General features: G+C 68.9%; 58 protein-coding genes (2 of these 58 cut by a window edge). 19 read left to right on the forward strand and 39 right to left on the reverse strand.

Translation table 11 applies throughout. The features are described from left to right. The 3 genes from rpoN to GR702_RS06865 all read left to right on the forward strand — a co-directional run. Positions 1-131, forward strand: partial view of an RNA polymerase factor sigma-54 gene (gene rpoN / locus GR702_RS06855; protein WP_160985235.1) — the end only. Its footprint begins 1,411 nt before the window's first position; the window shows 131 of its 1,542 coding nt (coding positions 1,412-1,542); its start codon lies beyond the left edge, outside the window; the stop codon is at positions 129-131. Positions 132-242: 111 nt separating this feature from the next. Beyond that, positions 243-1,553 (forward strand): glycosyltransferase, encoded by a 1,311-nt coding sequence (locus tag GR702_RS06860; protein ID WP_160985236.1) that lies wholly within the window; start codon positions 243-245, stop codon positions 1,551-1,553. A 204-nt stretch (positions 1,554-1,757) separates the two neighbouring features. Next, a complete protein-coding gene (locus GR702_RS06865) occupies positions 1,758-2,267 on the forward strand; it encodes a methylated-DNA--[protein]-cysteine S-methyltransferase (protein ID WP_160985237.1) in 510 nt (169 codons plus the stop codon). 8 nt (positions 2,268-2,275) lie between these two features. Here the strand turns inward: GR702_RS06865 and GR702_RS06870 are convergent, their stop codons facing one another. After that, the gene (locus GR702_RS06870; protein ID WP_160985238.1) at positions 2,276-4,501 is read right to left on the reverse strand and encodes an O-linked N-acetylglucosamine transferase family protein; all 2,226 of its coding nucleotides are present in this window, start codon (positions 4,499-4,501) and stop codon (positions 2,276-2,278) included. A 303-nt stretch (positions 4,502-4,804) separates the two neighbouring features. On the opposite strand from GR702_RS06870, the gene GR702_RS06875 reads away from it, so the two are divergent. The 4 genes from GR702_RS06875 to GR702_RS06890 all read left to right on the forward strand — a co-directional run bounded on the left by GR702_RS06875 (position 4,805) and on the right by GR702_RS06890 (position 8,265). Further along, on the forward strand, positions 4,805-5,557 hold the full coding sequence (locus tag GR702_RS06875) for an SDR family oxidoreductase (RefSeq protein ID WP_337192546.1): 753 nt from the start codon (positions 4,805-4,807) through the stop codon (positions 5,555-5,557). 35 nt (positions 5,558-5,592) lie between these two features. Next, positions 5,593-6,402: an SDR family NAD(P)-dependent oxidoreductase gene (locus GR702_RS06880; protein ID WP_160985240.1), complete on the forward strand. Its 810-nt coding sequence runs from the start codon at positions 5,593-5,595 to the stop codon at positions 6,400-6,402. A gap of 88 nt (positions 6,403-6,490) precedes the next feature. Next, positions 6,491-7,645, forward strand: coding sequence for an aminotransferase class I/II-fold pyridoxal phosphate-dependent enzyme (locus GR702_RS06885; RefSeq protein WP_160985460.1), 1,155 nt, complete (start codon positions 6,491-6,493; stop codon positions 7,643-7,645). A 176-nt stretch (positions 7,646-7,821) separates the two neighbouring features. Further along, positions 7,822-8,265 carry a hypothetical protein gene (locus GR702_RS06890; RefSeq protein WP_160985241.1) on the forward strand — a complete coding sequence of 148 codons (444 nt, stop codon included), beginning with the start codon at positions 7,822-7,824 and terminating at the stop codon, positions 8,263-8,265. Between the two features lie 259 nt (positions 8,266-8,524). Here GR702_RS06890 and GR702_RS06895 read toward each other — a convergent pair whose 3' ends face one another. The 19 genes from GR702_RS06895 to GR702_RS06985 all read right to left on the reverse strand — a co-directional run bounded on the left by GR702_RS06895 (position 8,525) and on the right by GR702_RS06985 (position 25,499). Further along, on the reverse strand, positions 8,525-9,127 hold the full coding sequence (locus GR702_RS06895) for a LuxR C-terminal-related transcriptional regulator (RefSeq protein WP_160985242.1): 603 nt from the start codon (positions 9,125-9,127) through the stop codon (positions 8,525-8,527). Positions 9,128-9,277: 150 nt separating this feature from the next. After that, positions 9,278-9,664 (reverse strand): flagellar protein FliS, encoded by a 387-nt coding sequence (locus tag GR702_RS06900; protein ID WP_160985243.1) that lies wholly within the window; start codon positions 9,662-9,664, stop codon positions 9,278-9,280. 1 nt (position 9,665) lies between these two features. Beyond that, on the reverse strand, positions 9,666-11,081 hold the full coding sequence (gene fliD / locus GR702_RS06905) for a flagellar filament capping protein FliD (RefSeq protein WP_160985244.1): 1,416 nt from the start codon (positions 11,079-11,081) through the stop codon (positions 9,666-9,668). Between the two features lie 49 nt (positions 11,082-11,130). Next, positions 11,131-12,270 (reverse strand): EscU/YscU/HrcU family type III secretion system export apparatus switch protein, encoded by a 1,140-nt coding sequence (locus GR702_RS06910; protein ID WP_160985245.1) that lies wholly within the window; start codon positions 12,268-12,270, stop codon positions 11,131-11,133. Continuing rightward, positions 12,267-13,049 (reverse strand): flagellar biosynthetic protein FliR, encoded by a 783-nt coding sequence (gene fliR / locus GR702_RS06915; protein WP_160985246.1) that lies wholly within the window; start codon positions 13,047-13,049, stop codon positions 12,267-12,269. The genes GR702_RS06910 and fliR overlap by 4 nt, the downstream gene beginning before the upstream one ends. A gap of 19 nt (positions 13,050-13,068) precedes the next feature. Further along, a complete protein-coding gene (gene fliQ / locus GR702_RS06920; protein WP_160985247.1) occupies positions 13,069-13,359 on the reverse strand; it encodes a flagellar biosynthesis protein FliQ in 291 nt (96 codons plus the stop codon). Between the two features lie 7 nt (positions 13,360-13,366). After that, positions 13,367-14,236: a flagellar type III secretion system pore protein FliP gene (gene fliP / locus GR702_RS06925; RefSeq protein ID WP_237449598.1), complete on the reverse strand. Its 870-nt coding sequence runs from the start codon at positions 14,234-14,236 to the stop codon at positions 13,367-13,369. Next, positions 14,233-14,511, reverse strand: a complete 279-nt coding sequence (locus GR702_RS06930; protein WP_160985248.1) for a flagellar biosynthetic protein FliO — start codon at positions 14,509-14,511, stop codon at positions 14,233-14,235. The genes fliP and GR702_RS06930 overlap by 4 nt, the downstream gene beginning before the upstream one ends. A gap of 6 nt (positions 14,512-14,517) precedes the next feature. Next, entirely contained in the window at positions 14,518-14,829 is a 312-nt protein-coding gene (fliN, locus tag GR702_RS06935) for a flagellar motor switch protein FliN (protein WP_160985249.1), read from the reverse strand. A gap of 19 nt (positions 14,830-14,848) precedes the next feature. After that, complete coding sequence (locus GR702_RS06940; RefSeq protein WP_160985250.1) at positions 14,849-15,730, reverse strand: FliM/FliN family flagellar motor switch protein; 882 nt, start codon at positions 15,728-15,730, stop codon at positions 14,849-14,851. Continuing rightward, entirely contained in the window at positions 15,730-16,326 is a 597-nt protein-coding gene (locus tag GR702_RS06945) for a flagellar basal body-associated FliL family protein (RefSeq protein WP_160985251.1), read from the reverse strand. The genes GR702_RS06940 and GR702_RS06945 overlap by 1 nt, the downstream gene beginning before the upstream one ends. A gap of 57 nt (positions 16,327-16,383) precedes the next feature. Continuing rightward, entirely contained in the window at positions 16,384-18,579 is a 2,196-nt protein-coding gene (locus GR702_RS06950; protein ID WP_160985252.1) for a hypothetical protein, read from the reverse strand. A gap of 33 nt (positions 18,580-18,612) precedes the next feature. Then, positions 18,613-19,038 carry a hypothetical protein gene (locus GR702_RS06955; protein WP_160985253.1) on the reverse strand — a complete coding sequence of 142 codons (426 nt, stop codon included), beginning with the start codon at positions 19,036-19,038 and terminating at the stop codon, positions 18,613-18,615. Between the two features lie 13 nt (positions 19,039-19,051). Then, entirely contained in the window at positions 19,052-20,380 is a 1,329-nt protein-coding gene (locus GR702_RS06960) for a FliI/YscN family ATPase (protein ID WP_160985254.1), read from the reverse strand. Positions 20,381-20,418: 38 nt separating this feature from the next. Continuing rightward, entirely contained in the window at positions 20,419-21,072 is a 654-nt protein-coding gene (locus GR702_RS06965; protein ID WP_160985255.1) for a FliH/SctL family protein, read from the reverse strand. After that, positions 21,065-22,087, reverse strand: a complete 1,023-nt coding sequence (gene fliG / locus GR702_RS06970) for a flagellar motor switch protein FliG (protein ID WP_160985256.1) — start codon at positions 22,085-22,087, stop codon at positions 21,065-21,067. Before fliG ends, GR702_RS06965 begins: the two co-directional genes overlap by 8 nt. Positions 22,088-22,090: 3 nt before the next feature. After that, positions 22,091-23,791, reverse strand: coding sequence for a flagellar basal-body MS-ring/collar protein FliF (gene fliF / locus GR702_RS06975; protein ID WP_160985257.1), 1,701 nt, complete (start codon positions 23,789-23,791; stop codon positions 22,091-22,093). 5 nt (positions 23,792-23,796) lie between these two features. Then, positions 23,797-24,180, reverse strand: coding sequence for a flagellar hook-basal body complex protein FliE (gene fliE, locus GR702_RS06980; protein WP_160985258.1), 384 nt, complete (start codon positions 24,178-24,180; stop codon positions 23,797-23,799). Continuing rightward, positions 24,177-25,499, reverse strand: coding sequence for a sigma-54 interaction domain-containing protein (locus tag GR702_RS06985; protein WP_160985259.1), 1,323 nt, complete (start codon positions 25,497-25,499; stop codon positions 24,177-24,179). Before GR702_RS06985 ends, fliE begins: the two co-directional genes overlap by 4 nt. Before the next feature lie 320 nt (positions 25,500-25,819). On the opposite strand from GR702_RS06985, the gene GR702_RS06990 reads away from it, so the two are divergent. Next, entirely contained in the window at positions 25,820-26,644 is an 825-nt protein-coding gene (locus GR702_RS06990; protein ID WP_160985260.1) for a flagellin N-terminal helical domain-containing protein, read from the forward strand. A 409-nt stretch (positions 26,645-27,053) separates the two neighbouring features. Here the strand turns inward: GR702_RS06990 and GR702_RS06995 are convergent, their stop codons facing one another. The 14 genes from GR702_RS06995 to flgB form a co-directional block, all read right to left on the reverse strand. Beyond that, on the reverse strand, positions 27,054-28,688 hold the full coding sequence (locus tag GR702_RS06995) for a hypothetical protein (RefSeq protein WP_160985261.1): 1,635 nt from the start codon (positions 28,686-28,688) through the stop codon (positions 27,054-27,056). 201 nt (positions 28,689-28,889) lie between these two features. After that, positions 28,890-29,711 (reverse strand): flagellar motor protein MotB, encoded by an 822-nt coding sequence (locus GR702_RS07000; protein ID WP_160985262.1) that lies wholly within the window; start codon positions 29,709-29,711, stop codon positions 28,890-28,892. Positions 29,712-29,726: 15 nt separating this feature from the next. Then, the gene (gene motA / locus GR702_RS07005; RefSeq protein WP_160985263.1) at positions 29,727-30,590 is read right to left on the reverse strand and encodes a flagellar motor stator protein MotA; all 864 of its coding nucleotides are present in this window, start codon (positions 30,588-30,590) and stop codon (positions 29,727-29,729) included. Between the two features lie 254 nt (positions 30,591-30,844). Then, entirely contained in the window at positions 30,845-31,771 is a 927-nt protein-coding gene (locus GR702_RS07010; RefSeq protein ID WP_160985264.1) for a flagellin N-terminal helical domain-containing protein, read from the reverse strand. 7 nt (positions 31,772-31,778) lie between these two features. Beyond that, positions 31,779-33,116, reverse strand: coding sequence for a flagellar hook-associated protein FlgK (gene flgK / locus GR702_RS07015; RefSeq protein WP_160985265.1), 1,338 nt, complete (start codon positions 33,114-33,116; stop codon positions 31,779-31,781). A 234-nt stretch (positions 33,117-33,350) separates the two neighbouring features. Further along, complete coding sequence (locus GR702_RS07020; protein ID WP_160985266.1) at positions 33,351-33,701, reverse strand: rod-binding protein; 351 nt, start codon at positions 33,699-33,701, stop codon at positions 33,351-33,353. Beyond that, positions 33,698-34,783 carry a flagellar basal body P-ring protein FlgI gene (locus GR702_RS07025; RefSeq protein ID WP_160985462.1) on the reverse strand — a complete coding sequence of 362 codons (1,086 nt, stop codon included), beginning with the start codon at positions 34,781-34,783 and terminating at the stop codon, positions 33,698-33,700. The genes GR702_RS07020 and GR702_RS07025 overlap by 4 nt, the downstream gene beginning before the upstream one ends. A gap of 59 nt (positions 34,784-34,842) precedes the next feature. After that, complete coding sequence (locus GR702_RS07030) at positions 34,843-35,526, reverse strand: flagellar basal body L-ring protein FlgH (protein ID WP_160985267.1); 684 nt, start codon at positions 35,524-35,526, stop codon at positions 34,843-34,845. Continuing rightward, positions 35,526-36,314 (reverse strand): flagellar basal-body rod protein FlgG, encoded by a 789-nt coding sequence (gene flgG / locus GR702_RS07035; protein WP_160985268.1) that lies wholly within the window; start codon positions 36,312-36,314, stop codon positions 35,526-35,528. The genes GR702_RS07030 and flgG overlap by 1 nt, the downstream gene beginning before the upstream one ends. 26 nt (positions 36,315-36,340) lie before the next feature. Further along, on the reverse strand, positions 36,341-37,081 hold the full coding sequence (locus GR702_RS07040; protein WP_160985269.1) for a flagellar basal body rod protein FlgF: 741 nt from the start codon (positions 37,079-37,081) through the stop codon (positions 36,341-36,343). A 61-nt stretch (positions 37,082-37,142) separates the two neighbouring features. Next, positions 37,143-37,952, reverse strand: a complete 810-nt coding sequence (locus GR702_RS07045) for a flagellar hook-basal body protein (protein ID WP_160985270.1) — start codon at positions 37,950-37,952, stop codon at positions 37,143-37,145. Positions 37,953-37,977: 25 nt separating this feature from the next. Further along, positions 37,978-38,337 carry a flagellar hook assembly protein FlgD gene (locus GR702_RS07050; protein WP_160985271.1) on the reverse strand — a complete coding sequence of 120 codons (360 nt, stop codon included), beginning with the start codon at positions 38,335-38,337 and terminating at the stop codon, positions 37,978-37,980. Further along, positions 38,334-38,738, reverse strand: a complete 405-nt coding sequence (gene flgC / locus GR702_RS07055) for a flagellar basal body rod protein FlgC (protein ID WP_160985272.1) — start codon at positions 38,736-38,738, stop codon at positions 38,334-38,336. Before flgC ends, GR702_RS07050 begins: the two co-directional genes overlap by 4 nt. Positions 38,739-38,740: 2 nt before the next feature. Beyond that, on the reverse strand, positions 38,741-39,088 hold the full coding sequence (flgB, locus tag GR702_RS07060; RefSeq protein ID WP_160985273.1) for a flagellar basal body rod protein FlgB: 348 nt from the start codon (positions 39,086-39,088) through the stop codon (positions 38,741-38,743). A 236-nt stretch (positions 39,089-39,324) separates the two neighbouring features. On the opposite strand from flgB, the gene GR702_RS07065 reads away from it, so the two are divergent. The 8 genes from GR702_RS07065 to GR702_RS07100 all read left to right on the forward strand — a co-directional run bounded on the left by GR702_RS07065 (position 39,325) and on the right by GR702_RS07100 (position 45,792). Then, positions 39,325-40,041, forward strand: a complete 717-nt coding sequence (locus GR702_RS07065) for a MotA/TolQ/ExbB proton channel family protein (RefSeq protein ID WP_160985274.1) — start codon at positions 39,325-39,327, stop codon at positions 40,039-40,041. Then, entirely contained in the window at positions 40,038-40,487 is a 450-nt protein-coding gene (locus GR702_RS07070; protein WP_160985275.1) for a hypothetical protein, read from the forward strand. The genes GR702_RS07065 and GR702_RS07070 overlap by 4 nt, the downstream gene beginning before the upstream one ends. Before the next feature lie 93 nt (positions 40,488-40,580). Next, the gene (locus tag GR702_RS07075; RefSeq protein ID WP_160985276.1) at positions 40,581-41,081 is read left to right on the forward strand and encodes a flagella basal body P-ring formation protein FlgA; all 501 of its coding nucleotides are present in this window, start codon (positions 40,581-40,583) and stop codon (positions 41,079-41,081) included. A 108-nt stretch (positions 41,082-41,189) separates the two neighbouring features. Continuing rightward, a complete protein-coding gene (gene flgM, locus GR702_RS07080) occupies positions 41,190-41,486 on the forward strand; it encodes a flagellar biosynthesis anti-sigma factor FlgM (protein ID WP_160985277.1) in 297 nt (98 codons plus the stop codon). Beyond that, the gene (locus GR702_RS07085; protein WP_237449599.1) at positions 41,486-41,827 is read left to right on the forward strand and encodes a flagellar protein FlgN; all 342 of its coding nucleotides are present in this window, start codon (positions 41,486-41,488) and stop codon (positions 41,825-41,827) included. Before flgM ends, GR702_RS07085 begins: the two co-directional genes overlap by 1 nt. A 244-nt stretch (positions 41,828-42,071) precedes the next feature. Beyond that, positions 42,072-42,905 carry a lytic transglycosylase domain-containing protein gene (locus GR702_RS07090; RefSeq protein ID WP_160985464.1) on the forward strand — a complete coding sequence of 278 codons (834 nt, stop codon included), beginning with the start codon at positions 42,072-42,074 and terminating at the stop codon, positions 42,903-42,905. Beyond that, entirely contained in the window at positions 42,902-45,031 is a 2,130-nt protein-coding gene (locus GR702_RS07095) for an FHIPEP family type III secretion protein (RefSeq protein ID WP_160985278.1), read from the forward strand. Before GR702_RS07090 ends, GR702_RS07095 begins: the two co-directional genes overlap by 4 nt. Then, positions 45,028-45,792 (forward strand): sigma-70 family RNA polymerase sigma factor, encoded by a 765-nt coding sequence (locus tag GR702_RS07100; protein WP_160985279.1) that lies wholly within the window; start codon positions 45,028-45,030, stop codon positions 45,790-45,792. The genes GR702_RS07095 and GR702_RS07100 overlap by 4 nt, the downstream gene beginning before the upstream one ends. A 25-nt stretch (positions 45,793-45,817) precedes the next feature. On the opposite strand, the gene GR702_RS07105 is transcribed toward GR702_RS07100, so the two are convergent. After that, positions 45,818-46,570 (reverse strand): glycosyltransferase family 25 protein, encoded by a 753-nt coding sequence (locus GR702_RS07105; protein ID WP_160985280.1) that lies wholly within the window; start codon positions 46,568-46,570, stop codon positions 45,818-45,820. Between the two features lie 116 nt (positions 46,571-46,686). Beyond that, a complete protein-coding gene (locus tag GR702_RS07110) occupies positions 46,687-48,747 on the reverse strand; it encodes a protein-disulfide reductase DsbD family protein (RefSeq protein WP_160985281.1) in 2,061 nt (686 codons plus the stop codon). Between the two features lie 109 nt (positions 48,748-48,856). Between GR702_RS07110 and GR702_RS07115 the strand changes: the two genes are divergently transcribed. Together GR702_RS07115 and GR702_RS07120 are read left to right on the forward strand one after the other, a co-directional pair. Beyond that, positions 48,857-50,584 carry an alkaline phosphatase family protein gene (locus tag GR702_RS07115; protein WP_160985282.1) on the forward strand — a complete coding sequence of 576 codons (1,728 nt, stop codon included), beginning with the start codon at positions 48,857-48,859 and terminating at the stop codon, positions 50,582-50,584. Continuing rightward, positions 50,581-51,843 carry a UbiH/UbiF/VisC/COQ6 family ubiquinone biosynthesis hydroxylase gene (locus GR702_RS07120; RefSeq protein WP_160985283.1) on the forward strand — a complete coding sequence of 421 codons (1,263 nt, stop codon included), beginning with the start codon at positions 50,581-50,583 and terminating at the stop codon, positions 51,841-51,843. Before GR702_RS07115 ends, GR702_RS07120 begins: the two co-directional genes overlap by 4 nt. Before the next feature lie 59 nt (positions 51,844-51,902). On the opposite strand, the gene GR702_RS07125 is transcribed toward GR702_RS07120, so the two are convergent. Genes GR702_RS07125 through hemC form a run of 3 tightly spaced genes read right to left on the reverse strand, consistent with a single transcriptional unit; the run spans position 51,903 to position 54,483 of the window. After that, positions 51,903-52,796: a hypothetical protein gene (locus GR702_RS07125; RefSeq protein ID WP_160985284.1), complete on the reverse strand. Its 894-nt coding sequence runs from the start codon at positions 52,794-52,796 to the stop codon at positions 51,903-51,905. A 19-nt stretch (positions 52,797-52,815) separates the two neighbouring features. Continuing rightward, positions 52,816-53,514, reverse strand: coding sequence for a uroporphyrinogen-III synthase (locus GR702_RS07130; RefSeq protein ID WP_160985285.1), 699 nt, complete (start codon positions 53,512-53,514; stop codon positions 52,816-52,818). A 27-nt stretch (positions 53,515-53,541) separates the two neighbouring features. Beyond that, positions 53,542-54,483, reverse strand: a complete 942-nt coding sequence (gene hemC / locus GR702_RS07135; RefSeq protein ID WP_160985286.1) for a hydroxymethylbilane synthase — start codon at positions 54,481-54,483, stop codon at positions 53,542-53,544. 44 nt (positions 54,484-54,527) lie between these two features. Between hemC and tsaD the strand changes: the two genes are divergently transcribed. Continuing rightward, on the forward strand, positions 54,528-54,711 hold the 5' portion of the coding sequence (gene tsaD, locus GR702_RS07140) for a tRNA (adenosine(37)-N6)-threonylcarbamoyltransferase complex transferase subunit TsaD (RefSeq protein ID WP_160985287.1). Its footprint extends 851 nt past the window's final position; only the first 184 of its 1,035 coding nucleotides appear in the window; its start codon is at positions 54,528-54,530; its stop codon lies off the right edge, out of view.

A 54,711-nucleotide genomic window follows, 5' to 3' on the forward strand; every position in this document is an offset into this window, starting at 1 on the left:
CGCTGGTGGAGCTGCTGAAGGCCAGGGGCTTCGAGCTCGCCCGCCGCACCGTCGCCAAGTACCGCGAGGCGATCGGCCTCGGCAGCTCGGTGCAGCGCCGGCGCCAGAAGTCGCTGGCCGCGATCCGGTGAACGCCGAGCCGGGCGGAAGCACGGCTTCGGTTTTCACCTAGAAGCGCTTTGCGCGCCGTTCACCATGTCGTCCTAGCCTCCGGCAGCGAAAGCGCCAGCGGAGGCCCCGGCATGATACCCAAGACCTTCCACTTCATCTGGGTGGGCGACGAGAGCCGGCGACCGGACAACTGCATCCAGACCTGGCGCGATGCGCACCCGGGCTGGGCGTTCCACCTATGGGGCAATGCCGAGCTCGACGGGCGGGGCTGGATCAATGCCGGGCACATGGCCGCGATGCGCGAACGCGAGCTCAATGGCGTGGCCGACATGATGCGATGGGAGATCCTGCACGAACATGGCGGCCTGGTGTTCGACGCCGATTCCATCTGCGTGGCGCCGCTGGACGACTGGCTCCTGCGCTGCGAGGCCTTCGCCTGCTGGGAAAACGAGATCGCGCGGCCCGGCCTCATCGCGGCGGGGTACTTCGGCTGCATGCCGGGCAACCCCTTCGTGCACCAGATCATCGAGGACATCTCCGCGATGCCGAGCGTGGTCGATGCCATGGCATGGCAGACCGTCGGACCGCAGCGCCTGACGGATGCCTACCGCGAGCACCGCTATACGCCGCTGCGGATCTATCCCAGCCACTACTTCATCCCGCGGCATTTCACGGGCGTGACGTACGAGGGGCCCGACCGGATCTATGCCCACCAGCTATGGGGCTCGACGCTGGGAACCTACGATCACCTGCACGAGGCCGATGTGTCCGGCGTGGTCGCTCAGGCGGCTGACCCGGCACCGGCGCAGACGGCGGCATCCTCGCCGCTCGAACGGCTGCACGCGCCTTACTTCCTCCAGCGCGTGCCGGTCAGCTCCGAGCTTGCCGATCTGGACCGCATCCAAGTGCTGCGCGGCCTCTGCGCCGGCCAGCGGGTGCTGCATGTCGGCTGCGCGGACTGGCCGATCACCGATCCGCGCACCTCGCTCCACGTCGCGCTGGAGCCGCACTGCGCCCGGCTGGACGGCCTCGATCCGCATGCCGAAGCGCTGGATGCGCTGCGCCCGCACGTGTCCGGGGAACTCTTCACCGACTTCGCGCAAGTCTCGCAAGGCTACGACCTGGTGCTCGTGCCCGAAGTCCTGGAGCATGTGGCCGATGTCGCAGGGTTCCTGGCGCAGGTCGAGGCCATCGACGCGCCGCTGTTCCTGATCTCCGTTCCGGACGCCTTCCAGTGCCGCGCCCGCCATTTCGACTACGTCGAGCAGACCGAGACATTCTTCGAGGCGGTGCATCCCGATCACAACCACTGGTACACGCCCTATACTTTCGCCAACACCCTGGCGAAGTACACCCGGCTCGAAATGCAGCGCATGTGGTTCTTCAACCGCATCTCCCTTCTCGCCCTGCTCAGCAGGCGGGAACCAGATGGCGGAAGCTGAGTTATAGATGCGTGTCCCGGTCAAGGGCGGCTTTTACGAGCCGCCCTTTTTCGTTTTTGACCTTTGGATGGCGGCTTCAACGAGCCGCCCTTTCGGTTTTTGGCTCTCGAACGGCGGCTTCAACGAGCCGCTCTTTTTCGTTCCCCTCCGGCATCGCCGGTGCCGTATTGTCGCGGAGGCCAGCGATGGTCTAGGCTGGCGCGGATGCTGCCCGAGACACCGCGCCCTCTGCGCCTGCGCAAGATGGCCTCGCCCGTCGGGGAGCTGACCCTGCTGGCGGGGGATGACGGTCTGGCAGCCGTGTTGTGGCAGGACGAACGGCCCGGCCGGGTCGTGGCGGGACCTGCTGAGCCGGGCGGCCATCCTATGCTCGATGCGGCGCAGGACCAGCTGAACGCCTATTTCGAGGGCCGCCTGCGCCGGTTCGACCTTCCGCTGGACTTTCGCGGAACGGATTTCCAGCGCGCGGTCTGGCGGGCCCTGCTAGACATCCCCTACGGCGAGACGCGCAGCTACGGCGAGATCGCGCGGGCGCTCGGCCGCCCCGGAGCGAGCCGCGCAGTGGGAGCGGCGAACGGCCGCAATCCGATCTCGATCGTCGCGCCGTGCCATCGGGTGATCGGCAGCGGCGGCGGGCTTACCGGGTTCGCCGGGGGACTGGCGGCGAAGACATGGCTGCTGAGGCTGGAAGGGCATCCGCTGCTTCCGCTCTGAGGGGGCCGTCAGTCCACGTCGAAGTGATCGGGCGCCAGTCCGCAGCCGCGGCGATGGTGCATCCGCGTGAAGGCGCTTTCGATCCTGCGGGTATATGCCGCGGTATCGAACAGGGGGCAGGTCGCCCGCCGTTCCGCCAGCCTTGCGCGCAGGGTGGCGAGGCGCGGCCGGTCGCGGGCGAGTTCCAGTGCGAGCCGGGCATAGTCTGCTGCGCTTCCCATCGCGAGTTCCGGCAGCCCGGCGGCATGGACGAGGCTTGCGGCGACCCGCGCGGCGAACTGGTTTCCTGCAAAGGTCAGCACGGGCAGTCCCGCCCATAGCGCGTCGCTGGCGGTGGTGTGGGCATTGACGGCAAAGGTGTCGAGGAACAGGTCGGCGTGGGCCAGGCGGCCCAGATGCGCGGCGTGGGGGATGGGCGGGGCGAAGACGAGGCGCTCTGCCTCCACGCCGCGTGCGCGCGCTTCCCGGCTAAGGTTCGCCTGCACGTGCGGGCCGGTGTCCAGCAGCCACAGCACGCTTCCCTCCACTTCGCGCAGCAGGCCCATCCAGATGTCCCATTCGGCAGGGGAAATCTTGTAGCTCTGGTTGAAGCTGGCGAAGACGAAGCCATCCTCCGGCAGGTTCCAGCCCTTTCGCCCGCGCAGGTCCGTGGTGATCGGGCGCGCGTCGTCGTTGGCCTGGTAGCAGTTGGCCAGGCGGACGATCTTCTCGGTGAAGAACGCCTCCGCGCCCGGGGGCATGGTCACGTGATCGGCGATGAAATAGTCCATGCACGCGTGGCCAAGGGTGCCCGGATAGCCCATCCAGCTCACCTGCACGGGGGCGAGGCGGTGGCCGAACAGCCGGGTGCGGGTGCCCAGCGTGAAGCCTTTCAGATCCACCGCAAGGTCCAGCCCGTCCGCCCGGGCGAGCGCCACCACGTCTTCGTCGCGCATTGCGCCGATCTCGGTGAAGCCGTCCACGCAGGAGCGCAGCGCGGCGCGCAGGGCATCCTGCTCGCGCATGGGGCCGTAGCTGTAGAGCCGCACGTCGAAGCGGCTGCGATCGTGCTCGCGAAAGAAGCCGGACATGAGGTGCATCGTCGCGTGATCGTGGAAATCGCCGGAGAAATAGCCCACGCGGATGCGTCCATCCGAAGACGGCGCGGGCGCAGGCATGTCGGGCGGTGCATCCGGGTACATCCTTGCCGCGCAGGCCACCGAGCGCTGGTACTGATGGGCGGGATCGTCCACGAAAGGGAGCGAAGCGAAGGGCTGCACCGCTGCCGCTTCGGGACCGGTGGTGAGGACATATTCCCCCCGGGCGTGCCAGTCGCAAAGGTGAGCTTCTTCGAACAGCGCCTGCAGCAGCGCGCCGGTATCGCAGGGATTGCGGGCGAAGGCTGCCCGAAACGCCTCGATCGCGCCCGGCCGGTCGCCCTTCAACACGAGCGCCTTGCCTCGGTTCACCATCGCCCCGGTGTTTGCCGGGTCGGCGGCCAGCGCCCGGTCGAACGCGGCGAGCGCTTCGTCGGCGCGGTGATCGGCCAGGAACTGCGCGCCCATGTTGTTGTGGGCATCGCCATGGCCAGGCTCCAGCCTCGCGGCGGCTTCGAAGCAGGCGATCGCGGCAGGGCGATTGCCCCGGCTGGCGTGCAGGTTGCCAAGGTTATAGTGCGCATCCGCATGGCCGGGCTCGATGGCGATGGCCCTCTCCAGCCACTGCGCCGCCTCGTCGAGCCTGCCGCCCTGTTCGAGGAGTCCCGCCAGGTTGTAGCACGCGTCCCCATAGCCGGGCGCGCGGGAGATCACATCGCGCCAGATCGCTTCCGCGTCCTCCGTGCGTCCCTGCCGGCGAAGCGCGATGGCGAGGTTGTTGTAGGCGGCCGGGCCATCAGGGTCGGCGGCGGTGGCGCGGCGAAAGGCGCTCTCCGCCTCGGTGTCCCTGCCCAGTTCGAGCAGCGCGGCGCCCAGCAGGTTGTGGACGCCGTGAGCTTGCGGGTGGCTGGCCGAAAGGCGGGCGCCAAGCCGCGCGGCTTCCTCCATCCGCCCGGCCCGGAAGGCCGCGACCATGTTGTCGAAGGCCACCTGTGCGGGCGTGTCGGCAGGTTCGTCCAGTGCCTCGAGCCCGGCCTTCGCGCGGGCGTTGCGGGGATGGCGGTCAAGCACCTGCCGGTAGAGCACGCGCGCGCTTTCCGCATCACCGCGCCGGGCGGCGCTCCGGGCCTTGATCAGGAGGCTCTCCAGTCCGCTCATCGGCCTGCTTTCGCGCTTGGAAGGAAGCGCCAGCCTTAGGCGGACGTGGTGGAGGGCGGGTGACCGGAGGGCTACGGATCGTCACTTAGGCCCCTGTCGGCGGCGGCTGGGGGACGCACCGCACCCGCGATCGTGGGCCATCTCGTGATTGCCTGACGCGATCCTTTCACCGCTCTCGCCCGAGCGATTATAACAGGTGTTCAGCATTTTCGGTTGACTGAGCGGGCGCCCGCCGCCAGCCAGTGCGAACGACAGGGCCATTCCAGCGGCCCTGAGCCGAAAAGAACCGGGAGAATGCCGCCGATGTCCATGCCTCTCGAAGGAAAAGTCGCGCTCGTCACTGGGGCATCTTCCGGCATCGGCGAGGCGGCCGCGCTGTGCCTTGCCGAAGCGGGAGCAAGCGTCGCCGTCGCCGCGCGCCGGGCGGAGCGGCTTGCCGACCTCGTCGGCCGGATCGAGGCGGCAGGTGGCCGGGCTCTCGCGATCGCGGGCGACATGATGGTGGAGGAGGACGCACGGCGCGCCGTCGAAGAGACCGTGGCGAGCCTGGGGGCGATCGACGTGCTGATAAACTCGGCAGGCGTGATGCAGGTCGGCGGCATCGAAGGCTGCGACACGGATCTCTATCGACGTGTCGTCGACATCAACCTGATGGGAACCGTTTACACCTGCGCGGCGGCCGTGCCGCACATGGTCGCGAACGGCGGGGGCGACATCATCACCATCTCCTCGCTGGCAGCGCGGAAAGGCGGCGCGATGACGAATGCCTATTCCGCCAGCAAGCATGCCGTGAACGCCTTCACGGACGGGCTGCGGCAGGAGGTTGGCGGCAAGAACATCCGCGTCACCACGCTGATGCCCGGCGCCACCGAGACCGAAGTGGCCGACAACATCGTCGATCCCGGGTGGCGCACCGCGATCAAGGCGCATGTCGCCAAGGATGGCGCGGTCAAGCCGCGCGACATCGGCGAAGCCATCGTCTTCATCCTATCTATGCCGCGCCGGACCAACATCTCCGAGATATCCATCCGCCCCACGATCGACACATCGGCGTGACGGCGGGGCACGAAATCCAGGACGGGAGAGGGACGATGGCGAAAAGGCTTCAGGACAAGGTCTGCATCATCACCGGAGCCGGCTCGGGCATGGGCAAGGCGATGGCGCAGCTGTTCCACGCGCAGGGTGCCCGGCTCGTACTGGCCGACATTTCGGGCAAAGAGGAGGAAGTTGCCGTCGCGCTGGGCGACAGGGCAGTGGCCATGCGCTGCGACGTCTCCGACGAGGAGCAGGTCGCAGCGCTTGTCGCCCGCGCCGAAAGCGAGTTCGGCCGCCTTGACGTCCAGTGCAACAACGCCGGTTTCGGCGGGGGCATGGCGGCGCTGCACACCCAGTCCGCCGAACTGTGGGACAAGGTCCACGCCACGAACATCCGGGGCGTGTTCCTATGCATGAAGTATGGCATCGCCTCCATGCTGCGGACCGGCGGAGGCGCCATCGTCAACACCGGATCGGCCTCGGCTGCCGTGGGATGGAAGCACCACGGCGTCTACAGTTCGGCCAAGGCGGGCGTGCACCAGCTTACCAGGGTCGCAGCGCTCGACTATTCCGACCGCAACATCCGCGTGAACGCGGTGGCGCCGGGCACTGTTTGGACCGGGCTTGTGGAAGCCTCCCGGACGTTCGACGTTCCGCCGAAGGATTTTCCCACGCTGGCCGGCATCCCGATGGGGCGCTGGGGCCATGCAGAGGATGTCGCCAATGCCGCCCTGTTCCTCGCGAGTGACGAGGCGGCCTACATCACCGGCATGGTCCTGCCGGTGGATGGGGGGTACTCGATCGGCTTTTCCGGCATGGGGGCCGAGAGACCCGGGATCGCAAGCGAGACCGCGCAAGACGGCTGAACCCGCGCGCAAGCCGGAGCATGGACGCGCGTCCGTGTCTGATGCCCTCGCCGATTGCATCCTCTCCGGGCGCATCGTAGCAGGTGGCATGATCGCCCAAGTCGAACCCTTTCATGCGACCACGATCGGCCGCATCGCCTATGAACTCGCCGCCAGCGGGCGCGACGTGATCCATATGGAATACGGCCAGCCCTCGACCGGGGCACCGGCGGCGGCGATCGCGGCAGCGCATGCCGTGCTCGACAGCGAACCCGGCGGCTACTGGGAGAGCCCGGCCCTGCGCGAACGGATCGCGCGCCACTATGCCGAGGACTACGGCGTAAACGTCTCGTCCGAACAGGTGTACCTGACCTGCGGCGCCTCGCCCGCGTTCGTGCTGGCGCTTTCGTGCTGCTTCCGTCCGGGCGAACGGGTGGCGCTGGCCCGCCCCGGCTACGTCGCCTACCGCAACGCGATGCGCGCGCTCTACATCGAGCCGGTGGAACTGCCCTGCGGCGAGGCGGAGCGCTACCAGGTCACCGCCGCTGCGCTCGATGCGCTGGATCCTGCGCCCGCCGGGCTCATCGTGGCAAGCCCCGCCAACCCCACCGGCACCGTCATTCCGCCCGAGGAACTGGCCGCCATAGCCGAGGTCTGCGCGCGCAAGGGCATCAAGGTGATCTCGGACGAGATATACCATGGCCTGACTTACGGCCCCGTCGCCGACACGATGCTCCGCCACGTGCCGGAGGCGCTCGTGGTGAACAGCTTTTCCAAGTGGTACAGCATGGTGGGCTGGCGACTGGGATGGCTGGTGGTGCCGCCGCACCTGATTGATCCCGCGCGGGCGCGCATCGCCAACCTGTTCCTGACCCCGCCGGTGGTGGCCCAGCACGCGGGGCTGGTCGCTTTCGACTGCCGCGAGGAACTGGAAGGGCATCACGCCAGCTACGCCCGAAATCGCGCGCTTCTTCTCGCAGCCCTTCCGCGACTTGGCCTGTCGCATATCGCTCCGCCCGACGGCGCCTTCTATATCTGGGCGGACATCGCGCACCTCACCGACGACAGTCTCGCGTTCTGCCGCCGGCTGCTGGAGGATACCGGAGTCGCCACGGCGCCGGGCATCGATTTCGACCCCGTGGAAGGCCATCGTTTCATCCGCTTCAGTTTCGCCGTTTCCACGCCCGAGATCGAGGATGCCATCGAACGCATGGTCCCCTGGTTCGCGGAACAGGCGAGCATCGCCGCGCCTGCCGGAGCATAGCCCCTCCTGCGGCTTCGCTCCGGCATGCGGAGTGGGGCATATACCCAGCTTTCACAAAGAGCGGGTACACTGTAGCAATGTGGAACGGGACCGTTCCGCAAGTGGGATATGCGTATTGACGCGGGGTGGCACTTTGGGACTTTGGGTTTCCCTTCGGACGCGAGAATAATCAAGAGATGACCAGTACCCCGGACACACACATCGGCGAGCGCGCGCGCGCGCGGCGCCTGCGAACCTTCCTCAACGATTGCGCCGGAAGCGGCGCCGCCGAGGAGATCGGCCGGGTGCGCGAGGCTGTCCAAGAACTCGCCTTGGACGTGACCGGGAAGAGCTTCCTCGACGTAGACGCCGTCCATGCCATGCTGGACAGCGGCGCGGCGATGAGCGCGGTCCTGGAGCTCATGGGCAGTGACATCCGCTTCATGCTGTCGCGCGGGGCCCACGATTCCTGTCTCGCAAGCGTGTTGACGAACGAGGGCACCGAGGAATCGCTCGCCGAGGGACCGACCCTTGCGCTTGCGCTACTGGGCGCGCACGTGGCCGCCGTCCTCGCCCGGATCGAACGAGGTACGCAGCTAACCGAGGCTCACTCGTCCGGCACTTCCCTGCGCCTCCACTGAGCGCCGCGAGCGCAAGTACGCGGATCTGGATCACGGCCGGTACACGGCTTACCTCCTGGCCGGGAGCCCTTTGCCCGGCAGGCTTTGTGCCTTGTGGCAGCGCTGCAGGCCCGGCCGGGAGGGGAGGACGACCGGGCCTGCGTTCAGGAGACTGCACGTATGAGGTGTCGGACCATGCGGCTCGGACAGGCTCAATCTGGACGCAGATGGCTAAGGAGGCGTTTATGGCGGCCCCGGGCGATCTGCTTAGCCTGCGGCTTCAATTCACCAGCGATGCTTCTATCGCGATGCGGATGGCGTCCGAGGTGTGATTGGCGCCCAGCTTGTTGAGCATGTTGGCGCGGTGGATTTCGACCGTGCGCGGGCTGATCGAGAGCTTTTCCCCGATGAGGCGGTTGGACAGGCCGCTGGCCACGCCGCCAAGCACTTCACGTTCGCGGCGGGTAAGGCGATCCACCCGTGCGCGCGCCATGACCTCGCGCAGCTTGGCATTGCCCAGGCTTTCTGCGCGGGTGATGGCGCGCGACAGATTGTCGGTCAGTTCCTCGGGGCTGATGGGCCATGCGATATAGTCGATCGCGCCATCGAGCACCGCCTGGACGATGCGCTGCGCGGCCGGCTGCTCGCTGAAGGCGATGATCGGAAACCACTCTCCCTGCCGGGCCATGCTTTCGATCAGTTCCTCGATCGCGCCGGGTTCATCGTGGATGAGCACCACGCCCGAACGCGGCCACGACGAGGCGAGTTCGGCGACATGCTCGAACGGTTCGACATGGATGTTGCTGGACGAAAGCACATGGCTGATCGCCGCACGGCGGCGCATGTCGCTGTCGATCAGGATCAGGTTCGAGATGACGTCCACGGCTGATCTCCCTCTTTGGATTAGTGCCTAGGGAGATATTCGCATCGCATTGTCACGGCGCGCCGGACCTGCTCCGAAACCGAGCCAACCCCGGCTTGCGGCAGGTTCAACCGGCCCGTTTCCGCGCTACGCATTCACCGAAACGGGCTTTTATGTACCCCGCAGGGCCCGCCCGATCTCCAGGAAGTCCTCGCGCAGCACGCAGATGCGCTCGGAATCGAAGTGCAGCGCGCTGTCCAGCACGGTGCGCCGGGCGGCCTCGTAGATCTGGTTGAGCGCACCCGCCACGCCGCCGGTGTCGCCATCGCCGCCGCCGGCAAGGCCCATCTGCAGGGCGGTGATCGCGGTCAGGGCGCGGGTCATCGAGCGGCTCTTCAGGCAGTTGTCGCCCCGCCGGTCGGCATGGACGGCGGTGCCCAGCGCGCTGACCAGATGCTCGTAGCACAAGTGCACGAGCTCTGCCGGCCCCGCGCCGCTGACGCGCGCGTCGAAGTCCACGCGGCGATAGGCTTCCTGGGGAGAGGTGAGAAGCATCATGTCAGCTGCTCTTGTTCCACTGCGCGATCTGGTTCTGCAGCATCGAAAGCGTCGACTTGGACGTGCCGATCCGCGTTTCCGACGCGGTGAACTGCGCCACGAGGCGGATGCGCGCCTTCTCCTGCTGCTCGGCCAGGGTCGCCTTCTCGCCGGTGATGCCGGTCCTCGACTTGGTATAGCCCGCGATCGAGCTGCCGAGCGAGTAGGCATCGCCCGTCGACGTCGCGGCGCGGTAGATGCGGTCGATCGTGCCGTACACACCGTTGACGCCGTTGGTGAACATCGCCGCCACCCCCTTGGGATCGGTGGCCATCGTGGCCGAGAGGCGATCGGTGTCGAGCGCGAAGGTGCCGTCGCGAAGGGTCTTGACGCCAAGGTCGGCCAGCGTCCTTGCAGCGCCGGTGGCGCCGGGCATGATCGTGGTGGAGCCGAGCGAGGAGAGCGAGCGCTTGAGCGCACGCGCGCCTGCGTCGTTGGCAAGGTCGCCGCCGATCCCGGTGGCTCCGTTGAGCGCGCCCACCACTTCGTTGAGGGCATCGACGAAGTCCTGCATCGAGCCCGAGATGGCGCTGGTCGGATCGGAGAACGAGAGAGTGGTGGGTGCGCCGGTGTTGGTGCCTGAAAGCTGCAGCTTCACGCCGGGGATGGCGTCCGTCACCGTGTTCGACGTCGCCGTCATCGAAAGCCCGTCGACCTTGAAGGCCGCGTCGCTCGCAGTGGCCAGAAGCTGGCCGCCCGAGCTTCCCGGCGACCAGGCGAGCGCGGAAAGGCCGGGGTCCTGTGCCTCCAGCACGAAGCCGTTGGCGGCGCCCTCCGCGCCTTTCAGCACCAGCTGCGCGCCATCGACGGTGGTGGTGACATAAGCGCTGACGCCCGCGTTGGCGCCGTTGATCGCCGTGGCGACTTCCGCCAGCGTGGCGCCTTGCGGGATCGCGATGTCGACGGCGGCATGGGCGTTGTCCTGCGCGAAACCGCTCGCAGAGACAGTGCCGAACTTCAGCGTGAGCGTGCCCGAGCCGACCGCGCTGGTGGTTGCCGGGAAGGGCCTGCTGGCAAGCTGCTGGCCGCCCGCCAGCTTCGTGACTTCCAGGGAGTAGCTGCCGCTGGGCTGGCTGCTGCCCGAGAGCGTGGGAGCGGCGACGCCCGCGTTGCCGATCACCGGCGTGCGCGCCAGGCTGCCCGATCGCACCAGCGTGCCGAGCGAACTGCTCAGCCCCAGCATCAGCGACTTGATGTTGGAGGCCACGGAGATCTGCGCGTCCAGCTTCTCGGACTTGGCGGCGAGCCTGTCGTTGCGCGAGGCGAACTGCGCGGTCGCCAGATTGTTGGCGAGCGCGGTCATGTCGATCCCGCTTCCTCCGCCAAGCGCGGTCACCAGCGAGGACGAGGTGGTGGCGGATGAAGTGCTGCTTACCATGGTATCCAGAACGGCGGTGGGCGAGGAGGTTTAAGGCCGGGAAAGGGGTTCAGGACACGGAGCCGGGATCGAGCCGTCCGTCAGCGTCGAAGCGCACCGTCACCGGCACGGAGACCTGCGGCGGGCTGCGCTTTTCCCCGCGCTTCAGGGCCAGGACGAAAGCGAGCAGGGCGGCGACGGCCACATAGTGTTCCTCCCGTATCATCTGCCGTTCGCGGGTGGTGAAGAACACCGAGCGGGCGAGCGCCGGATACTGCAGCACCGGCAAGCGGTTTTCCGCCGCGAGTTCGCGCATCGCCAGCGCCTTTTCGCCCCGTCCGCGCGCGACGACGATGGGCGCGCTTGCCTTCGCCGGATCGTAGGCGAGAGCGATGGCGAAGTGCATCGGGTTGGTCACGACGAACTGCGCGTCCTTCATTGCGGGAACGAGCCCGCCCATGGCGATCTTGCGCTGGCGGTCCTTGATCATCGCCTTCTTCTCGGGCGCGCCTTCGCTTTCCTTCGCTTCGTCGCGCACGTCCTGAAGCGTCATGCGCAGGCGCATCATGCGGCGCACGATCTGGATCGGAAGGTCGAACAGGGCGATCAGCATCAGGCCGCCGGCCAACCAGAACATGAGAAGGACGATGGTGTCCCACGCCCATGCAAGCTGGCCCATGACATCGCCCCGGCCAAGCCGCGCAAAGGCATCGATCCGCCCGTCCGCCCACGACCAGGCGATCACGCCCAGGAGGGCGACCTTGGCGAGGCCCTTGACCATCTCGATCCAGCCCGAGGGCCCGAACACGCGCTTGAGGCCCGACACCGGGTTGATGCGCGAGGCCTTGGGCGCGATGTTGCCGCCCACCCAGCGCCCGTCGCCGAAGCCGAGCTGCGCGACGAGCGACACCGCGATCACCGCCAGCCCCAGCATGGCGATGGGCGGCAGCGCGGCGAGAGTGGCGTCCATCAGCATCCGCGCGGGATCGAAGGCGTCGAGCGAGGCGCGGTCGAAGGTCAGGCCCTTGCGCAAGGTGCGCTGCGACAGGTCCAGCAGCCAGGGCCCCGCCAGCATGAACCACGCAGCCCCGATCGCAACGGACGTGGCGATCGCAAGCTCGCGCGGGCGGATGACGTCGCCGCGCTTGGCCGCCTCGCGCTTGCGCTTCTCGGAGGGGGCAAAGCTTTTCTCGCCTTCCTGCTCGCTCATAGCCCTAGCACCTCGGCGACCTGCTCGAGCGCCTCGGCTGAGAGGCGCGAGACCATGTCCGTCAGCACGGGCGCGGCGATCATCAGCGCGGCGATCCCGCCGAGCACGCCTGCCGGCATGCCCAGCGAGAAGAGGTTAAGCGCGGGCGCCGAGCGGCTGAGCACCCCGGTCACCAGCTGCACCACCAAAAGGACCAGCGTGACCGGAAGCGCGATGCCCACCGCCGTCAGCAGCATCCGCGAGGCGAAGGAGGCGACGAGCGCGAAACGCTCCGGCCCCAGCCACGTCTGCCCGGGCGGGAACACCTCGTAGCTGCGCGTCAGCAGGGCGAACCATTGCAGGTGCGCGCCAAGCGCCAGGAACACGATGGTCAGCACGACCATGAAGTACTGTCCGAGCGCGGGAGACTGCGCGCCCGCCACGGGATCGACGGCGACCGCCATGTTCATGCCCATGCCGCCGCCGATCACTTCGGCCGCGATCACGGGCGCGGCGAAGGAGAGTTGCAGCACGAAACCCAGGGTCAGGCCGACCAGCACTTCGCCCAGCACGGCCATGATGCCCGGCGCGGAAAGCAGGGCGGCGGGCGCCGCAACCGGCGTCCATGCACAGATCATGACTGCCACCGCGCCCGCCACCATGACCCGTGCCTGCGCGGGGACCGTGACGGCGCCGAACAGCGGAGCGGCCACCAGCACCGCGCCGATGCGGGTCATGACGAAGACAAGCCTCCAGAACTCGGCCTCGAGTGCGCCGTAGCCGAAGTCTATGCCGATCATCTGGCGATTGCCGGAGCGATCACCGGGCTACCTGCTCAGCCTGCCCGGTACGGGCGATCTGGGCGAAGATCTCCTGCGTGTAGTCCGCGATGAGGGTCATCATCGAGGAGCCCAGCAGCACGAGCACCAGCGCGATCACCGCCAGCTTGGGCACGAAGGTCAGCGTCTGCTCGTTAACCGAGGTCGCGGCCTGGATCACGCCGATGACGAGGCCCACCGCCAGCGAGGCCAGCAGCACCGGCGCCGCCACCAGCGCGGTCACCCACAGCATCCGGTCGGCAAGGGCGAGCAGGGCGCTGATGTCATCCATGGCGCGGCTACCCGAAGCTTGCCGCGAGCGAACCCATCAGCAGGGCCCATCCATCCACCATCACGAACAGCAGCAGCTTGAAAGGCAGCGAGACGACCATCGGGCTCATCATCATCATGCCCAGGCTCATCAGCACCGAGGAGACGACAAGGTCGATGACGAGAAACGGCAGGAACAGCATGAAGCCGATCTGGAACGCGGTCTTGAGCTCGCTGGTGACGAAGGCGGGCAGCAGGATCGAGAACGGCACGTCGGCGGCGCTGGCAAACCGCGGAGCGCGGGCCATCTCGGCGAACATCATCAGATCGCGCTCGCGCGTCTGGCGGATCATGAAGGCGTGGAACTCGCGCCCCGCATTCTGGATGGCGGCCTCGGCGTTGAGCGTGCCCGCGGAGTAGGGCGCGATGGCGTTCTGGTTCACCCGCTCGAGCGTGGGCGCCATGACGAAGAGCGAGAGGAACATCGACAGCCCGATCAGCACCTGGTTGGGCGGCGACTGCTGCAGCCCGATCGCCTGCCGCAGGATGGACAGCACCACCAGGATGCGCGTGAAGCTCGTCATCATCAGGATGAGGCTGGGCAGGATCGTCAGCAGCCCCATGATGAGAAGGAGCTGGAGCGACATGTTCATGCCCGGCCCGTCGGTGCCTCCAAGCGAGCCGAAGGCCCGGTCGAGAGCGCCGGGGATGGCAGTGGGCGAGGGCGGGGAGGCGGCGCCCTGCGCGCGTGCAGCAGCGCCGCAAAGAGCGATGGGGACGGCGACGACGAGAGCAAGGGCGCAGGCGCCCAGACGCCGCCGCGCCGGGTGCGGGGCGTGGTCACCGCCCTCGAACCCGGCGTCCTGCGGGCGGGGGGACAATGCCGGACGCCGCGTCATGCGTCCTCTTCCGGCAATCGCAGCCTTGCCGGTGCCTCGGCCAGTCGCGCCAGTCCCTGCCGGGACACCGAGACGAGGATCTCGCGCCCGTGGAACTCGATCACCGCCAGCTTCAGCGTGGGCGAGAGCATGGTCGTCTCGACGATCCGGATGGACTTCGTGCCCGTGCCAATCCCCGCGCGTGCCTGCACGGCGCGGGCCAGCCTGAGAGAGCCCCAGATCATCAGCGCGATGAGGGGAAGCAGCACCAGCAGCTTGAGCACGTACCATACCATGGCGCCTCACTCCTGCCCGCCGAGGCCGGCGTCGGGCAGGCCCAGCGCGTCGCCCGGTGCGGCGGCTTCCTCGATCCCCAGCATCTCGACGATGCGCAGCCCGAAGCGCCCGTTGTGCGAGACGACCTCGCCCTTGGCGATGGGCTTGCCGTTGACCAGCACGTCGAGCAGCTCGTCGTTCATGCGATCGAGCATCACCAGGCTTTCCGGCCCGAGCGCGAGGACATCCTTCAGCTTCATCTGCGTGCGGCCAAGCTCGACGGAGAGGCGCACGTCCACATCACGAAGGAAGTCGAGGCCGCGGGAGTGGATGCTCATATTGTCGGTCTTTCCGTAATCAGAAGGCATGCTGGAGCTGGACCGCGACACGATCCTCGACTTCGCCCACCGTGCCGGTGGCTATGGTGCGCCCGTCGACCTTCAGCGGAACCGACCGCGCCACCGTGACCGGCAGCACGTCGCCCGGGCGCAAGGCCGAGAGGCGGGAGAACGGCAGGCTCATGTCCACCAGCACCGCCGTCACCTCGAGCGGCAGCGACGCGAAGGGCTCGTCCTGGGGCCCCGGCGGAACGGCAGGACGCGCCGCGCGGCGCTGGCGCCGGGGAACGACGAGCGCCGCCGCGAGCGTGGAAAGCGGAAAGGCCAGGGCAAGCGACCATGGCAGCGCTCCCGGCTCCTCCACTTCGAGGGCGATCTGCAGCAGCGGCTCGGCGGCGGGGAAGGGGGCGAGCTGGGACAGGCTGGTGTCGCGCCGCAAGGGGCGGACATGATGCGTCTCGTCGCCGCCAAGCACGGCGCTGAGCGCGGCCGCGACGGCATCCTCCATCCGCGCCAGCAGCAACTCGGCGGAAAGCGGGAAAGTGGCGGGCAGCGGCTCCGGCACCGCGCCCCGTCCGCCGAACGTGCGGTCGAGCAGGCTGAACACCGGTTCCGCCCCGAACGAGGCGAGAAGCGGCAGGTGCCGGGGACCAAGGCCGAGCAGGGCATGGGCGGCGAGGCCCGCGCCTTCCACGGCGATGCTTTCCAGCGTGCCCTGCACCGGCAACCCGGTGCGCACCACGGGTGGATCGCCGCCGGTCAGGCGCGCAAGGCCGCCGGGCAGCGTGCGCGCCAGCTTCTCGCCCAGCTTGGCGAGCGGGCGCACCATGTCCCCGATCGATGGACCGGCGCCCAGCAGTTCGGCACAGTGCCGGGCCTTGGAAGTGGGACCTTCGGCCATCATTGGATGATGAAGTTGCGGAAGTAGACGGCATCGACGCCGCCGAACCCTTCCTTCCTGACGAGGACCTGGTTGATCGCCGCGGTCATGCGCTTGTTGAGGCGCTCCTTGCCTTCCAGCGAAGTGACGTCCTCCTCGGGTGTGTCGGCGAGGATCTCCAGCAGGCGCGAGCGGATCGCCAGCTCGTGCTTGGCGAGCCATTGCAGCACGCGGCCGTCGCGCCGGGTGGAGCAGGCGATGCTCGCCTGGACCATGGCGTCGGTATCCTTGAGGTTGGACGTGAAATCCTCGGTGAAGGTGAAGTAGGCGGTGCGGTACTCGTCCCCGCCCTCGCCCTCCACTTCTTCGCCGTGGCTTTCGCCCTCGCCTTCCTTGGCCGGGGGAGCGTAGGGGTCCTCCTCGCCCTTGCGGACGAGCTGCGGGCCTTCCTCCTTTTTCTCCTTCTCGTCCGAATGGCCGCCGATGACGCCGCTGGCCATGAGCCCGAAAGCCGCGCCTCCGCCGACCACGAGCATCGCCACCGCGACGAGGACCAGCCCCATCTTGCCCTTCTTCTTCGGCTTGTCGTCGCCGGGGACGGCAGGTTTTTCACTCATCCGGGCAATTTCCCTGTTCATCGGGCACGGGTGCGCGCCCTCGCTCGCATGGGGTCATCAGGCGTAGACGCCGCTGCCCTGGCGCTGCCCGTCGCGGCCGCGCGACGAAGTGCCGGACTGCTGCTGCTGGTCATGCCGACCGGCAAAGCCGCCGCCCTCGCGCCGCGACTGCTGACCCGAGGCGTCGGCGCGGGCCTGCTGCTGGGCCTGGCCGCCGCTCGCAAAGCTTGCCGCCCCGCCATTGCCCTGCGCGGAAGCCGGGTTCTGCCCGGCGCCGTTCTGCTGCGAAGATTGTCCGTCCTGCCGGGGCTGGTCGTTGCCGTTCGCACCGTTTCCGGCCATCGTCGCCGCAGCGGCCTGCACTGCGCCGGTGAACTCGGGATCGGGACTGGCCATGGTCACCGACAGGCCCATGTCCGTCTGATCGAACTGCATCGAGACACGCCCGAACTCGGCATGGTTCATCGCGGTGCGCACGATGTGCGGCGATGCTGCTTCGCGTGCCTCGGCCAGACGGGAGACAAGCGTGTCGAAATCCTGCGGGGTCTCGGTCGGAGAGCTGGCAAGCGTGCTCGCCGCCTCAGGTGCCGCAGGGGCGGGGACGATACCTTCGGCAGACACCACCGGCTGCGGCACCGGGGCGATGCCTGGTTGGCCTGCGAAGTGGGCGGCAGGAGCTTGCGAGCCCTCCCGCGCGTCCCTGGAGCGCGGCTCCACCGACACGGCAGGCGCCGACGGCACGGCCCTAACCGGCGAATCTTCGGAACGGGGTTCGCTGGGGAGTGATGCGGCAGCCATCTCGGGCGCCTTCACGAAAGGCGCGGCAGCAGCGGCGGTGCCCTGCGGTATCGCGGCAGGACCGGGGGTGTTTCGCGCATCACGGCTGGGCGAGGCGGGGGCCGCGCTCTGCGCCGCGGAGGGCACGGCGTCCGGGGTCACTGGCAGCGGCGCGTGCGACGAGGGCGCTGCCGGGCGCGGGTGAACTGCCACAGCGGCTTCGGCCGGAGCGTCGACAAAGGCTGGCAGGGCAGCTTCGGCAGGTACGGGAGCGGCTTTCGCGGTGAATGGCACGATGGGCGCGGGAGACTCAGCAACGTGCGGCACGGCGGCCACGGCGGTCATGACCTGCGGCACCACCGTTGCGGCGTTTTCCGGTGACGCCTGCTTCATCGGTGCCGCTGCCTTCGCGACGAAGGCGGTGTTTGCCGGAGCCGTCATCGCCAAGGGCATTGCAGGCGCCGAGGCGACAGGCATCGCCACGACCTCGATAGGCTCGAAGCGGACGGCGCTGACGCTCGCCGCAGGGGCCGGACGGACCGGCGCTGAACCTGGGATGGCTCCGGGCGCGGCGGGAGCCTGTGAAACCTGCCTGGTCGCAGGGCCGACGACGGGCGATCCCGCCTCGCGCGGCGGCACGGGAACGGCCGGTCGGCCCGAAGAACCGGAGCGTTCCGGGGCGGCAGGCGGCGGCGCGTCGTTCGAAAGGATCGCCGAAGGAACGAACACAGGCCGGGTGATCGCCGCCGCCTGCATCGCCGCGACCGGGGCATCGTCGCTGGCAGGCAATTGGACAGGGGCAGGGATCACGGCGGAAGCGTCGCTGGACGGAGTTTCGGCGGCCGGGCGGGAACGGATGGGGCTGTCGCCCTCAGCTTCTTCCGGGGCGGCAGGAGACGGCAAGATGTTGCCGCCTCCTTTGCCGCTCTTGCCAGGCGAGGGTATGGCCTCGACGGGGGCGGCAGGCGATCTGGAGAGGTCCTTGCCTTCCGGTTGCGGCGCGCTCGCAAGCGGGGCAGGAGCGGGCGCCATCGGAGCAGGGGCCATCGGAACCGCCGCCATCGCAGCGGGGGCCGTGACAAGGGTGGAGGAGCCGGGCACCGGCGGGATCGCTGCGGGTCCGACGGGACGGGCCTCAGCCACCGTTATCGCCCGGACCTTCGCAGCCCCGTCAAGACGGGCTCCTGCCGCTGCTTCGGGCAAGGGGCTTGCCGCCGCGCCGGCCTGAAGGACCAGCGCCGCCAGCCCGTCCTGCGCGCCCCTGACCGCGTCCGGCAGCGATGCAGCGGCGACGTTCGTCGCAAGAGGCATCGCTCCTGCCTGCGCGAAGAGGTCCGGCCTTGCGGGTGCGGGTTGGGGCATACCAAGGATCGCGGCGAAGTCGGTTCCGGCAGGGCCAGGCACGGCCATGGACGCGGCGCTCCCGGCAACGGGAGAAACGCCGGCGTTGAGCGTCGGGGCAGTGGTCTGGATCATGCGGGAGCCTGTCCTGTTGGCGTGTGTCCGGTTCTATTCAAGTTCCGTGCCACTCGTTCTGCGGCCGGTCAGCGCGGGCGGCTGCGACTTGGCGGCGATGCGCCGGGCCTGAACATCGGCCCGCTCCTCGATCGCGGCGCGGCGGCGTTCGGCTTCGACCAGGGCCTGCTGCTTGGCGTCGGCGATGGCCTGCGCGCGCAGCGCATCGCCGTCCGTGGTCCGGCTGAGGGACTGCAGCCCGCCCACGAAGCGGCTATTGTGGTGCAGCGCGGCCCCGTCCGCGGCGTCGCGCCGGGCAGCATAGCCGGCGGCGAGATTGCGCGTGCGGTCGGACAGCGAGCGAAGCTGCGCCAGAGTGCTCTCCGCCTGCGCGGCCTCGGTCGCGGCGGTCTGCTTGGCGATGGCGCGCAGCTTCTCGAGGCGGTTCAGGCGAGCCAGCTTCTTCCTGTCGGCGCTCACGGCATCGTCTCCCTCATCCCAGCAGCGCGGCAAGCTGGGCGGCGCTGGAATCGAGGCTCACCACCTCCCCCTGCGGCTGGCTGAGGAAGCCGGTGAGCGCGCCGTGCATGGCGATGGCGCGGTCGAGCTGCGGGTCCGCTCCCGATCGATAGGCGCCCATCAGCACGAGGTCGCGGTTGGCCTCGTAGCTGGCGGTCAGCGCGCGGAAGGTGCGGGCGAGCTGCTGGTGGGCGGGGCTGACGATGTCGTTCATCACGCGGCTGAGCGAGGCGGCGATGTCGATCGCCGGATACTGGCCGCGCTGTGCCAGTTCGCGCGAGAGGACGATGTGTCCATCGAGGATGGAGCGGGCGGTATCCACCACCGGATCGTCCTGGTTGTCGCCGTCCGCCAGCACGGTGTAGAGCCCGGTGATCGAACCGCCGCTCGCGGCCGAGTTGCCCGCGCGCTCCACCAGCTTGGTGATCGTGGCGAGCGCCGAAGGCGGATAGCCGCGCGCGGCGCCGGGCTCGCCCAGCAGCAGGCCGATCTCGCGCCCGGCATGGGCCACGCGGGTGAGACTGTCGAGGATCAGGAGCACGCGCTTGCCGGCCGAGCGGAAGTGCTCGGCCATTGATGTGGCCAGCATCGCACCGCGCAGGCGCAGGTTGGGCGCATGGTCGGCAGGCACCGCGACGACGACGGTCTTGTCCTTTTTCGCATCGTGCATGTGCCGCTTGACGAAGTCGGACACCTCGCGCGCGCGTTCGCCGATCAGTCCCACCACCACCACGTCCGCACTGGCGCCGCGGGCGATCATGTCGATGAGGACCGACTTGCCGACGCCCGAGCCTGCCATCACGCCGATCCGCTGGCCGATGCCGAACGTCGTCATCGCGTTGAGCGCGCGCACGCCGGTGTCGAAAGGCAGGCGCACCGGGCTGCGATCAAGGGCGGAAGTGCGCACGCCTCCTGCCGGCCACTCCTGACGCGTGTGGATCGGGAGCCCGCCGTCGATCGGCAATCCTTCGCCGTCCACGGCGCGGCCGAGGAACGCCTCGCCCACCGGCAGCATCCCCGGCCTGCCCTCGGGCACGACGCGGGCTCCGGGGCGCAGGAGGATGGTATCGCCAAGGAGCATCATCATCGTGCGGCCGTTGCGAAAGCCGATCACTTCGGCGGGGAACGTCCTGTCGCGCCCGTTCGCCACACGGCACATGGCGCCCACCGGCACGGAAAGGCCGCTGACTTCCAGCAGCCCGCCATCGCATGCGGTCACGGTGCCGAAACGGCGCGGCGAAAGGTCCACCGGCTCGGCCCCCAAATCGGCGAGGATCGCGGCGTAGGGTCTGGCGTGGCTCATCCTTCGCGGTTCTCCCGTCCTGCCCTCAGGTCGTGCCCTCAGCTTTCGTGAAGGGCCTCGGCGATGGCGAGGCGCCAGCTTGCAGGGCCGTCCTCCACTCCGCCCATCGCGCTCTCGGCCCGCACCGTGCCGCGCTCCAGCGAAGCGTCGGGCACCACTTTCCATTCGGCCAGCAGACGCTCGGAGACGAGGCCGAGATCCTCGGGATGAAGGCGCAGCACCCGCTCGTCCTCGGCCCGCGCGAGCATCGCTGCCGCCCGTTCGATACGGACGGCGAGCGCCGCCGCGTCAAGCGCGAGGGGTGCCAGCGCCGCCTCGCAGAGCGCCGCCACGGTATCGCGCAGCCGCAGGCGCAGGTCCTCTTCCATCACCGCGTCGAGTCGGGCGAACGACAGCGCGAGCGCCCCGCGCGCCGCTTCTGTGGCGGCGGCGCGCGCTTCGGCTTCCTCCAGCGCCTGTGCATGGCCCTCGGCAAATCCGCGGGCATAAGCGTCGGCGGCGGGATCGGGCGCGTGGGTCTCGACGATCGCGAGTTCATGGTGCGCCGCGACCATGCCGCCTGGCCCGCCGAAGCGTGCGCTGGGGCGAAAGCCGCCCGGCTGCCCCAGCGCCTCGACCAGCGATACGCGCGAACGCACCGTGCTCGCGCCGGACTGGGGAGGCTGGGTGAAGGCGAAGCCAAGGTCAGACATAATCGTCGTCTCCCGCGCCGAACGCGATGGTTCCGTCGGCGGCGAGCTTGCGGGCCACCGCGACAACTTCCTTCTGGGCGTTGACCACGTCGGCCAGCTTGACCCGGCCGCGTGCGGCGATCTCGTCGCGCACGCCGTCGGCGGCACGGCTCGACATGGCGCGGAAGAAGACCTCCCGCTCTTCCTCGGAAATGCCCTTCAGGGCATCGATCAGCGTCTCGTTGGCGACATCGCGCAGCAATGCGCCCATCGACTGCGGGTCCAGCACGAAGAGGTGCTCGAACTTGAACATCTCCTCCTCGATGCGGCGGGCGAGCAGCTTGTCGCGCCGGGTGAGAGCGCCCATGACGTGCTTCTCGACGACCTTGCCGACGCTGTTGATGATTTCCGCCGCCTCGCGCGCGCCGCCCATTTGCAGCGGGCGCTGGCCATGGGTTTCGGTTATGCGGCGCGAAAGCAGCTCTTCCAGCATCTCGATCGCCTGCGGAGACACCGGCCCCAGCGTGGCGATCCTGTGCACGACCTCGGGCTGGACCTGCGGGGGCAGGGCGTGGAGCACGGCGGCGGCGACTTCGGGATCGAGCTGGATCAGCAGCACGGCGATCGCCTGCGGATGCTCTCCCTTGAGCAGCGGGGCGAGCGCGTCGGGCGTCAGCCAGCGTGCCAGTTCCAGCGGCGAGGTCTGCGTGGCGGCAGGGGTGATCCGCCGCATCAGGCTGTCGGCCTTCACCTCGCCCACCGCGCGGCTCATCATCGCGTGGACCTGCGCGACCCGCCCGCCGCCGGGGCCTGCCGGCGCGACAAGGCCAATCCGCTCGGTCTTGGCCACGAAGCCGGCGATGGCCTGCGCGATCACGTCGGGCCCGATCTCGCCCAGCGCCACCATTTTCTCGCCGAGGATACGCAGCTCCTGCGGATCGAGCGCGCCGAGGATCTCGGCGGTCTGTTCGTCGTCGAGAAGCATCATCATGACGGCGGCGCTGTCGGCAGGCTGCAGGGGAGCTAGCTCGGACATGAATCAGGCGGCCTTGGAAGGAGCTTCGGGCGCAGGATCGGCGAGCATCTGGCGAAGGACGTGGACGGCATTCTCGGGCCGCTCGGCGACGAGGCGCTGCGCGAGGCCGAGCTGGCGGGCCAGCAGGTCCGCGCGGCTCACTTCCACCGCTACGCCTTCCGTCGCCGGAAGCGCGGTGAGGTTCGCCCGGGCAGGCAGCGCTGCGATATCTTCATCCTCGCCCTCCGCCTCGAGTGCGGAGCCCTTCTTGCCCTTGCGCGGCGCTTTGTCGCCGCGCATCGCCTTCAGCACCGGGCGCACGCCCAGCAGCAGGACGAGCAGCACCGCCAGCACGGCCGCGCCGTTGCGCACGACCATCGCGAACCACGGGGTCTCGTAGAACGGCGTCTCCTCGACCGCGACGGGCTCGAAGCTGCGGGCGACGATCTTCACCACGTCGCCGCGTTGCGGGTTGGCCCCCACGGCGGCGCTGACAAGCGCCTCGAGGTCCGCAAGATCCTTGGCCTTGGCGCCCTTCATCGCCTCCTTGCTGATGGCGACCGCCACGGTCAGCCGCTTGATCCCGCCCGGGCCCGTCTCCGATACGGACACCTGGCGGCCCAGTTCGTATGTCTTGCTGGTCGAGCTTTCGCCATTGGTCGGCGCGGGCGCAGCGCCGGGCGCAGCAGCGGCCGTGCCCTGCGGCGGACCGGCAGTGGCTTGTGTCGCGGGAGGCGGCGTGTTGGAAAGCACGCCCGGAACGCCGCCCGCCTGGCCGGGACCGGTGGTCTGCGACTGCTGCAGGGTCTCGGCGCGCACCACGCCGTCCTTGTCGTAGCTTTCGCGCGCGGAAGTCACCTGGTCCATGTCGAGCTGGACCTGCGTCTCGGTGGTGAAGTTGCCGTCGCCCAGCATGGGGGTAAGGAGCTGCGAGACCTGCTCGCGCAGCTTCGTCTCCAGACGGGACTGCATGTCGAGCCGGTCGCTTTCGGCGTCCTGGCCTTCGGACAGGAGGCGGCCGTGCTGGTCGACCACGCGCACCGCGTCGGGAGAGAGGCCGGGCACCGAAGCGGCGACGAGGTTGAGGATCGCGGAGACCTGCCCGTCGCTCAGCTGGCGACCCGACTTGAGGCGCACCATGACCGAGGCGGTGGGCGCCACGTTGTCACGCACGAAGACGGACTTTTCGCCCTCTGCAAGGTGGACGCGCACGGATTCGACGCCGTCGATCTGGCCGATCGTCATCTGCAGGTCGTGCTCGCGCGCCGAGCGCATGCGTTCGCCTTCCAGCGTGCGGCTCGCGCCCATCGGCAGCTTGTCCAGCATCTGGTCGCCGGTCTCGGGCGAGGCCAGCGCGCCGTCCGCGGCGACGAGCATGCGCGCCTTGTAGAAATCGCCCTCGGCAACGGTCAGTGCGCCGGTCTGGTTGTCGATCGCATAGTCGATCTGGGCGCCGTCCAGCGCTTCCACGACGCTGGCGCGCTCGCTGTCGTCGAGCTGCGCGTAGAGCACGCGCTGGGGCGAAGGCGCCATCAGGCTCCATGTCAGCGCGGCGCCGCCGATGGCGGACAGGCCGATGAAGATCGGCAGCATCCGCTTCACGGCGGGCTGCGCCGTGAAGGCGGAAAGGCGCGTCAGCACGCTGCCGCCGGAAGGGTCGGCAAGGCCTGAGAAGAGGGAGGCGGGCGCAGGCGTGGCGGCGGCCGCGGGAACGAGGTCGGCCATCTAGATCAGACTCCCATCCGCATGATGTCCTGGTAGGCGGACAACAGCTTGTTGCGCACCTGCAGGGTGGCTTCGAAGGCGACGCCCGCTTCCTGGCGGGCCAGCATCACCTTGGCGACGTCGGTGACTTCGCCCTTCTCGTAGGCGACCGAGAGATCCTCCGACCGCTTCTGCACCGCGTTCACTCCGTCGAGCGCGTTCTGCAGCGCCGAAGTGAAGCCATCGGCGGGCGCGTGGTTGGCGGTCACCCCGCCGTTCTGCGAAGCGGCCTGTGCGGTGTGGATCTCGCGCAGGAGGTCGTTGCGCGAGATGATCTGCTGGCGCAGCTGCAGGATCTGCTGGATGCCGCCGCCAGCGCCCATGCCGCCGATCGAGGGAAGGCTGCTCATCGGCCGCCTCCGGTTGCGGAGAAGCCGGGAGCGGTGCGGCCGATCTCGATGCCGGCCTCGCGCATGGAGGCGAGCCTGTAGCGCAGCGTGCGCTCCGAGATGCCGAGTTCGCGGGCAGCGCGCAGGCGGTTGCCGCCGCATGCCTCCAGCGTCTCCATGATGGCGCGCGCTTCCGAGTTCTGGACGATGCTCGAGAGCTTGCGGTCGCTGTCGATCGCTTCCACCCGGGCCGGCGAGGCGAGTTCGAGGCCGCCGATCGCCGGCGCGGTGACAAGGCGGGCAGGGCTGTCGAACACGATGTGTTCGGGCGCGATCTGCCGCGCCCCGTGCGAGAGGAGCAGGGCGCGCCGCACGACGTTCTCCAGCTCGCGCACGTTGCCCGGCCACGAATGAAGCCGCAGCATGGCGAGCGCGCCTTCGGTGAAGCAGGGCACCACGCCGCTGGCCGCGCCCATGTGCCCGGCGTGACGCAGGGCCATGGCGAAGGCGAGCGGTGCGATGTCGTCGGCCCGTTCGCGCAGGGGGCGAAGCTCGAGGGGGAAGACGTTGAGGCGGTAGTACAGGTCGGCGCGGAAGCGGCCCTGGGCGACTTCGGTCGGCAGGTCGCGGTTGGCGCAGGCGATCACGCGCACGTCCACCTTGATCGCGCGGGTGGAGCCGATCGGCACCACTTCCTGCTCCTGAAGCGCGCGCAGCAGCTTGGCCTGGAGCGAAAGCGGCAGTTCGGCGATCTCGTCGAGCAGCAGGGTGCCGCCGTCAGCGGCGCGCATGAAGCCTTCGCTCGCCGCCGTCGCGCCGGTGAACGCGCCCTTCTGGTGGCCGAACAGCATGGCCTCCAGCATGGTCTCGGGCATGGCGGCGCAGTTGACGGCGATGAACGGACCGTCGCGGCGGGCCGAACGGGTGTGGATGAAGCGGCTGAGCACTTCCTTGCCGGTGCCGGTCGGACCGTTGATGAGCACGGGGATGTCGCTGGCGGCAAGGCGCTCCGCCAACGCGAAAACCGAAAGGCTCTCCGGGTCGACGGCGATCGGGTCCTCGGGACCGGCCATCGCCGCGAGCAGCATGGCAAGCGCGGTTTCGCCGACCGGATCGGCGTAGGTCATCGTCGCCTGCGAGGCACCTTCGCGCGCCAGCGCGGGCGCCGTCCCGCGCGAAAGGCGCACGGTGCGGGTGCGGGGGCGCGGGGCCGAGCGGTCAGCCACGTCCCGAAAATCGATTGCAGCGGCGTCAAAAAGAGAAGCCGAGATCGCGGCGGCGCGCTGAAGCAGCGGGCCGTGGAGGCGAGCTGTTTCGGCAGTGATTTCCAGTGCGGCCATGACGCTCAATTCCCTTGGAATTAACCAGTTCCTTGAGGTCGCTTATGCGTGGTTAACGACAAAAAGAGCGGTAATTTAAGGCCGCGTAGATGCCCCTATTCGGCAAGTTTCTGCAGGGCTGCGGACGGTCGATCCGGACGGGACGCTCAGAGCCGTTTTCACGAGCAGTGCCCGGTCGCCGCGCGCTCATTTTTCAGATGGTTTCGACAGAGGGCTTAAAGTTCCCGGCGACTTGCCGGTCTAGTGGCTGGCAGCGGACTGGATGGCTTCATCGGCCCGCACCTTCGGGACAACTTTCGGGACTACACGGGAAAACTTTCATGTCTGTCATCAACACCAACATCAGCGCGATTCGCGCCTCCAACGCTTCGAACTCGGCCAACAAGATGCTCGGCACCGCGATGGAGCGCCTGTCGACCGGCAAGCGCATCAACTCGGCCAAGGACGATGCCGCGGGCCTCGCCATCTCCACCTCTATGACCTCGCAGATCCGCGGCATGAGCCAGGGCATCCGCAACGCCAACGACGGCATCTCGCTTGCCCAGACCGCCGAGGGCTCGCTCTCGGAAGTCAGCAACATGCTCCAGCGCGTCCGCGAACTGGCGATCCAGTCGGCGTCCGGCACCTACCAGTCGTCCGACCGCGCCGCGATGCAGCAGGAAGTGACCGCGCTCACCTCGCAGATCAGCGACTCGCTGACCCAGACCAAATTCAACGGCAACACCCTGCTCTCAACCACTTCGGGTTCGGATCTTACGTTCAATATCCAGACCGGCGCGAACTCGGGCGAGAAGGTCACGCTTACGTCCAAGGCGATCGATGGCGCCAACCTCAACGCCTCGGCGCTTGACGTGACCGACGCCACCAAGGCCGCCACCACGCTGACCAAGGTCGACGCCGCGCTCAAGGACGTGAACGCCACCCGCGCCTCGCTCGGCGCCGGCCAGAACCGCCTCGAATCGGCGATCAACAACCTGACCAACAACGTCACCAACCTGTCGGACGCACGCAGCCGCATCGAGGACGCTGACTATTCGGCCGAGACCACGCAGATGGCCAAGGCGCAGATCCTGAGCCAGGCCTCGACCGCCATGCTCGCGCAGGCCAACCAGAGCCAGCAGAACGTCCTGTCGCTGCTGCGCTAAGCACCCGACTTCGCGTCGCCGCGCCCTCCTTCTCGCGGCGAACCGATGAGGCCTCCCGTCCCCCCGGAGGGCCAGCCCGGCGGTCAGCCCCTGACCGCCGGGCGTTTCGGTTTCCGCAGGGCACGACGCAAGTTGATGAAGTGAATGGGCGGCGGAGCGCTTCCTTAGAGCCCTCGCCCCGGCATTTCGCCACCAGGTGAAGGGCGGCGCGAGGCTATCAGGAAGCCGCGGCCTGGAAAATCGACGGAGCGTTTGCACCCGCGTCGAGATGGCCCAGTTCGATCAGTTATGCAGGTCGTGCCTGCTCCAGAGCCACGGGCCGGTCAGCCGTCCAGCCTCCCCTCTGTTCGACCGCGTACCGGGCGGCCGGGACATCGGCTTGGTGCTCGATGGCCCTGAACCCCATGCCTCAGGCCTCCTTGTAGTAGAACGACCCCAGTCCCTCCACCACCGCCTTTGCGTCGAGCGCGCGGGTGTCCCCTCCGGCTTCCGGGAGAAAGCGGACCACCAGGTCGGTCTTGTAGCCGGTGGGGACGGAGCTGATGGTGGTGCCGTACTGCGTGCTTGTCATCGTGCGCGCATAATCGTGGCGCGAGACGATGACGAAGGCGGGCTTGCCGGCTTCGATCGCCATCTCGGCGGCGCGCAGCAGGGTCATCTCGCGCACGACGGCAGGGGCCGTGGTGTTACCGGTGAGGGAGACCTGGACCGATCCGTCCTCGCCCGGCTTGGCGGTGAAGCCATCGGTGTTGCGCACGCCATCGGCCAGCAGGGTGGTTCCCATCGAAAACGCCGCGCCGACCAGCGCGCCGAGCACGTCCGGCCGCGACCGCTTGTAGACAGAGTTCGTGCCCCGGGTCTCGGGCTCGATCATGGCGTGGTCGACCATGTGGTCGAACAGCGCCTTTCGCGCGGCGGTCTGGCGGTCAGCCGACATGTCGGTCTCCCCCGGCTGGGGAGCGGCAGGAAGGCCCTGGGCGGCGCGCAGGGCCTTGACGAGATCGGAAGTCACCGGATCCATCGGCAGCCTGGCGCCCTGAAGCCGGGCGAACGCATCGTCCCTGCGCCCCTCGAGCAATGCGATGCGCGCTTCCGTGCGCACTTCGTACGAGGCGACGATCTCCTCGAACGGCTTGAACATCGACGTCCGCGCCTCCGCGCTCACGAGGTTTTCGGTGCTTGCCGAAAGCTGCGCCAGGCGGGCCTTTGTCTCGGCGATCTGCCGCCTTGCACCCGCCGCGTCGCCGGTCGCCGCGCGGGCATAGCCCAGCATCATGCCGTTGGTGATCTGCGAACGCGCGGCGAGCAGGTCCTGGAGCCGCCCGCCCTGCGGAGCGGACCCTTCCGAAGTTCCAGCAGGGGTGACGGGTGCAGGCGCGGGCAGCGACAGCCGGGCCATCGATTTGAAATCGCCGGTGAAGCCCAGCACCGTCATCCGGTACTGCGCGAATTCGGGATCGAGGCGATCCGCAGCGGCAAAAGTGGCGCGCGCGCCTTCATCGTCCTGGCCATGGGTGAGCAGCAGGTGGGCGGCCACATGCTGCACTTCCATCGCATAAGGGCGCGCGGCCGCGCTCTCCCGCGCCAGGCGCAGCGCCTCGTCGCGGTTGCCCATCTGGTCGTACACGAGCGCGCGCAGCAGGTTCAGCGACACCGCCATGCTGCGCCGGTAGAGCGGGTCTCCCGACGAACCCATGGTCACCGCGCCGGCAAGGTCGAGGTCGGCCAGCGCTTCGGGCAGCTTGTCGGCCGCCAGCTGGGCGGAGGCACGGGCGCGTAGCAGGCGCGCGCGGCGCAGGTTCTGTGTGGGCAGAAGCTTTGGGTGCGACAGCGCAGCGGTGCACGCGGCGATCACCGAGGACGAGGATCCCGAGGCGTAGTCACCATAGCGGATCGTGTTCTGCGGCGAACTCAGCCCGTCGGCGGACTTGCCCGGCTTTCCGTTCCCGTCGCAGCCCGCGAAGATGTCGGTGTCCCCGGCCCGTGCAGGCGCGGCGCAGGCAAGAGCGAGAAGCAGCATGGCGCTGCCGGTCAGACGTTTCATTTATGTAATCCCCCCCGGGACTTGATGGATTCGGCCCCCGCCGAAGTCCTTCTTAGACCAGCGGTTCGGCAGCGCAGCAAGAGGGAAGTGTTGCGCAAGTATTGCGATGACGGGGGAAAACCTCGCGCTGTTTTGCAGGCGCCTGCGCTTTGGCATCCACCGCCCGTCCCTCCGCAGGGGAGGGACGGGCGCGGCGAGCGTTTAGTCCATCACCGTGATCGAGATGCGACGGTTGCGTGGGTCGTGCGGATCGGCGGGGATGAGGAGCTCCTTATCGGCCACGCCCTCGATGCGGCGGAAGCGGTCTTCGCCCACGCCGTCGCGCAGGAGCGCCTGGCGCGTGGCCTCGGCCCGGCCTGCCGAGAGCGACCAGTTGTTGCCCACCGTACCGGACTTGTAGGGCAGGGCGTCGGTGTGACCGCGCACGGTCAGGCCGCCGCCATCGCCCGACAGCGCCTGGCCAAGCGCGTCGACCAGCTCGGAAGCCTCGGGCGTCAGCACGGTGGTGCCCATGCGGAACATCGAAAAGTCGGCGTCGTCCACCAGGTCGATGCGCACGCCCTCGGTCGTGTCGACGAGCCGCACCTGCCGGGCAAGGCGGCGCAGGCGCTGGGTGGAGCGCAGCTTCGCCTCCACCTGCTGCTTGGCGCGCTGCGAGCGCTTGGCGCCTTCCTTGGGCCCGCCGGACGCGTCCTTGGGCACGGTGATCGCCTTGTTGCCGCTGCCTCCCGGGTGGGGCAGCTTGTCCTTGGCAGTGAGGGAGGTGCCGCCCAGCAGGCCGGTGCCCGAGCCCGAGCCGGACTTGCGGTTCTTGACGAGAGTGGGCGAGAAATAGTCGGCGATGCCCTTGCGCTGCTTCTCGGTGGTGGCGCCAAGGATCCACAGCAGCAGGAAGAAGGCCATCATGGCGGTCACGAAGTCCGCGTAGGCGACCTTCCACGCGCCGCCGTGGTGACCGCCGGCGACGACGGTGATCTTCTTGACGATGATCGGCCGGACCGGCTCGTCGGGCTTCTTGGCCACGTTCTCCGCCCTCCCTTACTTGCCGCGCATCGCGTCGAGGAGGTCGGAGAGGGTGGGGCGGAACGCATGGCCGAGGCCCGAGCGCGCCGATTCGACCACCAGTGGCTGCGGCCAGCCATGCAGGCTCGCGATCACCACCTGCTTCACGGCGTGGAAGATCTGCTCGTCCTGCTCCAGCACCTGCTTGAGGCGGCCGGCCATGGGCGCGACGATCCCGTAGGCGAGCATGACGCCCATGAACGTGCCGACCAGCGCCGAGCCGATCATGCCGCCAAGGATCGAGGGCGGCTTGTCGATCGAGCCCATCGTCTTCACCACGCCCAGCACGGCGGCGACGATGCCAAGCGCGGGCAGTGCGTCGGCCAGGCCCTGCAGCGCGTGCTGGGCCTCGTGCTCCTCGTGGAAGTGGGTCTTCATGGCGTTGTCCATCACGTCCTCGACCGCGTGGACTTCCAGCGTGCCCGAGGAGACGACGATCAGCGTCAGGGTGTCGGCGATGAGGTGGACCAGCGCGTCGTTCTTGAGCAGGCGCGGGAATTCGGCGAAGATCGCGGAGGATTTGGGATCGGAAACGTGGCTTTCCAGCGCGACCGGGCCATCCGAGCGCAGGATCTTCATCAGCCGGGTGGTCAGGATGATGACGTCGATGTGGTCCTGCTTGTTGTGCTTGGGGCCCTTGAAGACCTTTACCAGCCCGCCGCCCAGACCCTTCAGCTCGTGCATCGAGTTGCCGGTGACGATCGCGCCCAGCGCCGCGCCGCCGATGATGAGCATCTCGTGCGGGATCGCGTGCATCACCGGGCCCAGCGCGCCGCCGGTGAGGGCGAAGCCGCCGAAGACCATCACCAGCAGGATGACGACGCCGATGATTGCGAACATGAGGCAGGGTCCTTCGTGTGGAAGAGCGCGCGGGATCGCCCGGCCTTGCGGGCCGGCGCGGGATTCGCGCTTGTGTTCGACCAGCGCTCTACCGCGCAGTTGGTTAGTTCCGCTTTTTCCGCGCCTTAGGCACAAATGCGTGGGCGGTGGAGCGGTGGCCCCGGGGTGCCGGGTCGCGCGCGGGACGGGCGCCGCGACTCTCCGCCGATCCGGCGCGCGGCGTGTGTGAGGCGGAGAGGCGAGAAGCCTGCGGGTCAGCGCAGCTGGTCGAAGAGGTTGAGGTTGGCGAGCCTTGAAAAGCTGGCCTGGCTGGCGTCCAGCACCGTCAGCGTTTCCTGCAGGCGCATCATGGTGGAGGCGATGTCGGGCGCGCCGATCTCCGCCTCCTCGGCCGAGCGCAGTTCCGACAGGTCGATCCGGCGCTCGCCCGTCAGTTCGATCCAGGCGAGGCGGGTGCCCACCACGGTCTGGCCGGTCGAAAGCGTGTCGAGCCCGGTCTGCAGATCGGCCAGCGCGTCGGATGCTGCGGTGGTGACCCCGGCGGCCCCAGTCTTCAAGACGTCGGACAGGGCCTTCACCGTCGCCATGACGTCGGTGGCGGTGCCGTCCTTGCCGGTGAAGTTCAGGAACTGCGGCCCCGTGAGCGATCGGGTGACGCTCTGCCCTTCGCCCAGCGGCAGCTCTTCCGAACGTCCGGTGCCGACGTATGTCGCCTTGCCGGAAGCGTCGAGCTTATAGGCATCGCCCGTGCTTTCGCCGCCGAACAGCGCGTGGCCGTTCGAATCGCGCGCGTTGGAAAGCATCAGCAGGTTCGCGCCGATCTGGTCGAGTTCGGCGGCGATAGCCTTGCGCTGGTCGCCGGTGACGGTGGAGGATGCGGCCTGCGTCGCAAGTTCCCGTGCGCGGATGATCGCGTCGGCCATGTCGGACATGGCGGTGTCCGCCAGCGTCAGGTCGGCGTTGGCGCGGCTGGCATTGGCGGTGTCGATCTGCGAGAGCGTCTCGAGGCGGGAGAGCGAGCGCAGGCGTGAGGCGGCGACCGGATTGTCCGACGAGCGGGTCAGCTTGCTGCCGCTGCCGAGCTGCGACTGCAGGTCCTCCGCCTTCGAGCGCAGGTCCTTGATATCGAGGCGCGCCCTTTCGAAGAAAGCGCCCGTGCTGCTGGAACTGATCGTCGTCATGGCGGCCTCAGCGGATGGTCAGGATGGAATCGAAGATGTCGGATGCGATCTGCATCACCCGGGCGGAAGCCTGGTAGGCCTGCTGGAAGCGCACCAGGTTCACCGCCTCGTCATCAAGGTTGACGCCGGCCTGCGCCTGCAGCGCCACGCGCGCCGATCCCGCGATGGAGTCGAGCGCATCGCGCGTGACGGTGCGCCCTGCGACCGCGCTCGACACGGAGAACAGCAGCGCGTCCGCCGCACCGGCCGGATCGGCGGCCGCCAGAGCGGTGCGTATCGCGCCGAGGTTGCCCACGTCGCGGCTGCCTGCGGGCGAGCCGGCGGGCGCGGTGGCGACGGCGGCGCCGCTGCTCGCGACCATCTTCATGCTCGCTGCGTCGGTGCCTGCGAACAGCGGCTGGCCCGCGTTGCCCGCAAGGTCCACGCCCGTGGCCTGCGCCGTGTTGATGGTGGTGACGATGCCCGCCGCGATGGTGTCGAGATGCGTGCGCGCGCCGTGCAGTTCGACCAGCGCCTGCGCCTTGCCCGCGATCGCGCCAGAGCTCAGCGTGGTCGGCTGGCTGTTCACCGTGAAGGAGAGCGTGCCGTTCGCCGCCGTGCCCATCGCCAGCGTGTTCGCCGTCGCGCCCGAGACGAGCGCAGTGCCGGTCGGCCCGCCCAGCATCACCTTGACGGACTTGTCCGGGTTGATGGTGGTGGTGATGTCGGCGTGGTCGCTCAGCTGCTGGAGCAGACTGTCCCGCTGGTCGAGGAGGGCGCTCTGGTCGCTGGAGGTTTCCGAAGCGCGCATCAGGCGAAGGTTCACCCGGCCCAGTTCCTGCGCGATGCGGTTGACCTGGGTCACGCCGTCCTGCGCTTCGAACTGCAGGCCCCTTGCGGCCGCGTCGAGGCTTTGCGAGGCCGTGTTGAAGGTCTGCGCCATGGTGCGCCCGTCCTCCACCACTTTGGCGCGCAGCGACCCGTCGGTGGGATCGGACAGCAGCTGCTTGAGGCTACCCTCGAAGGCGACGACGGATTCGAAGACGCCGGTCTGTTCGAGCGCGGACTGGACGTTTTCCAGTCCCTGCACTTCGGCCGCGGCGCGCGCGGCATCCGAACCGGTGCGGCGCACCTCCGATTGGCGGAACGCATCGGCATTGCGCACGATGCCGGTAATGCGCGCGCCTGCAAGGTTGATCGCGGTGGGAGCGGCAAGGCTGGTGCCGCCCGAAACTTCCGCCACCGCCACGCTGCGGCGCACGTAACCTTCGGAAGAGGCATTGGCGATGTTGTTCGCCGTCACATCGAGCGCGCTGCGCGCCACGCGGGCGCCGGATCGTGCAATCGAGAGAAGGTCAGCGCCCATGTGTCAGCGTGGTCCGTTGCGTTTGTGCGGGTGTCGTTGGGTTAGAACGGCAGGGCGGCGGATGGTTGAAGGGCTGCACGGCTCGATTTCACGCAAGCCGGAGCCGGAGAGGAGGCGGAGGCGACTTGAAACTTGGCGACCTTGCGGAGGAAGGCGGCTTTGCCGCGAGCACGACATCTCTGCGTCTCTGCGTGAAACAAATCTTCTGCCCGTCTTCGCGCCTGCCCGTGTTGCTCACGAGCCAGGCTTCGGCGCGGCGGCAGCCTCGTCGGCCCCGCTGCCCGGGCTGTCCGGGACGAAGCGGGCCATCTGCTCTTCCAGCATCTTGGCGAGGCCGAGCACGCCGCTCTGCACGGTCACGTCGGCGAAGCGCTCGTCCTGGAGCTGGCGGAAGGTTTCCAGACCCTGCCCGCCCTCGATGTCGCCCGCACCGCCTTCGCCGCCGAAGCTGGTCTTGCGTGCGGCGGCGAGCATCTCGCGTACGAACAGGGCCTCGAACTGCTTGGCGACGACGTGCAGCTTCTCGCGGTCGGTGGCATCGGCCTTGGCCGCCATGCCCGCGACGGGAGGAAGGATCGTGCTCATATGACCACCATCTCGGCCTTCAGCGCACCCGCCTGCTTCAGCGCCTCAAGGATGGCGACGAGGTCGGAAGGCGTGACGCCCAGCATGTTGAGCGCGTCCACCACCTTGGACAGCGATGCGCCGCCCTTGAACAGCGCGACCGAGCGGTTCTCCTCCTCCACCGAGACGTTGGAGCGGTTCTCCGTCGCGGTACGGCCGTTGCTGAACGGCCCGGGCTGGACGACGCGGTCGTTCTCCTCGACGCGCACGGTCAGCTTGCCGTGGCTGATCGCGGCGGGGGAGAGGCGCACGGCCGAATTGATGACGACGGTGCCGGTGCGGCTGTTGACGATGACGCGCGCGGCGGTTTCCGCAGGCGAGACGTCGATCATCTCGATCGCGGCCATCATGCTGGCGCGGCTGTCCGCATCGCCGGGCAGGCGCAGGGCGAGCGTCACGCCGTCCTCGACCGAGGCGATGCCCGGGACCTTGGCGTTGATGGCATCGCGCACGCGGGCGGCGGTGAGGAAGTCGGCCTCGAACAGGTTCCAGCGCAGCATCTCGCCGGCATCGAAGCCGGTGGCGACCGCGCGTTCCACGCTCGCGCCCTCGGCGATGCGGCCGACGGTCGGGATGTTGACGGTGACCTTGGAGCCATCCTTGCCCGAGGCATCGAGCCCGCCGACTGCAAGATTGCCCTGCGCCATCGCATAGACCTGCCCGTCCGCGCCGTAGAGCGGGGTCAGGATCAGAGCGCCGCCGCGCAGCGACTTGGCCTTGCCGATGGTCGAGACGGTCACGTCGATGCGCTGCCCGGGCTTCGCGAAGGCGGGAAGGTCGGCGGTGATGACGACGGCGGCGGCGTTCTTGAGGCCGGGGGAAATGCCCGGCGGCAGCGTCAGGCCCATGCGGCCCGAGACGCCCTTCATCGCCTGCGTCAGGTATTCGAGATTGTCGTCGCCCGTGCCGGGAAGCCCCACGACGACGCCGTAGCCGGTCAGCTGGTTGGTGCGCACGCCCTGGAACTGGCCAAGGTCGCGCACACGCTCGGCATGGGCAGGCGCGGCAAGGATGGCAAGCATGCCCGCAAGTGCCACCGCCATGCGGCACAGGAGAGAGAAGTGCTTCCGGGACAGGACTGCGCGAAGGTTCATCGTCATCCTCAGAAAGGCGAGATCTTGTTGAAGAAGCGCCCGAGCCAGCCCTGCTTGCTGGCCTGCTGCAGCGCGCCCTTGCCGGTGTATTCCATGCGCGCATCGGCCACGCGGCTGGAGAGGATCTGGTTTTCCGCGTCGATGTCGGCGAGGCGCACGATGCCCGAGAAGCGGATCCACTCGTCGCCCTGGCTGATGAGCATCTTCTTCTCGCCGCGCACCAGTGCCGTGCCGTTGGAGCGGACCTCGGCGATGGTGACCGAGATCGTGGCATCGAGCGAGGAAGTCTGCGCCGCGCTGCCCTGTCCGTTGAACGCGGAATTCGAGCCGGCTTTCAGCGCATCGGCGTCGAGCAGTTTGGAGATCAGCCCCTTGGTGGGCGGCGTTACCGAGAGCGAGCCGTTCTTGCCGCTCTTGGAGCTAACCGCCTTGGAGGCGGTCGTGCTCTCGACCAGCAGGATCGTCAGCGGATCGCCCACCCGCGCAGCGCGCGTGCCGGCATAGAGCGGCGCGTAGCCTGCCGCCACGTTGAAGATGCCGCCCGTCGCGGGCACGGCGACAGGTGAGGGCGCGACCGGCAGCGTCGGCTCGAAGCCCGACGGCCTCGGCGCCTTCTTCGCCAGCACGGGGCCGGCGGAGCAGGCGAGCGCGGCGAACGATGCGCCGACAAGGAGGATGCGGCTCGCGGTCATCACAGCGTCTGGTTGGCGTTGCGCAGCATCTCGTCGACCGCGGAGATCATCTTGGAGTTGATCTCGTAGGCGCGCTGGGTCTCGATCATGTCGACCAGCTCCTCGACGATGTTGACGTTGGAGGCTTCCAGCATGCCCTGGCGCACATGGCCGCGGCCCTGTTCGCCGGCGACGCCGACCTGCGCCGGGCCGCTGCCTGCGGTCTCCAGCATGAAGTTATCGCCCGCCGCCTGCAGCGCGACCGGGTTGGTGAAGCTGGCGACGGTGATCTGGCCCAGCTCGTTCGGCTCCGACTGCCCGGCGACCTGCGCCGAGACGGTGCCGTCGTCCGAGATGGTGATCGCTGTCGCGCCTTCGGGAATGGTGATCGCGGGCTGCACGGGGTAGCCCTGCGAGGTCACGAGCTGGCCTTCCGCCGAGCGCGAGAAGTTGCCCGCGCGGGTATAGGCGAGCTGGCCGCCGGGAAGCGAGACCTGGAAGTATCCATCCCCGTCGAGCGCGACGTCGAGCGAGTTGCCCGTGGTCTGCAGCGAGCCCTGCGTCTCCATGCGCGTGGTCGACTGGACGGCGACGCCGATGCCGAGGTTGAGACCGGTGGCATAGGCCGTTTCGGTCGACGACTGCGCGCCCGCGACCCGCGCGTCCTGGTACGCGAGCGTGGCGAAGTTGGCGCGGTCGCGCTTGAACGCGGTGGTGGAGACGTTGGCGAGGTTGTTGGCGATGACGCGCATGCGCGTGTCCTGCGCCTCGAGCCCGGTGCGGGCGACCTGCAGTGCTGAACTGGGCATCTAAAGTTCCTCTCGGGGGCTCTGGATCAATCCAGGCGCATCAGGCGCGCACCGGCTTCGTCGAGTGTGCCGGCGGTCTGGACAAGCTTGGTTCGCATGTCGAAAAGCCGCTGCGCCGCGACCATCTCCACCAATACCTCGGAAGGGTTGACGTTGGACTGTTCGAGCGCTCCGGGAATAACCTGAGCGTTCTCGTCCACGGGGAGGATTCCGCCGTCGGGCACGCGGAACTGGCCGGCCACGTCCTTGGCGATCCGCGTCCCCGTGGTGCTGACGAGCTTGAGCCTGTCGAGCACTTGCGGAGCCGCGTCGGGCGTCTCGGGATCGGCTGCAAGCACGCTGCCGTCCGGGCCGATGGTGACCTTGAAGCCCGGCGGCACCGTGATCGGCCCGCCCTGCCCGATGACGGGGAGGCCATCGCCGTTCTGAAGGACGCCCGTCACCGTGACCGACAGGTCGCCGCGCCGGGTATAGCTCTCGCCGCCGTCCATCGCCTGCACCGCCAGCATCGCATCGCCCTGCATGGCGACGTCGAGCGGGTAGTTCGTGCGGTTGAGCCCGCCCGCCTTCATCGAGGCGCCGGTCACTTCGGTGCTGGAGAGGCTGCGCGTCTCCAGCTGTGGCCCTTCGAGCGTCATCGGCGTCGCCTGCAGGATCTCGGCCTTGAAGCCGATGGTCTGCGCGTTCGCCATGTTGCTGGCGATCACCCGCTCGCGGTTGAGCGAGGCGTTCATGCCGGAGACGGCGGTGTAGATCAGGCGGTCCATTCGGGTTCCTTGCGGAGAAGGTCAGGCGGAAGCGGGCGCGCGCCCGCTTCCGCCGCCTTCATCAGTTGCGCAGGTTGATGACGGTCTGCGAGATCTGCGTGGCGGTATCGATGGCCTTGGCATTGGCCTGGAAGTACCGCTGGGCGCTGATCAGCTCGACCAGTTCCTCGGCGATGTCGACGTTGGAGCGCTCCAGCGAGCCCGACATCAGGCCGCCCAGCACGCCCGTACCCGGCTGGCCATACGTGGCCATGCCCGACTTGCCGGTGGACTGCCACGTGGCGCTGCCCATCTGCTTGAGACCATCGGGCGCGATGAAGTTCGCCACGGCAACCACGCCAAGTTCGGCATTGGAGCCATCGTCGTAGGTCGCGACCACATGGCCGTCGGAGTTGACGACCACGCTGGCATAGGCCGAGCCCGCGGCATTGGTCGCAGGGATCTGCACGCTCTGCAGCGAGGCGGTGTCGACCACGCCGTTGTTCACCGGGAAGACCTGAAGGCGCGCGTTCTGCGCGTTCTTGAGGAAGCCCTGGCCATCCACGGTGAAGCCGCCGGCGCGGGTGTATTCGGTCTGGCCGGACTGCGGGTTGCGTACGGTGAAGAAGCCTTCGCCATCAAGCGCGAGGTCGAGCGCCGAGCCGGTCTGCTCGATCGGGCCGAGCGAGAACTCCTGGTTGATCTTGCTGACGCGCGAGCCGATGCCCACGGTCAGCGCAGGGTCGGTGATGACAGAGGAAGAGACGATGTCGGCAAAGGCGGTATCGCTTTTCTTGAAACCGGTGGTTTCGGCATTGGCGATGTTGTGCGCGATGACATTAAGTTCGGTCTGCGCGTTCTTGAGACCGGTGAGCGAGGTGTAATAGGACATCTGTGCGTACTCCGAAGGATAAGGATCAGGTGGTCTTGTCGGTGTTCACGGAAGCGGCGTCCCGGGCGGTCTGAGCTGCTGCGAGCGCGGTCACCGCATCGGCGGTGGACTTCTGCATCTCCGCCAGCGTCTCCAGCTGGCCGGAGATGGTCTTGAGCGTGTCTCCCATCTCGGTCGTGCCCGCGAGAGCGGAGAACTGGGCCATCTGCGCCAGCATCTCCTTCTGGTCGACCGGATCGAAGGGGTCCTGCTGCTGCATCTGCGCGGTCATCAGCTTCAGGAAGTCACCCTGGTCGAGTGACGAGAGCGAGCCCTTGCTCCTGGCATTCTGCACGCTCTGCGCGGCGCTGGCGGACGAGGCGTTGTTCAAGGCGGTGACGGTCATTTCATCCTCATGGTTTCGAGCATGAGCTGCTTGGCTGTGGAAAGGGCCTCGACCATGTTCTGGTACTGGCGCGAGGCTTCGAGCATCTCGACCATCTCCGCGTTCTCATCGACGGGAGCGGACCACACGTCGCCGTTGGCGTCTGCCAGGGGGTGGTCGGGATTGTGCTGGCGGACCGCCGCCGCCTTTTCGCGCATGACGCCCGAGACAGCGACGGTGGAGAGGCCGCTGGCGCGGTCGAGGTCTTCGGAGAAGACCGCGCGGATCGGCTTGTAGGCGCCGTCCTCGGTGGCCGAGACCGAGCCTGCGTTGGCAAGGTTCGAGGCCGCCGCGTTCATCCGCACGAGCTGCGCGGACATGCCGCGCTGGGCGACGCCGAAGAGGTTGAGCGAGTTGGCCATGGTCAGTCGCCCCGCAGCGCGCGCTTCACGGTGTCGACCCGCGAGCGGATGAATTCGAGCGTGGTGGAATAGCCGACCGCGTTCTCGGAGAAGGCGAGCTGTTCGTTCTGCAGCTCCACCGTGTTGCCGTCGAGCGAGGGCATCACCGGCACGCGGTAGAGCGTGGCGGCGTGCGCGGCCCGGTCTGTGCTGGCGCCCGCGTCGGCCGCCTTGATCGCGGCACCGAAATCGATGTCGCGCGCCTTGTAGCCGGGGGTTCCCGCATTGGCGATGTTGGAGGCGAGCACGCCCATCCGCTGCGATCGCAGCTGGAGCGCCTTGCCGTGTATTCCGAACAGGTCCTGCGTCATCTGGTCAAAATGTCCTTGCGGGAAGGTGTCCCCGACTGCGTGCCGGGTGTTTCGCAAGAGGTGTGCCAATCGGTTGCAATGCCGCCTCTCCAGCCTTTCGCGGCGGCGCTTTTTCGTGTGATGCGCGAACCTTGCGAGGCAGGGCGGCAAGCCTTTGCCGGACACCGGCAAATGTAGGCCTCCGCCTGAAACTTGATGTTTGCCGCCGTTCTCCCGTGCTGAATGGAGAACCGCCGATGATTGCCCACACCCTGTTCGAACCTCTCGGCGCCGTGATCGTCGTGGGCGGCACCTGCCTTGCCACGGTCCTGCGCTGCGGCCTTGCGGACACGCGAGAGGCGCTTGCCAGTGCCGGGCGGCTGGCGCGCCCGCGCTTCGATGCGGCCCGGGCCCGGGCGGAGCTGGCGGGACCGGTCCAGGAAATGCGGCAGGACGGGGTCATCCGCGCAGAGCCCCATCACTTCGGCGATCCCGAGTTCGACGACGTGACCGATGCCCTGATCGGCACCCGGTCGCTTTCCGCGCTGCAGGCCGCGCACCGCGTCCACAAGCGCCGCCGCATGGTCCGCAGCCGCAGCGCCGCGCGCACTTTCGAGCAGGCGGCCGAGCTTTCGCCGGTCTTCGGCCTGGCCGGCACGCTGGTCTCGCTCACGCGGCTGCCCGTCGATCCGGGCGCGGCGGGAGACTTCAACGCGGCGATCTCGATGGCGGTGCTCACGACACTTTACGGCCTGCTGCTGGGCAACCTGCTCTTCGCTCCCCTGGCGAGGCTGATCGCCCGCCGCGCCGCGCAGGAGGAGCACGAGCGCCAGCGCGTGCTCGACTGGCTGGAGACGCAGGTGGCGCCCGCGCTGCCGCACCAGTCCTCCGCGTACTCCGCGGGCCACGGGGCCGGGCAAGCGGGCGGGCAGGCGGGGGCAGGCGGCGCGCCTGGCCCGGGCAAGTCGCGGTGAAAGGCACCTCCGCGTTCGGCTGGCAGACTTCGCTCGCCGACCTCTCGCTCATCCTCTTCATGCTGAGCGCGGCGGCGTTGCACCGCCAGCCTCCTGCACGCCCGCAGGAACAGCGGATCGAACGCCCGCAGCCTCGAACGAGCGTGCACCCGGCCGCATCCCCGCCGGCTCGGCCCGCCCCCCGCTCGGAGCCGCTGGCGGTCTACGAGGCAACGGCCGGAGCGCCGCCGCTGGACGTCTGGCTGGAACAGCAGGCGATCGACCCGCGCCAGCAGCTCACGATAATCGCGCGCTATGGCCCCGCGCCGGGAAGCCGGGATGCGGCCCTTGGATCGGCCGTGCGCCTGCTGGGCGAGGCGGGCGTCGCAGGGGCTTCCGCGCGGCTGGTGGTGGAGCCGGGCAGCGGCCCTGTCCGCGTCGTGCTTGCCTATGACAGGCCCGCCTGAGGCATGCCTGGTCCCGCGCGCAAGTGGCACGGGACTTGCTGCTTCGGCGATGGATGGACGCGACGGCGCGTCCCTTGTGCAGAGAGTTCCTGAATGCCTGCAAGTCTTCTTCTCCTGGTCGCCGCGGCCAGCCCGTTCGCGGACCTCGATGCCATCGACCGGCAGGTGGCCGCCTTTACCGGGGCGCCCGCAGGCGAGCTGGGCGGGGCGGCCACTCCGGTCGACCGGCGACTGCGGCTGCAGCCCTGCCGCAGCGGGCTGGCGCTATCGTGGCGAACGTCCGCGCGCGACAGTGTCGTGGTCCAGTGCGGCGATCCCTCCGGGTGGCGGCTCTTCGTGCCCATCAGGTCGGGCGCAGCCGGAGCAGGCGCTGGCGGGGCGGGTCAGGATGGCCCGGTCGCCGTGGCGCGCGGCGATGCCGTGGCGATCGCCGTCTCGGGAGAGGGGTTCACGGTGTCGCAGCCGGGCGAGGCGATGGAGTCCGGGCCCGTGGGTGGCTGGATCCGCGTGCGTGCGGCGGGTAAGACCGCGCGCACCGACGTGATGCGCGCGCGGATCGAGCGGCCCGGTCTGGTTTCGGTGCCGCTGCCCTGAGGCGGGCGTTGCCGGCAATTTCCCGCAGGCAAGAATTTGCCGCCTGCGCCATTAATTCCGCCGCTCCCCTGTCGTTCTGCATCTCAGGACTTTTCAAGGAGCGGCACTATGCCACCTATCGAAGTGGGGTCTGCCCCGCGCATCGGCGCCATCGATACCCGGCTGCCCCGCGTGGCCGACACCAACACGGTCAGCGCAACCGCAAAGGCGCAGGCCACCAACCCGGTCTCGGCGGCGCCCGCCGTGGAGACCATCAATGCCCTGGACCCCGGCGCCGCCCCGATCGACACCGACCGGGTCGCGCTGATCCGCAAGGCGGTGGAATCGGGCACTTATCCCGTGGTCCCCGCGAAGATCGCCGACGCCATGATCGCGGCCGGCATGCTGCTGAGGAGCGCACACTGATGTCACAGACCGACCTTCGCGAAGCCCTGCGGCAGATGCTTGCCGTTCTCGAGGAGGAGCGGCAGGCCCTTGCCGGTCTCGACCTCGACGCGATCGTCGGGACGACGCAGGACAAGAACCGCCTGTGCGGCACGATCGACGTGCTGGGCGAGCACCTGGGCGCAGATACCATCGACGAGGAATGCCGCGGCATGCTCGACGCGGCGCGGCGCCTGAACGAGGTGAACCGCCAGGTGCGCAACATCATCGCCGCCAACGTCTCGCGCCGCCTGAACGCGCTGACCGGCAGCCCGCAGCTCTACCGCATCCCGCCCGGCTACGCGATGGCCGCAGGCCGCTGAAGCGGCGCTTGAGACTGGGCGGGCGGAGAAGCGCGTCCCTCTCCTGAAGGCGCCCATCCTCCCCGCGAATGCGGAACCTTCGCCGGCATCGGCAGCCTGAGGCTGGCGGCGTTAACCACACTCCCCAAATTGGCATGGCTCTTGCTCAAACACTCGCGGCAAATGGATTGCCGGGAGTTTCGGCTTGAGCGACGGACAGATCTTCGGGGGTGTGGGGACGCGGGGCACGGCGGGAGGTGCGCAAGTGCGCGCCGCAATCGCCCGGGCGGCCGAGGCCACCGGCGTCGACTTCCAGTACCTCATGGCGCAGGCGAAGCTGGAATCGAGCCTCGATCCCACCGCCCGCGCCGCTACGTCGAGCGCGGCGGGGCTCTACCAGTTCACTTCCGGCACCTGGCTCAGCACGCTGGACCGCCACGGCGCGGAACACGGTATGGCATGGGTGAGCGATGCGATCCAGGGCGGCTCCGTCGCCGATCCCGCCACCCGTGCGCAGATCATGGGCCTGCGCTATGATCCGCAGGTGTCCGCGCTCATGGCGGGCGAGCTTGCCGCCGACAACCGCGCCGACCTCACCGCGCGCCTCGGCCGCGAGCCGGACCCGGCGGAACTCTACCTTGCGCACTTCCTGGGCTCGGCGGGAGCTGGCAAGTTCCTTGCCGCCCTGGCCGACAACCCCGGGCAGAGCGCCGCGGCCATTCTTCCCAAGGCCGCTGCCGCCAATCGCTCGATTTTCTTCTCGGGCGGTGCGCCGCGTTCGGTCGGGCAGGTCATGGACCTGATGCGCAGCAAGGTCGCAGGCGCGATGGAGGGCGGCTTCTCCCCCGGCACTGCCGAGTGGGCGGGCGTCGATCCCGCCATTCCCTACGACACCGGCTTCGAGACGGCGGGCTACCGGCCGAGCGGCCCTATCGCGCGCGAGTTCCACGCCGGGCGGCCTGCTGCCCCGGCGGGCGGGGCCCAACCGGCCACGCGCTCCATGGCCGAAACCCTGCAGGCCGCGTTCGGTGCTTCCGACAGCGCCGCCTCGGGCCACGTGCGCGAAGCTTACTCCAAGCTGGCGAGGCTGGGCCTGTGAGCCTGTTCTCGCGCGTCCGCAATGCCGGAGCCATAGCCCTTCCGGCGGGCATCCTCGTGCTGATCGTGCTGATGATCGTGCCGGTGCCCGCCATCGTGCTCGACGTGGCCTTCGTGCTCAACATCGCGCTGTCGGTGGCGGTGCTGATGGCGGCGATGAACGCGGAGAAGCCGCTGGACTTCTCCTCCTTTCCCTCGGTCCTGCTCTTCGCGACCCTGCTGCGCCTTTCGCTCAACGTCGCCTCAACCCGCGTCGTGCTGGTCCATGGCCACGAGGGCGAGGCGGCAGCCGGCAAGGTGATCGAGGCTTTCGGCGCATTCCTCATCGGCGGGAACTTCGCCGTCGGGATCTTCGTGTTCCTGATCCTCGTCATCATCAACATGGTGGTCGTCACCAAGGGCGCGGGCCGCGTGTCCGAAGTCTCAGCGCGCTTCACTCTCGACGCGCTGCCGGGCAAGCAGATGGCGATCGACGCCGACCTCGCCGCCGGGCTCATGACTGCGGACGAGGCCAAGGCCCGCCGCCGCGAGGTGGCGACGGAGGCCGATTTCTACGGCTCGATGGATGGCTCCTCCAAGTTCGTGAAGGGCGATGCCATCGCCGCTCTGCTGATCCTGGCGGTCAACATCGTCGCGGGCTTCTGTCTTGGCATGATCAGCCACGGGCTTTCCGCCGGCGAGGCCGCGCAGGCCTACATCACGCTTGCCATCGGCGATGCGCTGGTGGCGCAGGTGCCTTCGCTGCTGCTCTCGATCGCCGCCGCCGTGATCGTCACCCGCGTGTCGGACAGCCGCGACCTTGCCGGGCAGATCGGCAGCCAGTTTGCCGCACCCGGCACGTGGTTGCCGGTGGCCGTGGTGCTGGGCGCCATCGGCATGATCCCGGCGATGCCCCAGTCGATCTTCCTGCCTGCCGCTGCCATGGCGGGATGGATCTGGCATTCCCTGCGCAAGCGGGCGGAGCGTGCGCTCATCGCTCCGGTGGTGGTGGAGGAACCCGCCGTCCTTGCCGACCCGTCGCGGATCGAGCTGGAGGATGTCTCCGACCATACCCTCGTCACGATCGAGCTTGGCTACGGCCTCGTCCAGCTGGTGGACGAGCGGCGCGGCTCGCCGCTGGTCACGCGCGTGACCGGCGTTCGCAAGCAGCTGAGCCAGTCGTTCGGCTTCATCGTGCCGCAGTTCCGCATGCGCGACGCGCTGGACATGCCTCCGCACGAATATCGCATCGTCCTGGGAGGGGTGAACCTTGGCGGCGCGGAAGTGCGGGCGGACAAGGTGCTGGCGATCGATGCCGGGGAAGCGAACCTCAACCATGCCTTGCGCGGCGAGGCCTGCTTCGACCCCAGCTTCGGCTGTCCGGCGCTGTGGATCGATCCCGCCGCGCGCGACCATGCGACGGCCGAAGGCTTCCTCACCGTCGATCCCGGCACCGTGATCGCCACGCACCTCAACCAGCTGCTTTCCGCCCGCCCGCAGGACCTGCTCGGCCCCGATCAGGTGCGCGCCCTGACCGAGGCGCTGAAGGAGCATTCGGCGGGGCTGGTGGAAACCGTTCACCCCGCCCCGCTCAGCCTCGCTGCGATCACCCGCCTCCTGCGGGCGCTGCTGGAGGATCACATCCCCATCGCACATCTCGTCCCGATCTTCGCCAGCCTTTCGCGCGCGGTGCAGCAGACGGTGGACCACGACCGGCTGATCGAGCTGGTGCGCGCGGACCTTGGCGCCCTCATCGTGGGGCGGATCTGCTCGCCCACGCAGCGCCTGCCTGTGGTGACGCTCGATGCCGGGCTGGAAGGCGCGATCGTACAGGGCATGGTCGATCCCGCGACCGGGCAGCCGGTGATCGAACCCGATCTTGCCCGTATGATCGGCGAGCGCATCGTCGCTCTGGGCGAGGCGCGAGGGCCCCACGCCATCCGCCTGACGCTGGTGGTCCAGCCCCGGGCCCGGCGCGCCCTTGCCGCGCTGCTCCGGCTGCGGGCGCCCGCCTGCCTCGTCCTCTCGATCTCCGAGCTACCCGCAACCCAGCCCATCGAAGTGATCGACGTCATCGGCGCCGCCGCGCCGCCCCAGGAACCGCGCGGGCTTCCCTCGCCCGACAGCGCCGAAAGCATGGCTGCATGAACCAGATGCCCGTTCCCACGCCAACCACTGCCCACCACCCCGCCGCCGGGGGCGCCGCCATGCGGGCCTATCGCGGCGATGTGGCCGACCGCGTCCGTCGCTTCCTGCCGATGGTCCGCCGCCAGGCGTGGCACGTCCACGGCAGCGGACGACCCGGCATCGAGGTGGAAGACCTCGTGCAGGCGGGCCTCGTGGCGCTCACCGAATGCGCGCAGAAGCACTCGGGGCCTACGGAGGACGGCTTTGCCGCCTACGCCAAGATGCGCGTGCGCGGGGCCATGGTGGACCTGATCCGCCGCGCCGTCCCGCTGTCGCGCGGGGTGAGCGGACGCCGCCGCCAGCTGGCGGAGAAGGAAGCCGCGCTGCGCAATGCCCTTGGCCGCGAGCCCAAGCCGCGCGAACTGGCGCAGGCGCTCGGCATCGACGAAGCCGAACTCGCCGCTCTGCGCGACGCTAGCGAGCCTCTTCGCTTCGACTCGCTCGACGATGCCTATTCCGACCAGAACATGGCTTTCGCGGCCGAAACCCCGGACAGTTTCGCCCTGCTGGCCGACGAGGAGACGCGCGGTGCGGTCATCGCGGCGATCACCCAGCTTCCCGACCGGCTCAAGCTGATCGTCCAGCTCTACTTCGTCGAGGAGCTGAACCTTGCCGAGATCGCCGAGGTGCTGCAGGTTTCGGTCCCGCGCATCCACCAGCTGAAGGCGCAGGCGATCGACAAGCTGCGCGCCAGCCTCCAGGGCGTGGCGGACGTGCTCTGAGGCGCGTCGCCGGGGGCCGGAAGGCCTATCGCTGGAAGGCGCTTCGGGCCGAGCGGGCGAGGCGGCGGCCGATGGCGGTCGTGTCGCGGACAAAGGGAACGGTGTCTTTCCACGACAGTGCGTGCACGTCCGTGCGTGAGGATCGCTGGGTGCCGAGGACCGGACAGGCGACAAAGGTCTGAAGCGCCGGGTGATCGCGGCGGAACCAGCTGTAGGCGCCGTCCACATGCATGGGGCCGCCTTGCGGCGAACCCGCCGGACGCTCGGCCATGGCAGTGAGGTAGCGCTCCAGCGGTGCGAGCACGTGGCCCGCGATGCCCAGAAAGTGCGCGCCGAGCATCGCTTCCGTCGGCGCCGCGCGGCTGAGCGGGCGCTGCTCGTCGGCGCATGGACTGTCGTTCAGCACCGCGCCGTAGAAGAACGACCAGTCAGAGCCTTCCAGCGCCTGCAGTGCCTGTGCAAGGCGCACCTCGATATCGGCCGCGAAGTCGAGATCGTCCTCGACGATAAGCAGCGAGGCGACCCCGTCCCGCGCAGCCTCGCGAACGACCTCGAGATGGCTGTGGAAGCACCCGCGCGTGCCCCGCGTGGGGAACGCGCCCGGCTCGTCGAAGCGGCAGGCGTCGAAGCGTTCCACCCTGCCGTCTCCCGGCGCCAGCCCGAGCCGGGCAAGCTGGGCGGTCACATCGCGAAGGCGGTCGCGCCGGGTGGCGAGATTGATGACGCGGATCCGCTCGAAACGGTCCAGCAGCTTCTGCCCAGCCGGTGTCGCACGCATCGGATCGTTCCCGTCGAGTTGCCTGGTCCCTTGCTGCCTAGCTCCTCGCCCCGGGCGCTGCCATCGGCGGGAACATGGTCCGCCTTTCCTCCACCGAGCGGGCGATGGCCCGCGCGCTATCGCGCGGCCATCTGCGCCAGCAACGCGGGCGTCAGGACCTGCGGCAGGATCTCGGGCGCACCGTCGCGGCCGTACCAGACATAGAGCGGGACCCCGGCCGCGTGCCTTGCGGTGAGATAGCGGGTGATCTCCGGGTCGCGCCGTGTCCAGTCGCCGCGAAGGACAGTGACGCCGGCCTTCTCGAAGGCGCGGCGCGTATCTTCGCGCTCGATGGCGACTTGCTCGTTGACCTTGCAGGTGAGGCACCAGTCGGCGGTCATCCATACGAAGACCGGACGGCCGCTGCGCCGCGCCTTCGTCAGCGCCTCGGCCGAAAAAGGCGCGGCGTCGATGAGCGATGAGGCGTCCTGCGCAGGAGCGCGCGGCTCGGGCATGGTGGTAACGCCGATGGTGAGCACGGCCAGCGCTGCAAATGCAGGCATGATCGCCCGCTTGCCGCGCCTCTGCTCGCGTCCCAGCAGCGCCAGGAGCGCCAGTAGCAGCGCTCCCAGCGCTACGACGTAGGCCAGCGACGAGGCACCGCCGAGCCGCCAGACCAGCCAGCAGAGCGCTGCAGCGGTAAGCGCCATCGGCACTGCCATGATCCGCCGGAACGTGACCATCCACTTGCCGGGGCGCGGCAGGCGGGCACGCAGCGCGGGAACGAAAGCCACGGCGAGGAAGGGCAGGGCGATGCCAAGGCCAAGCGCTGCGAACAGGGCCAGCGCCGGGGCGACAGGCAGCAGCAGCGCCGCGCCCATGGCGCTCGCCATGAACGGCCCGGTGCACGGCGTGGCGACGAAGGCCGCCAGCAGACCGGTCGCGAAGGCGCCTTGCGGCGAACCCTCGCTCGCAAAGCCGGGGACGGCGAATTCGAAGATGCCGAGGAGGTTGGCGGTGATCGACAGGGCCAGCGCGAAGAGGAGAACGACCACCCACGCCTCCTGCAACTGGAAGGCCCACCCCACCTGCTCGCCGCCGGCGCGCAGCACCAGCAGCAGCGCGCCAAGGCCAAGGCAGGCGACGATCACGCCCGCCGCATAGGCCAGCCCTTCGATGCGCGCATGCGCCTCGCTTTCGCCCGCACGGGCAAGGCTCAGCGCCTTGAGCGAGAGGATCGGGAAGACGCAGGGCATGACGTTGAGCAGCAGCCCGCCCGCCAGCGCCGCCAGCAGGAGCCAGGGCAGCGCCGGCAGTTCGGGCGTGCCTTCGTTGGCCGCGCCGGTCGCCACCGGCACGCCGCCCGTTGGAACCTGTCCTGCCTTCGCGGAAAGGGCGATGCCGTTCCCGGCACTGTCGAGCCGCAACACCGCTTCCACCGTCTCGGCGCCGCGTGGCGCAACGGCGGCCCGGGGGATCGTCACCAGCAGCAGGTCGCCCTTGCGGCTGAAAAGCTGCGGGGCGGCATAGTCGACGAGCTTGTCCTGCACCACGAAGAGGTGCGGCGCGTCCAGTACGACCGACGCGGGCAGGGGGATTGCGAGGCGCAGGTCTTTGTCGCCAACAGCGAAGGTGGCGGGCGTGCCGAGCGGTGCGGGAAGGCGCTGGGTCCATCCGTCGAAACGCCGCGCGACTTCGGCCTCAGCCCTGGCGCCCACAGTCACTTCGGCCGCGAGTTCGGCGCGCTCGGGCACGCAGATCTGCTCGGTGCAGGCGAGCCACTGCGCTCGTACCCGCACGGGAAGGCGCGTTCCCGGGCTCACGCCGGGGGGAAGCGAAAGCGGCACCAGCACCGCATATTCGCTTTCGTACACGTGGTTCATCAGCCCCTGCACGACGAGGGTGCGAGGTACCGGATAGCGCGGTTCCCCGACGGAGGCGCCTTGCGGCAGTTCCCAGTCCAGCTGCATCCCAAGCCCCGCATCGCCGGGATTGGCCCAGTACCCGTGCCAGCTCGGCTCGGGCGTCATGCGTATCGCCAGCGTCGCCTCGGTCGGCGACGAGGGACCGGCCACCAGTTCGGCGGCTATGTGCGTGGGAGCTGCAAGAGCGGGAACGGCGGTTGCAAGAAAGACGCCCAGCACGCCCAGAAGGTGACACAGAACCGTCACAAGGACGGAGTAGCGGCGCGATTCCATGATGCTCCCGTGCGTTGGCCGACAGGCTGCACCACCCTTGCGCTCGGGCGGCAATCCGGTCATCGAAGCATCTGCCCCCAACGCGCGGACATTTCAAGGAACTCCCCCGATGCGCCCCTTCAGCTTGTCGCCCAGCCTTTCCCTGGCGTTCTCCTCGCTCGCGGTGGCCCTTTCGCTGGGCTGCACCGCGCCTGCTTTCGCGCACGAAGACGAGCCGGCCACCGCCACCACCGCGGCCACCATTACCGCCGCCACCGCGGAGCAGGCTCCTGCGACCCCGCCCAAGCTGATCGTCGCGATCGCGGTGGACCAGTACTCCGCCGACCTGTTCCAGCAGTACCGCGAGCGTTACACGAAGGGCCTGTCGCGCCTGCTTCAGGGTGCGGTGTTCCCCTCGGGCTTCCAGTCGCACGCGGCGACCGAGACCTGCCCCGGCCACTCCACGCTTTTGACCGGCGTCCACCCCAACCGGACCGGCATCGTCGCCAACAACTGGTTTGTCCCGGGCATCGCGCGCGCCGACAAGCAGGTTTACTGCTCGGAGGACGAGACCAATCCGAAGAGCAATTCCGAGGATTCGGTCATCAGCCCGGACCATCTCAAGGCGCCGACGCTGGGCGACCTGCTCAAGAAAAAGAACCCCGCCAGCCTCAATGTCGCTGTCTCGGCCAAGGACCGCGCCGTCGTGATGATGAGCGGCCACACCGCCGATGCCGCCTACTGGCTGAAGGGCAAGGGTTTCACCAGCTTCGAGGGGCGCAAGCTTTCTCCCGCCGCGCTGGCGCAGAACGAAGCCATGGCCCGAACCGTTGCGGCTGGCGCGGGCGACCTGCCGGTGCCGGGCTGGTGCGGCGCGGTGGATCGGCCGACCGATATGGGCGGCTTCACCATCGGCACTTATCGCTTTCCGCTCAAGGCAGGCGACATGAAGGGCTTTTCGAACAGCCCGCGCATGGACGTGGCCACTACCGAGCTTGCCGTGCGCATGCTGGACGAGATGCCGCTGGGCAAGGACGCCGTGCCCGACGTGCTTTCGGTCAGCTACTCCGCGACGGACAAGGTCGGCCACGCCTACGGCAACGAGGGCGTGGAAATGTGCATCCAGATGAACGTGCTGGATCAGACCATCGGCACTCTGCTCGATGCGCTCGATTCGCGCGGGCTGGACTATGTCGTGGTGCTCAGCGCCGATCATGGCGGTGCCGATGCCCCCGAGCGCATGAGGCTGCAGGGCGTGCCCGAGGCCGCGCGCCTGGACGAAGCGCTTACCGACGAGGGATTGTCGGCCTCCGTGTCGCGGGCCACCGGCGTCGTTCCCCGGCAGGGCCCGCTGTTCTACGGCGCGGGCGGATCCGGTGACGTCTGGGTCAACGCCGGCCTTTCAGCCCGCGATCACAAGGCCGTCGTCGCCGAACTGGTCTCGCAGTTGAAGGCCAATCCGCAGATCTCCGGCGTCTACACGGCGGATGAACTCAGGAAGGTCAAGGTCCCCTCGGGTCACCCGCAGGACTGGACCGAGATCGAGCGTGTCGCCGCGTCCTTCGATCCCGAGCGTTCGGGCGAGGTGCTGATGATGACGAAACGTGCCGTGGTTCCGGGCACCCGGCCGCGGCCTGGCTACACCGCCACCCACGGCAGCCCCTGGGACTACGACCGGCGCGTGCCCATGCTGTTCTGGCGCAAGGGCATGGTCCGCATGGAGCAGGCCCAGCCCGTGGAGACGGTAGACATCGCGCCGACCCTTGCGGGCCTGATCGACCTGTCGGAGCCCGCCGGGACCTGGGATGGAAGGTGCCTCGACATCTACGCCGGGGAGGCCGATAGCTGCTCGCGATGAGCGATTCGAATACGACTGCTTCGACTGCGGCCGCCGTCCCTGCCGGGAAGGATCGCCGTGACCTGATCATCCTGGGCGGCGGCCTTGTCGGCATGACGCTGGCGCTCGCGGCTGCCCGCTCGGGGATCACCGCCCACGTGATCGACCGTGCCGACCCGGCCGATCTCGTGGCCGAGGGCGCGGACGGCAGGGCGTCTGCGATCTCGACCGCGAGCTGGAACCTGTTCAACAACATAGGGCTCGCTCCCAGCCTGGCCTCGCTGGGCTGTCCGATCGATTCCATCGCCGTCACCGACGGGATGAAGCCCGGACGGATCGACTTCACGCCGAAGGCGGAGGAAGGCAGCCTCGGCCGCATGTTCGCCAACCGCGACTTGCGCATCGCCCTGTTCGATGCGGCCCGCGAAGAGCCGGGCATCGCCTGGCACGTGCGCACCGAAGCAGTGCGCAAGGAGCGCGGTCCCCACGGGGTAGAGGTCGAGCTTTCGGACGGCCGCGTTTTGTCAGGCTCGCTGCTGGTGGCTGCGGAAGGCCGCCAGTCTCCCACCCGCGACGAGGCCGGCTTTGCGCTCGCCAAGTGGGAATACGACCACCGCGCCTTCGTGACGGGCCTGTTCCACGAGAAACCGCACGGCAACACCGCCTGGGAAATCTTCTACCCGGCCGGGCCGTTCGCGCTGCTGCCGCTGCTCGACGACAAGGAGGGGCGCCACCGCAGCGCGCTCGTCTGGACCGTGGCGGAGAAGGATGCCGCAGGCGTTGCCGCCATGCCCGATGCGATGTTCGTGAACGAGGTCGAGAGCCGGATGCATGGCGTCCTCGGCGCGATCGGCCTTGCCGCCCCGCGTATGAGCTACCCCCTGCGGTTCCACCACGCAGGCCGCGTGGTGGACGAGCGGCTGGCGGTGATCGGCGATGCCGCGCATGGCATGCATCCTATTGCAGGGCAGGGCCTGAACCTGGGCCTGCGCGATGTCGGCGCCCTGGTCGAAGTGCTGAGCGAAGGCATGCGGCTTGGGCTGGAGCCCGGCGATGCGCAGCTACTGGCTCGCTACGAGAAGTGGCGCAGCCTCGACAGCTTCATGGTCATGTCGGTCACCGACGGTCTGACCCGCCTGTTCGGCATTCCCGGGCGCCTTCCCAGCGCCGCGCGCCGTCTGGGAATGGGCGCCGTGCAGCGCCTGCCGGCTCTCAAGCGCTTCTTCATGGACGAAGCGCGCGGCATGTCGGGACAGTTACCGCAGTTGCTGCAGGCCTGACCTCGGGCGAAGGGGGCGCATCCCGCCCTTCTGGCCGCACCACGCCTGCTGCTTTGTTCCTACTCCGCCACCGCGCCTTCGGTAGGTTCCCCTTCCGGAGCGACCGGCGCCAGCGGACTGGGCTGATCGACCGCCTGTCCGGCCGAATCCTGCAGCCTCGCAGGCTCCAGCATCGCCGTCGTCTCGAGGAGGTCGAGCGCCTTCTGTGCCGCTTCGAAGCGACGGGCGTCGGCAATCCAGGTGTCGGCCGCCTCCGCCCCGGGCAGGCGTTCCACTTCGCCGATTGCATTGTCGATGCGGCGTGCGGTGAGCATGAGGCGCGCACGGTCGATCCGCGCGGCCGGGGTGGCCAGCGTGCCGGAGTCGCGGCGCACCGTGAACAGCGAAGTCGCCTCGTGGCGGACGCGGTCCCACAGGGTCTGGTCGGTCTGCGTGACGGTCAGTTCCGGGGAAAGCGCCTCGAGCCGCGCGGCGAGCCCGTCGATAGTGACGGGGTTGGCGGCGAAGTCGATCACCGTCTGCACCGCGCGCGGCTGGGCGTTCATGAAGCGCAGGCGCAGCTGATCGGCGACATGGCCGAGCGGCTCGCCGCGATCTACCATGCGCCGCGCGGCGAAGGCGATCAGCAGGCCCTCGGCCCGCCCGGCGTTCCCTGCGGCGGCGTTCGTCTCGAAGTCTATGCGGGAGATGCGGTCCTCGAGCAGGGCCACGCGCCCCTCAACCGTGCCGATCGCCGACATCTGCGCGGCAGGCGATGGTGGAGGCGGCGCGCTGACGGCGACTTGCGGCGTCTCGGCGGGCTGGGGCAGCAGCACCGAAAGGTAGCCCCTTGCGGCGAACCAGGCGACAAGGGCCGCGCCAAGAAGGAAAGCGACCAGCGCGATGAACAGCGTGGGACCCCATGAACGGCTCCGGCCGGAGACGCGGGTGGGGGGTGCCGAAATGTCCTGCATCAAGCCCTTTTGGTGGCAACTAAAGTCCCGGACCGGCTTCTTGGCACATCCGCGAGGCCAAGGCCAGCAGCGCCGCATCGTCGGGCAGGGACGCGGAGCGCAGGTCCCGCCAGCCCGCACCCGCCTGCGCCGCGACCCGTGGACCGATGGCCGCAAGCAGGAGCCGGCTGCGGTCGATCCCGTGCACGTCGCAAAGGTGGGCGAAGTGGGCTGCCGCGCTGCCCGAATGCAGCAGCGCAAGCGCCGGCCGCGACAGGAGCGCAGCGATTTCGGGAGGGAGGGGAAGCGGCTCGCTGGAGTAGACTTCGCGCAGGACGACTTCCACCCCGGGGGGCAGTGCCAGCTCCACCCGCTCTCGTCCGGCAAGGCGCAGGAGGCGGCGGTGACCGGGAGCAAGCGCGCCCAACATGGCCTGAAGCCCGCCCTTTCCGCTCGCCACCACGTCGAGGCCCGCCGCGCGAGCGGCCCCGGCCGTCGTGGCTCCCACCGCATAGGCCGGAACCCCGCGATACCGGGCGAGCGCCGGGCCGCCATGGCGCAGCGCATTGGTGCTGCCGAGCAGAACCGCATCGACATGGGCGCGCGGCACCGGCTCCCAGGCAAGCGGGCCCACTGCGAACAGCGGGCAGGCCCGGGCATCAAGCCCCATCTGGCGCGCCGCCTCTAGCGTAGCCGATGCGCCCGGCTCCGGTCGCAGGATCAGGACAGGAAGGCTCATACGAGGGCGGACCTTCGCCGCATGGGCTCAGCCGGCACCGGCGAAATGCACTGTGATCGTCGGAACCGCGCGGGCGAGCAGGTCCGCGGCGAGATCCAGCGGCCCCTGCATGTCGCCCGCCGTGAACCGCGCTTCGCCCCTGACGTGCTCGGCCCCGTCCGGGCTGTAGAGCGCGGCCTGCATCACCAGCATGCCCTCTTCGCTGCGGGTCAGTACGGCGATGGGGCTGTGGCAGTTGCCGCCGAGACCCGCGAGCAGCGCCCGCTCGGCCATGACCTGTGCACGGCTTTCGGCATGGTCGATGCGGGAGAGGAAGGCGCGCGTCTCGTGGTCGTTGGCGCGGCACTCGATCATGATGGCGGCCTGGGCGGGCGCGGGAAGCCAGTCCTCGGCGTCGAGCGGGTGGCCGGTGCCGCTTTCGCCAAGGCGGTTGAGCCCGGCAAGCGCAAGGAATGTCGCATCCGCCTCTCCGGCGGCGAGCTTGGCGAGGCGGGTGGCGACATTGCCGCGGAACGTCACGACCCGGCAGTCGGGGCGCGCGTGCAGCAGTTGCGCGGCGCGGCGCGGAGCGCTGGTGCCCACGACGGCGCCCTGGGGCAGCGCGGCGATGGAGGCGGCACCAACCAGAACGTCGCGCACGTCTTCCCGGGGGAGAATGGCGCCGATCTCGAAGGCTTCGGGGCGAATCGTCTCGACGTCCTTGGCGGAATGGACGGCGAAGTCGATGTCACCCGAAGCGAGCCACGCGTCGAGTTCCCGCGTCCACAGGGCCTTGCCGCCGATCTCCGCCAGGGCCCGGTCCTGAATGCGATCGCCGCTGGCGGTCACCGCAACGATCTCTATATGCGCGAGATCGATTCCATGCGCCTCGGCAAGGCGGCGCTGGGCTTCGTGTGCCTGTGCCATCGCGAGGGGCGAGCGGCGGGTGCCCAGCTTGAAGCGGTCTTTGTGGTGTCTATCGTGGGTCATCGGCGGGTTGTGCTACTCGCCAATGTCGTTCAGGGGAAGGTCGGATGAGGATTGTACTCGGCATCGAATCTTCCTGCGACGAAACGGCCGCCGCGCTGGTCACCGACGAACGGGTGATCCTGGCCCAGCGCATCGCCTCGCAGGACGAGGCGCACCGTCCCTACGGCGGCGTCGTGCCCGAGATCGCCGCGCGCGCCCATGCCGAACGCCTGACCCCGCTCATCGAGG

Origin of the sequence: Novosphingobium silvae (genome assembly GCF_009856825.1) — a bacterium.
In the GTDB taxonomy this organism is placed as follows: Bacteria; Pseudomonadota; Alphaproteobacteria; order Sphingomonadales; family Sphingomonadaceae; genus Novosphingobium; species Novosphingobium silvae.

Excerpts from the sequence above, each read along its gene's own strand:
- GR702_RS06865 (WP_160985237.1), top strand. The coding sequence starts at position 1,758 with ATGCTGCCCGAGACACCGCGCCCTCTGCGCCTGCGCAAGATGGCCTCG.
- motA (WP_160985263.1), bottom strand. The coding sequence starts at position 30,590 with ATGTTCGCAATCATCGGCGTCGTCATCCTGCTGGTGATGGTCTTCGGC.
- hemC (WP_160985286.1), bottom strand. The coding sequence starts at position 54,483 with ATGACCCACGATAGACACCACAAAGACCGCTTCAAGCTGGGCACCCGC.
- fliE (WP_160985258.1), bottom strand. The coding sequence starts at position 24,180 with ATGAGCAGCCTTCCCTCGATCGGCGGCATGGGCGCTGGCGGCGGCATC.
- GR702_RS06900 (WP_160985243.1), bottom strand. The coding sequence starts at position 9,664 with ATGATGCTTCTCACCTCTCCCCAGGAAGCCTATCGCCGCGTGGACTTC.
- GR702_RS07120 (WP_160985283.1), top strand. The coding sequence starts at position 50,581 with ATGAGCGATTCGAATACGACTGCTTCGACTGCGGCCGCCGTCCCTGCC.
- fliR (WP_160985246.1), bottom strand. The coding sequence starts at position 13,049 with ATGATCGGCATAGACTTCGGCTACGGCGCACTCGAGGCCGAGTTCTGG.
- GR702_RS06860 (WP_160985236.1), top strand. The coding sequence starts at position 243 with ATGATACCCAAGACCTTCCACTTCATCTGGGTGGGCGACGAGAGCCGG.
- GR702_RS07030 (WP_160985267.1), bottom strand. The coding sequence starts at position 35,526 with ATGACCGCGAGCCGCATCCTCCTTGTCGGCGCATCGTTCGCCGCGCTC.
- GR702_RS06910 (WP_160985245.1), bottom strand. The coding sequence starts at position 12,270 with ATGAGCGAGCAGGAAGGCGAGAAAAGCTTTGCCCCCTCCGAGAAGCGC.
- GR702_RS07085 (WP_237449599.1), top strand. The coding sequence starts at position 41,486 with ATGTCACAGACCGACCTTCGCGAAGCCCTGCGGCAGATGCTTGCCGTT.
- GR702_RS07110 (WP_160985281.1), bottom strand. The coding sequence starts at position 48,747 with ATGGAATCGCGCCGCTACTCCGTCCTTGTGACGGTTCTGTGTCACCTT.
- flgK (WP_160985265.1), bottom strand. The coding sequence starts at position 33,116 with ATGGGCGCTGACCTTCTCTCGATTGCACGATCCGGCGCCCGCGTGGCG.
- GR702_RS06940 (WP_160985250.1), bottom strand. The coding sequence starts at position 15,730 with ATGGCCGAAGGTCCCACTTCCAAGGCCCGGCACTGTGCCGAACTGCTG.
- flgC (WP_160985272.1), bottom strand. The coding sequence starts at position 38,738 with ATGGCCAACTCGCTCAACCTCTTCGGCGTCGCCCAGCGCGGCATGTCC.
- flgM (WP_160985277.1), top strand. The coding sequence starts at position 41,190 with ATGCCACCTATCGAAGTGGGGTCTGCCCCGCGCATCGGCGCCATCGAT.
- GR702_RS07115 (WP_160985282.1), top strand. The coding sequence starts at position 48,857 with ATGCGCCCCTTCAGCTTGTCGCCCAGCCTTTCCCTGGCGTTCTCCTCG.
- GR702_RS07020 (WP_160985266.1), bottom strand. The coding sequence starts at position 33,701 with ATGAGCACGATCCTTCCTCCCGTCGCGGGCATGGCGGCCAAGGCCGAT.
- GR702_RS07045 (WP_160985270.1), bottom strand. The coding sequence starts at position 37,952 with ATGTCCTATTACACCTCGCTCACCGGTCTCAAGAACGCGCAGACCGAA.
- GR702_RS06880 (WP_160985240.1), top strand. The coding sequence starts at position 5,593 with ATGGCGAAAAGGCTTCAGGACAAGGTCTGCATCATCACCGGAGCCGGC.
- flgB (WP_160985273.1), bottom strand. The coding sequence starts at position 39,088 with ATGACGCAGGACCTGTTCGGAATACACGGCAAGGCGCTCCAGCTGCGA.
- GR702_RS06985 (WP_160985259.1), bottom strand. The coding sequence starts at position 25,499 with ATGGCCGCACTGGAAATCACTGCCGAAACAGCTCGCCTCCACGGCCCG.
- GR702_RS07065 (WP_160985274.1), top strand. The coding sequence starts at position 39,325 with ATGATTGCCCACACCCTGTTCGAACCTCTCGGCGCCGTGATCGTCGTG.
- GR702_RS06990 (WP_160985260.1), top strand. The coding sequence starts at position 25,820 with ATGTCTGTCATCAACACCAACATCAGCGCGATTCGCGCCTCCAACGCT.
- GR702_RS06965 (WP_160985255.1), bottom strand. The coding sequence starts at position 21,072 with ATGTCTGACCTTGGCTTCGCCTTCACCCAGCCTCCCCAGTCCGGCGCG.
- GR702_RS06945 (WP_160985251.1), bottom strand. The coding sequence starts at position 16,326 with ATGAGTGAAAAACCTGCCGTCCCCGGCGACGACAAGCCGAAGAAGAAG.
- GR702_RS06960 (WP_160985254.1), bottom strand. The coding sequence starts at position 20,380 with ATGAGCCACGCCAGACCCTACGCCGCGATCCTCGCCGATTTGGGGGCC.
- GR702_RS07125 (WP_160985284.1), bottom strand. The coding sequence starts at position 52,796 with ATGCAGGACATTTCGGCACCCCCCACCCGCGTCTCCGGCCGGAGCCGT.
- GR702_RS07130 (WP_160985285.1), bottom strand. The coding sequence starts at position 53,514 with ATGAGCCTTCCTGTCCTGATCCTGCGACCGGAGCCGGGCGCATCGGCT.
- fliQ (WP_160985247.1), bottom strand. The coding sequence starts at position 13,359 with ATGGATGACATCAGCGCCCTGCTCGCCCTTGCCGACCGGATGCTGTGG.
- fliF (WP_160985257.1), bottom strand. The coding sequence starts at position 23,791 with ATGGCCGACCTCGTTCCCGCGGCCGCCGCCACGCCTGCGCCCGCCTCC.
- fliG (WP_160985256.1), bottom strand. The coding sequence starts at position 22,087 with ATGTCCGAGCTAGCTCCCCTGCAGCCTGCCGACAGCGCCGCCGTCATG.
- GR702_RS06930 (WP_160985248.1), bottom strand. The coding sequence starts at position 14,511 with ATGGTATGGTACGTGCTCAAGCTGCTGGTGCTGCTTCCCCTCATCGCG.
- GR702_RS07025 (WP_160985462.1), bottom strand. The coding sequence starts at position 34,783 with ATGGCGGTGGCACTTGCGGGCATGCTTGCCATCCTTGCCGCGCCTGCC.
- GR702_RS06995 (WP_160985261.1), bottom strand. The coding sequence starts at position 28,688 with ATGAAACGTCTGACCGGCAGCGCCATGCTGCTTCTCGCTCTTGCCTGC.
- GR702_RS07010 (WP_160985264.1), bottom strand. The coding sequence starts at position 31,771 with ATGACGACGATCAGTTCCAGCAGCACGGGCGCTTTCTTCGAAAGGGCG.
- GR702_RS07105 (WP_160985280.1), bottom strand. The coding sequence starts at position 46,570 with ATGCGTGCGACACCGGCTGGGCAGAAGCTGCTGGACCGTTTCGAGCGG.
- GR702_RS07075 (WP_160985276.1), top strand. The coding sequence starts at position 40,581 with ATGCCTGCAAGTCTTCTTCTCCTGGTCGCCGCGGCCAGCCCGTTCGCG.
- GR702_RS06950 (WP_160985252.1), bottom strand. The coding sequence starts at position 18,579 with ATGATCCAGACCACTGCCCCGACGCTCAACGCCGGCGTTTCTCCCGTT.
- GR702_RS06870 (WP_160985238.1), bottom strand. The coding sequence starts at position 4,501 with ATGAGCGGACTGGAGAGCCTCCTGATCAAGGCCCGGAGCGCCGCCCGG.
- GR702_RS07050 (WP_160985271.1), bottom strand. The coding sequence starts at position 38,337 with ATGACCGTCACCGCCTTGAACAACGCCTCGTCCGCCAGCGCCGCGCAG.
- GR702_RS06875 (WP_337192546.1), top strand. The coding sequence starts at position 4,805 with ATGTCCATGCCTCTCGAAGGAAAAGTCGCGCTCGTCACTGGGGCATCT.
- flgG (WP_160985268.1), bottom strand. The coding sequence starts at position 36,314 with ATGCCCAGTTCAGCACTGCAGGTCGCCCGCACCGGGCTCGAGGCGCAG.
- fliD (WP_160985244.1), bottom strand. The coding sequence starts at position 11,081 with ATGGTAAGCAGCACTTCATCCGCCACCACCTCGTCCTCGCTGGTGACC.
- fliN (WP_160985249.1), bottom strand. The coding sequence starts at position 14,829 with ATGAGCATCCACTCCCGCGGCCTCGACTTCCTTCGTGATGTGGACGTG.
- GR702_RS06885 (WP_160985460.1), top strand. The coding sequence starts at position 6,491 with ATGATCGCCCAAGTCGAACCCTTTCATGCGACCACGATCGGCCGCATC.
- GR702_RS06890 (WP_160985241.1), top strand. The coding sequence starts at position 7,822 with ATGACCAGTACCCCGGACACACACATCGGCGAGCGCGCGCGCGCGCGG.
- GR702_RS07040 (WP_160985269.1), bottom strand. The coding sequence starts at position 37,081 with ATGGACCGCCTGATCTACACCGCCGTCTCCGGCATGAACGCCTCGCTC.
- GR702_RS07100 (WP_160985279.1), top strand. The coding sequence starts at position 45,028 with ATGAACCAGATGCCCGTTCCCACGCCAACCACTGCCCACCACCCCGCC.
- fliP (WP_237449598.1), bottom strand. The coding sequence starts at position 14,236 with ATGACGCGGCGTCCGGCATTGTCCCCCCGCCCGCAGGACGCCGGGTTC.